Below are 57,671 nucleotides of genomic sequence, written 5' to 3'. Positions count from 1 at the left end.
CGCACGACGTCGCCGAGGAGATAGCCGACCATCGGCGCCGGCCGCCAGATCGGCAGGGTGCGGAAGCGGTCGAAGACGCCCTTCTCGATGTCGGTGTTGACCGAGACCCCGGTGTACATCGTGATCATCACGACCGACATCACGAGGATGCCGGGCAGCAGGAACTGGATGTACGCCGAGACCGAGCCGGCCAGCGCGCCCCCGAAGAGGTACGTGTACATCAGCACCATCATGATCGGGAACGCCGTCACGTCGAACAGCTGCTCCGGCACGTGCTTGATCTTCAGCATCGCCCGCCAGCCGAAGGTGAGCGACGCGGAGAGCGCGCCGGGGCGGGGCGGGCGGCTCTGCCCGACGAGCAGGGCGGCGAGCTCGTCGGAGCGGGGCGCGGCGAGGTCCGCACCCGTCGCCGTACCGGTGTCGGTGTCGGTGGACGTGGCGGAGCTCATGCGGCCGGTCCCTTCCGGTCGGTGAGGGCGAGGAAGACCTCGTCCAGGCTCGGCTGGCCGAGGGCGAAGTCGTCGACGGTGATCCCGGCGCGGGCCAGCTCGGCCAGCGCGCGGGCGGCCTGTTCGGCGGCGCCGAGTTCGGTGCCGTGGCCGTTGACGGTGGCGGTGAGCGCGACCGGGTCGGGGTCGAACTGGACCTCGGAGTGCAGGGCCGCCGTGAGCACCCGTCCGGCCTCCGTCCGCTGCTGCGGGTCCCGGAGGCGCACGTGCACGGAGCCCGCGCCCACCGACGCCTTCAGCTCGCCCTTGGTGCCCTCCGCGATCACCCTGCCGTGGTCGATGACGGCGATCCGGGAGGCGAGCTGGTCGGCCTCGTCGAGGTACTGGGTGGTGAGCAGGACGGTCGTGCCCTGGTCGACGACGGCCCGCACGATGTCCCAGACCTGGTTGCGGCTGCGGGGGTCGAGGCCGGTGGTCGGCTCGTCGAGGAAGAGCAGGTCGGGGGTGTTGAGGATGGACGCGGCGATGTCGATGCGGCGCCGCATGCCGCCCGAGTAGTTCTTGACCTGCCGGCCGGCGGCCTCCGCGAGGCCGAAGGCGCCGAGCAGCTGCGCGGCCCGGTCCCGGGCCGCGGGGCGGCCGTGGCCGAGGAGGCGGGCGAGGAGGACGAGGTTCTCGGTGCCGGTGAGGTCCTCGTCGACGGAGGCGTACTGCCCGGTGAGGCTGACCCTGCCGCGTACGGTGTCGGCCTCCGCGACGACGTCGTGGCCGAACACCCGGGCGCTGCCCCCGTCCGGGCGGAGCAGGGTGGCGAGCATCTTCACGGCGGTGGTCTTGCCGGCGCCGTTGGGCCCGAGCAGTCCGTAGACGGTGCCGGCCGGCACGCGCAGGTCGACGCCGTCGACGGCCCGGTTTCCCCCGAAGGCCTTCACGAGCCCCTCGGTCTCCACGGCGAAGCCGTCGCTCATCCCGGTGCCTCCTCCTCCGGCCGTCCGGCGGACACCCCTCCAGTCTCCTGCGGGCCGGCCGGCGACGCAGCCCGGCGGGGGGCGGAGGCCGGCCGGGACCGGCGCCGCGCGGACGCGGAGGGCGGGACCGCTCAGTACGGCGCGGGGCGGCCGGCCGCGTCCTCGTGCGTGTAGAAGAGGTAGAACGCGCCCGCTCCCACGCCGATCCCCATCAGCAGCCCGATCATGCTCGCCGAGAGCACGCTCGCGCCGGAGAGGCTGTAGAGGAAGCCGGTCGCGCCGCCCGCGAGCGCGCCCCAGGCCACGGCGCGCAGCTCGCGCGGCAGCACGTGCCCGTGGGTGCGCAGCGCCCACACGCCGCCGGCGAGGAGGAGCGCGGAGACGAGGCCGAGCCAGAGCTGGCCCCAGGTGAGCGCCCCGCCGTGCCGCGAGACGGTCGCGGCGTAGAGGCCGTAGAGGACGCCGATCAGGACGGGCAGGACGGCGCCGTGCGTCTCCGGCGCGCGCCGGGCGGGTACGGCTGCGTGTGCGGCCATGGCAGGAGCTCCTTCGGGTCGCCCCCCTGCTGCTGCACCCTCCAGGGCACACCCGCCGGGGGCGCCCCGCAAGTGGATCAGCGGCGGGCGGCGACCTCACCCGTTCGGCGCAGCCAGAAGGCCGGAATCGTACGGTTGATCCCACGATGGGGCCATGAGCCAGAACAGCACGCCCCCGCGTCCCGACGCCGCCCCCCGACCGCACAGGTCGGCCACCTCGGAGGCCTGGGCCTCCGGCGGGACCCTCTTCGCCGGTGTCCTCATGCTGGTCACCGGCATCATGGACGTCTTCCAGGGCATCGCCGGGATCGCCGAGGACGACGTCTACACCCGCGTCGGCGACTACGTCTTCAAGTTCGACCTCACCACCTGGGGCTGGATCCACCTGATCATCGGCATCCTCGTCGCGATCGCCGGTTTCGGGATCCTCAAGGGCGCCGAGTGGGGCCGGGTCGCCGGCATCTGCCTGGCGTCCCTCAACCTCCTGGCCCAGTTCCTCTTCCTGCCGTACCAGCCGTGGTGGGCGCTCTTCTCGATGGCCATCTCGGTCTTCGTGATCTGGGCGCTGGCCACGGACGACGCGTACGGCCCGGGCGAACGGCTCTGACGTGGCCCCACGCCCCGGCCGCCGGGCGCGCCCCGGCACCCGGCCCCGCGCACGGCTCCGGCGCACCGCCGGGGCCGTGCTGCTCGCCCTCGCCGCCACCGGCGCGGCGACCGGCTGCGACGCGGCGAAGGAGGCCGCGGGGGACCTCGTCTCCTCGGCGACCGCCGCCGTCGCCTCGGCCGCGCAGCAGAAGATGGACGAGATCAAGGACGGCGCGAACGCGACCGACGAGGTGACCGCCGGCGCGGCCTCCGCCGACGGGGACCGCACGGTCGCCACGGTCACGGCGGCCAACCCCGAGGCCTCGCCCGCCGACTACACGGTCATGGTCGTCTTCCGGGACGACGGCGGGAACCTCCTCGACACCGTCGTCCTGACCATCGACTCCGTCCCCGCCGGAGCCTCCAAGTCCGGTACGGCGCGCAGCAATCGGACCCTGGAGGGCGGGACGACCGCGGAGATCGCGCGGGCCCTGCGACACTGAGGGGGTGGACCGAGCACCCGCCGCCGCGACCGACGACGCCCCGGACACGGCGACCGCCCCGACCCCGCCCGCGCCCGTGCGGCCCCGGCCCCCGGCCCGCGCGGCCGCGTGGGCCGGCGGGGCGCTCCTGGTCGTCCCGGCGGCCGTCGCCGGCTGCCGGGCGCTGGACGCCGACGGCGTCACGCCCTTCCCCCAGCTCCTCTCCTTCCTGCCCTGGCTGACCGTCCCCGCCGGGCTCGGCCTGCTCCTTGCGGCCGCCGCCCGGCGCCGGGTCCTCGCCTTCCTCGCGGTGCTCGTCCTGCTCGGCACCGCGTGGGCGTCGCTGCCGCACACCCCCTCGGCCGCCGTCGTCCACGGCGCGCCGGTGGCCCGGATCCGGGTCATCGCCTCGAACGTCGAGTTCGGGCAGGGCACCGGCTCCCTCATCGACCTCGCGCTGCGGGAGAGACCCCAGCTCCTGTACGTCTCCGAGTGCGACCCGGCCTGCGGGCGGGCCCTCTCCGCCGCGCTGTCCGGGCGGCTGCCGCACCGGGTGTCGGTCGACGCGGAGGGCTCGTCGGGGTCGGTGATCCTCAGCGCCTACCCGCTGCGCGACCGGTCCGCCGTGCCCGCCGCCATGGGGATGCCGGGCGCGACCGCGGAGATCGCCGGCCGGCCGGTACGGCTCCAGCTCGCGCACCCACTGCCGCCCCTCCCCGGCCAGGTGGGGCTCTGGAAGAGCGAGCTGGCCCGGCTGCGGGCGGCGGTCGACGCCCGGCCCGCCCGCGAGACCCTGCTCCTGGCCGGCGACTTCAACGCCTCCCAGGACCACGCCGCCTTCCGGGCCTTCTCCTCCGGCCGGCTCCTCCTCGACGCGGCCCGCACCACCGGCTCGTCCCGCACCCCGACCTGGCCGGCCGAGGGCCCGCTGCCGCCGTACGTCCAGATCGACCACGTCCTCACCACCCCGGACCTCACCGCCGTCGCCACCCGCTTCCTCCCGGTCCCCGGCAGCGACCACCGGGCCGTCCTGGTCGACCTCGACCTGCACGACGGGCGCTGATCGGCGACGCTGGGAGCATGGACAACGAGCAGATCCTCGATGACATCGGCACGCTCGTGGAGGAGGAGCGCGCACTGCGCCGCCGCACCGGCGGCCTCCTCCCCGAGGAGCGCGAGCGCCTCGCGGAGCTGGAGGTCCGCCTCGACCAGTGCTGGGACCTGCTGCGGCAGCGCCGGGCCAAGTCCGAGTTCGGCGAGGACCCCGACACCGCGGCCCTCCGCCCGGCCGCCGAGGTCGAGTCCTACCGCAACTGACCCCGCCGCCACCGGCCGACCGCCGGCCCCCGGACCGCCACCGCCCCGCGCCCGCCGCCGGGACCGGCGGCGGACGGCCGCGTAAGTTGGGGGACATGGCTCGTGGACGTGGCGGGAACGGTCGGCTTGCTCCTCCCGCGTGGCTGACCGCGGGGCTCCGGCCCGCACCCGCGCCCGTCCCGTGGGCCGCCGTCGTCCGCGCGTCCCTCGCCCTGTCGCTGCCCCTCGCGGCCGGCCTCGCCCTGGACCGCCCCGCCGAGGGCGCGCTCGTCTCCATGGGCGCCCTCTCCGGCGTCATCGGCGACACCGCCGACGCGTACCGGATGAGGATCTTCAACATCGCCGTCCCGCAGCTCTTCGGCGCGCTCGGCGTCACGCTCGGCACCCTCGTCTTCGGCCACGGCTGGCTCGCCGTGGCGACGCTGACGCTCGTCGCGCTCGTCTCCGGGATGATCTCCTCGATCGGCGCGGTCGCCTCCGCCTCCGGCCTCCTCCTGCTCCTCAACGCCGTCGTCGGCGCGGGCCTGCCGATGCCGGACCCGTGGTGGAAGGCGCCGGTGCTGCTGGGCCTGGGCGGCCTCGTGGTCCTCGCCCTGACGCTCCTCGGCTGGCCGCTGCGCCGGGTCGCGCCGGAACGGGCCGCGGTCGCCGCCACCTACCGCACGGTCGCCGAGCTGTACGAGGCGGCGGGCTCGGACACGTACCAGGAGAAGCGGCACGCGGTGACCGCCTCGCTCAACCAGTCCTACGACCTGCTCCTGGCCCGCCGCGCCCGCCAGCACGGCCGCACCTCCACCTCGGCCCGGCTCGTCGCCCAGCTCAACGTGCTGGTCCCGCTGCTGGAGGCGGCCCCCGCCGCCGACCTGCGGGCCCGGCGCCACGGGCCGCCGCCCCCGGCCGTGGCCGCCGCCGTCCGGGACCTCGCGGACGCGGTCGAGACCGGGCGGACGGAGGAGCGTCCCGCCCTCGACCTCCCGCCGTCCGCCCTCCCCTCCGAGAAGGCCGTCGAACACGCCCTGCGGCACGCCGCCACCGTCGTCCACGAGGCCGAGCCCGGCCCCTCCACGAGGTCTTCGGCCGGGGGGCGCCCCCACGCGGACGACTACCTCGGCCGCCCCGCCCCGCTCTCCGTCCGCGCCCGCCGCGCCGCCCGCACGATGCTGCTCTCCGCGCCGTCGTGGCGGTACGGGCTGCGCCTGGCGCTCTGCATCGGCCTCGCGCAGGCCCTGGTCTCGCTGATCCCCGTGCCCCGCTCCTACTGGGTGGCGCTCACCGTCACCTTCGTGATGAAGCCGGACTTCGGCTCGGTCTTCTCCCGCGCCGTGCTGCGCGCCGTCGGCACCTGCCTGGGGCTCGTCTCCGCCGCGCTGGTCCTCGCCGAAGTGCCCCGGGGCTGGTGGGACGTGCCCGTGATGATGGTGCTCGCCGCGCTCATCCCGGCCTTCTCGGCGAAGGGCTACGCCTTCCAGACCGCGGCCATCACCCCCGTCATCCTGCTGCTCTCCGACGCCCTCAACCGCCAGGGCTTCGACCTCGTCCTGCCCCGCCTGTACGACTCCCTCATCGGCTGCGCCATCGCGCTGGTCGCCGGCTACCTGCTGTGGCCGGAGTCCTGGCACAGCCGGATCGGCGACCGGCTGGCCGACGCGGTCGCGGACACCGCGGCCTACGTGGACCGCGCCTTCGGCGACCCTGCAGACGCGGGCCGGCTGCGGGCCCGCCGCAAGCTGTACCGGGACCTGTCGGCGGTCCGCTCCGAGTTCCAGCGGGCCCTCACCGAACCGCCGCCGACCGGCACCCGGGCCGCCGCCTGGTGGCCGCTGGCCATCGCCGTCGAGCGGATCGTGGACGCCACGACCGCCGCCCGCATCCGCGTCGCGCACGGCGCCCCGCCGCCGGACCCGGCGGAGGTGACGGCCGTGGCGCGGGAGCTGCGCGAACTCGCCGAGGGACTGCGCGGCACCGACACCCTGTTCGCGGTCCGCACGGAACTGCCCGGCGACGACGAGGGCGTCCTCGCGCCGGTCCGCCAGGAGGTGCGCGCGGCCCGCTCCATCGCCGGGCCCGAGCTGCGATAAACCCCTTCCGGGACGGTACGGGGGGCAGGAAGGAGCACTTACCGGCGGTCACGGAACGGAACCCTCCTGCCACCGTTACCGGATCCCACCGGGACGACTACGATGCGCTCGACCGCCCCGCCGTGATCCGCGCCCGCGCCCGTGCCCGCGACCGTCCAGGCCGCCAACCGGCTCGCCGACCGGGCCACTTCACCCTGCCCGCCCGTCCCGCCCCACCCGTCCCACCCCCCGTCGTCCGGAACCCCCCACACCCGCTCCCAGGACTCCGAGGACACCGTCATGCGCACGACCACCAGCAGAGGGCTCCAGCCCAATGTCCTCGGCACCTTCGACACGATCGTGATGGCCGTCGCCGGCAGCGCCCCCGCCTACTCGCTGGCCGCCACCACCGCCGTGCTCTTCGGGGCGGTCGGACTGGCCGGGCCGGCCGCGCTGCTCTACTGCGCGATACCGATGTTCGGCATCGTCCTCGCCTACGCCCGGCTCGGCCGGATCGACGTCAACGCGGGCGCCGGCTACTCGTGGGTGGGCCGGACCCTCCACCCCTTCCTGGGCTTCCTGTCCGGCTGGGCGCTGGTCTTCGCCGCCACCGTGTTCATGGTGGCGGGCTCGCTGCCGGCCGGGTCGCTCACCCTCACCCTGATCGACCCGGACCTCGCCGCCTCCACCCCGCTGGCCACCGCCGTCGGCGCCTGCTGGTTCCTGCTGATGCTCGGCGTCGTCCTGGGCGGCGCCCGGCTCACCGTACGGGCCCAACTCCTCATGTCCGGCGTCGAGATGGCGATCCTGCTGGCCTTCGTGCTGGCGGCGGTGGCGCACCGGGGCCAGGCGGTCGCCTTCGACTGGTCCTGGTTCGGCCTCGGGCACTTCCACGGCCCCGAGGGCTTCGCCGCAGGCGCGCTGATCGCCGCGTTCTACTACTGGGGCTGGGACGTCACCAGCAACCTCAGCGAGGAGACCCGGAACAGCCGGCGGACCGCCGGGCTCGCCGCGCTGGTCGGCGTCGGCTTCGTCTTCCTCCTCTTCGTGGCCTTCACCGTCGCGGTGAACGTGCTGCTGCCCGGCGACCGGATCCTGTCCGCCGGGCCCAACGTGCTCGCCGTCCTCGGCGAGGAGATCTGGCCCGGCGTCGGCGGGAAACTGCTGGTCGTCGCCGTGATCCTGTCCACGGTCGCGACCCTGGAGACCACCCTGCTCCAGGTGACCCGCTCGCTCTTCGCGATGGGCCGGGACAGGACACTGCCGGCCGCCCTCGGCCTCGTCCACCGCCGCTGGAACACCCCGTGGGTCGCGGTCGCCGCCGTCGGCGCCGCCGCGCTCGTCCTCTTCGCAGGCGCGGCCGCCGCGGGCTCCGTCCAGCGGATCCTGCGGGACGCGGTCTCCGCGATCGGCCTCCAGATCGCGTTCTACTACGGCCTGGCCGGCATCGCCGCCGTCGTCGCGTACAAGTCCCTGCTGCTGCGCTCCGCGCGGAACCTGCTGCTGGGCGGGGTGTGGCCGCTGCTCGGCTCCGCGTTCATGCTGTGGGCCTTCGTCGAGTCCCTCGGCGAGCTGTCCACCACCGCCCTCGCCATCGGCCTCGGCGGCCTCGCCGCCGGCCTCGTCCCGATGGCCGTGTACTGGCGCAGGGGCAGCGACTACTACCGCCCGGCCCGCCTGGACGCCCGCCGCGCGCTCGCCGCCGCCGGAGAGGCGGCCCCGGACGCCCCGGGCTCCCGCCTGCGGGACAAGAGCTACGCCACGGACTTCTGACACCCCGCGTCCCACCGACGCACCGACGCACCGACCGGAGCACGACCGAAGGAGGTCACCCATGGGCGTACGCCGACGCGCCCTCAGGCGGTCCCGCGGGGAGCGGTTCACGCCCGACTTCGACCCGGACTTCGGTGACCGCGCGCTGACGGAGGCCCGTCACGACATCGTGATCGGCCGCTGGCAGGGCGTGCGGGACCTGCTCGCCGCCACCGGCGACGACTGGGCCCGCCGCACCCACCGCGTCCGGCTGCTCTCGCACGCCGCCGCCGGCAGCTCCACCGTCGAGACCTGGCGGGCCGCCGAACCGCGCAGCGCGGACGCGGCGGTGCTGCGGGCCGCGACCGAGGTGGTCCGGGTCTTCGACGCGGCCATCGCCGCCGGCCGGGGCGCGGCCGTCGACCGCTCCCGGATCGACTCGGCCGTGGACGCCTGCCGCGACGCGGCGGACGCGGCGCCCGCCGACCCGATGCCGTGGGTCTCGCTGCTGTCGGTGGCGCGGCTGTACGAGGGCGGCGTACCGCGCCGCGAACTGCGGTACTGGTTCGACGAGCTGCGCCGCCGCGACCCGTACAACACCGAGGGGCACGTGCAGGTGCTCCGCTACCTCTCGGCCCGCTGGCACGGCACCCACGGCTCCATGTACGACTTCGCCCGCGACGCCGCAGGAGTCGCCCCGCCCGGCTCCGCGCTGCCGGTCCTGGTGCAGGTGGCGCGGGTGGAGGAGTACCGCTACATCGCGGACGGGGCGCTGGGACGCGGCCCGGTGCGCGGCTTCGACCAGCACTGGAAGCACGAGCTGGCGGTGACCGAGCTGCGGCGCACCCACGACCGCTGGATCGGCGGGCGGGACCCGGCGCGGCCGATCGCCCCGGAGGAGGTCGGCGACCTCAACTTCCTCGCGCACGCCGCCTGCTACGCGGGCCAGGTGGAGCTGGCGCGGGAGCTGATGGGGCTGCTGGGCACGCGGGCGGCGTGGGTCCCGTGGGCGTACACGGGCGACCCGGAGGACCAGTTCACGCGCTTCCGGGAGGGCCTGGGGGCCGGCTGACCGCCGGGCCCTCCCGGGGCGCGGGCGTCAGACGCCGATGTCGCCGCCGTCGGTGCGCCACACCGCGACGACGGACGGCCGGACGATCTTGCCGGGTCCGTCGGGCCAGACCGAGGCCGGGTTCTCGACGGAGGCGCCGTCGAGCTCGCCCGGGTGCTGCACGGCGACCAGGACGCGGCGGTCCTGGATGACCGGGCCGCAGGTCTCGGCGCCCCTGGGGACGGTGAGGAACTGCTTCAGCTCACCGCGGCGCTCGCCGTGCACGGCCACGCCGAAGAGGCCGTCGTGCGAGCCGAGCTGGTTGCCGTCGGTGGAGATCCACAGGTTGCCGTGCGGGTCGAAGGCCACGTTGTCCGGGCAGGAGATCGGGGAGACCCGGTCCTTCGGGTAGCCCGCGAAGTAGGTGGCCGGGTCGTCCGGGTCGCCGGCGACGAGGAAGAGGCGCCAGGCGAAGCCGTCGGAGGACGGGTCGTCCCAGTGCTCGGCGAGCTCCAGGACCTGCCCGTGCTTGTTGAGGTTGCGCGGGTTGGCCTCGTCGGCGCCGGGGTTGGTGCCCTTGCCGCGGTTGCTGTTGTTCGTCAGGGCGACGTAGACGCGGCCGGTGCGCGGCGACGGCTCGACGTCCTCGGGGCGGTCCATCTTCGTCGCGCCGGCCTTGTCGCCGGCGAGGCGCGTGAAGACGAAGACCTCCTCGGCGGTCATCCCGGGCACGTGCGAGACGGCGCCCTCGGGCCCGGCCGTGGCCAGCGGGATCCAGACGCCGGAACCGTCGAACTCGCCGTCGTTCGGGAGCTTGCCGGTGCCGTCGACCTCGGCGGCCGGGGAGTCGCCGGTCAGCTTGGCGACGTACAGCGTGCCCTCGTCGAGCAGGGTGAGGTTGTGGGCCCGCGCCTTGCGCGACTCCCCCTTCATCATCCGCTTCGACGAGACGAACTTGTAGAAGTAGTCGAACCGCTCGTCGTCTCCCATGTAGACGACCGGACGCCCGTCGGCGGTGAGGCGCGGCTGCGCGGCCTCGTGCTTGAAGCGGCCGAGCGCGGTGCGCTTGCGGGGCGTGGACTCCGGGTCGTACGGGTCGAGCTCGACGACCCAGCCGAAGCGGTGCACCTCGTTCGGCTCCTGCGCGAGGTCGAAGCGCTTGTCGAACCGCTCCCACTTGCGCTCGGAGGCGCCGGTGCCGACGCCGTACCGCTTGTCCGTGGCGGACGAGCCGTTGGCGAAGTACTGGTTGAAGTTCTCCTCGCCGTGGAGCGTGGTGCCCCACGGGGTGGTGCCGCCGGCGCAGTTGTTGAGCGTGCCGAGGACGGTGCGGCCGGCCGGGTCGGCGGAGGTCCGCACGAGCGCGGACCCGGCGGCCGGTCCGGTCAGCTCGAACGCGCTGGTGGTGTGCAGGCGCCGGTTGAGCGGGTGGCGCCGGACCGGCGTCAGCCTGCCGCTGCGCCGCTCCTCCTGCACCACCACGACGGAGAGGCCGTGCGCGGCCCAGGCGACCTCGACCTGCTCGCGGGTCGGGTTCGCGGCGTCGTAGCCGCGGAACATCAGCACTTCGTCGGTGTACTCGTGGTTGGCGACGAGCACCTGGCGGTCGCGCTCCCCGCGCAGCGGCAGCAGGGAGAGGAAGTCGTTGTTGTACCCGAACTGCCCGGCCTGCGCCTCGGCGGTCTGGTTCTCGGAGTCGAAGGCGGGCGCGCCGCGGAGGATCGGCTCGCCCCACCGGATGACGACGTTCTGCCCGTACCCGGACGGCACGGTGACCTGGTCGGCGGTGTTCGGCGCGACGGGCGCGAAGCGGAGGCCGCGGGCCCCGTCGGCGGCCGGCTGCCCGTGCCCGTGTCCGTGTCCGTGCCCTGGGTGCGCCTCGGCGGCGGGCGCGCCGCCGAGCACCACCGAGCCGCCGGCGGCGGAGGCGACGGTCACGACGGCGGCGGCGCGGAGCGCGGAGCGGCGGGACAGCGCCCCGGCGATGACGTCGCCCGCGTACTCGTTGTCGCTGGTGTTGGGCACCTCCTGGAAGCAGGCGTCACCGCACCGGAACCGGCAGGTGAGGGCGGAACGACCGCCTCCGTGCGGGTTCGTGCCGATCAGCGGCAGCAGCTTGCGCACTGGGTCCTCCTCCGGCGCAGCACTGCGCCGACATGGTGTCGGGAATCCGTTCGGCCGTGACGGTATGTGCGCACATCTGCACGGGGGCGGCGGCGGAATGAACGCCCGATGAATGCGCGGCAACCGTGACCGACCGGGTCCCGGGAAGCGGAAGACGCGGCCGCTAACCTTACGTGTCCGCCCTGGCCAGGGATGAAGGACGCATACCGCATCCAACTCATGCGAAAGGGTTCGCCCATGGGTATTCGGAGCTTGCTGCGCAAGGTGTTCGGCCGCGACCGCGAAGATCCCGCGACCCCCTCCGTCCCTCCCCAGTCCCGCGACCCCCACACGCCGGACACCACCCCCGCCCCCGCCGAGCCCCGGCCCACCGAGCCCGAACCCACGGCCTCCGCCGAGGTGGCCGAGGCCCCCGCGCCCGCCGAGGCCCCCGAGGCGGCGGCCCGCAAGGCGGCGGACGACCTGGTGGCCGCCGCCTTCGACAACCCCCAGATCCCGAAGGCCCGCAAGGCGGAGCCGGTGGAGACGGCGGAGTCCGTGGACGCGGCGCAGTCGGCTGACGCGGTGAAGCCGGTGGAGTCGGCGGATGCCGGGGTGGATGCGGAGCCGAAGCCGGAAGCGGAGGCAAAGCCGGAGGCGGAGCCGAAGCCGGAAGCGGAGGTGACGGCCGGGAAGCCGGCGCCCGCCGCCGCCGACGTGGAGGCTGAGCCGGAGGCCGACGCACCGTCGGCCCCGACAAGCGAGGCGAACGCGGACCCGGTCCCGGCCGCCGAGCCGGAGGCAGAGGCGGAAGCCGTCGCGGACACCGAGGCGGCGACCGCCGCCGAGGCCGCGGACACGGCGGACGCGGAGGCCATCGCCACGACGGCCGTGCCGAGCGCCGACGCGGAGGCGAAGCCGGAGGCCGACGCGCAGTCGGCCCCGGCGGACGAGGCGGACGCGGAGGCCACCCCGGCCACCGAGCCGGAAGCCGGGGCGGCCACTCCGGAGGCAGCGGCCGACGTGACGCCGACGGACGCCGACACCGTCGAGGCGGCGGACGCGGAGGCAACCGAGCCGGAGGCGAAGCCGGAAGCCGAGGCGACGGACGCTCCCGCCGCCCCGGAGGTGGCGGAGCCCGCGGCCGACACCGACACCGACACCGAGTCGACCATCGCCGCCGAGACGGACACGACGGCGGACGTGACGGCGGACGTGACGGCGGGTGCCGACGCGGAGACGACGGCGGATGCCGCCACGGACGCCGACACCTCCGCGGTGGCGGAGCCGGAGGTGGCCAAGGAGGCCGAGACGCCCGAGGCGGCCGCCGACGCGGACGCGGCGTCCGCAGCCGACGCGGACACCGCCCCGGCGGCGCGGCCGGAGGCCGAGGCACCCGCCGAGGTCGAGGCCGAGCCGGTCACCGTCGCCGAGCCGACGCAGCCGGAGGCCGAGGCGGCCGCCGACGCGGACACCGCCCCGGCGGCGCAGCCGGAAACCCAGGCCCCTGCCGAGCCCGAGGCACCCGCCGAGGCCGAGCCGCTCGCCGAGGCCGAGCCGCTCGCCGCGCAGGCGGAGACGGAGGCGCAGGCGGAGGCCCCCGCCGCCGAGACGGCCCCCGCCGCGGCCGGCGGCACCGCCGGCGCCCGCGTCGACCTCCCGCCGCACCTCCGGGAGGCGTACGACGCCGCCGGAAGCGTGCTGGGGGAGGCGGGGCTCGCCGGGGCCCGGGCGCGGGTGTACCTGGTCGTGGACCGGTCCGGGTCGATGCGCGGGTACTTCAAGGACGGGTCCGTGCAGCGTCTCGCCGAGCAGGCGGTCGCGCTCGCGGCGCACCTGGACGAGGACGCCACGGTGACGACCGTGTTCTTCTCGACCGACGTCGACGGGGTCGTCGACCTGACCCCCGCCGGCCTCACCCCCACCCGCGTGGACGAGGTCAACGCCGGTCTCGGCCGTCTCGGCCGGACGAACTACCACCGTGCCGTCGAGGAGGTGCTGGCCCACCACGAGAAGGCGGACCCGGCCCGCCCGGCGCTGGTGATCTTCCAGACGGACGGCGCGCCCGAGTCCCGTACCGCCGCGACGCAGGCCCTGGCGGAGGCGGCCGGCCGCCCCGTGCACTGGCGCTTCACGGCCTGGGGCGAGGAGGACGGCAAGGCCTTCGACTACCTGCGGAAGCTCACCGCGGACCGTACGGCGACCCACTTCGCGGGCCCGGCGCCGGCCGGCACCCCGCACGCGGAGTTCTACCGGGGCGTCCTCGCCGGTCTGACTCTCTGAGCACCCGGCCGGCACCCCGCCGGCCCCCCGCTGAACCCCTCGCTCCGCCCCCTGCTTATCGATGTGAGTGGATCTTGTCGGGCCCGTTAGGATTTCGACCATGGCGGCCACTGGATCCGAGAAGCAGGGGGCGAAGGCGTTCTACGTCACGACCCCCATTTACTACGTCAACGACGCTCCTCACCTGGGCCACGCCTACACGACCGTCGCAGGCGACGTGCTCACGCGCTGGCACCGTCAGCGCGGCGAGAAGGTGTGGTACCTCACCGGCACGGACGAGCACGGTCAGAAGATCATGCGCACGGCCGAGGCGAACGACGTCACGCCCCAGGCCTGGTGCGACAAGCTCGTCGAGGAGGCCTGGAAGCCCCTCTGGGAGCACCTGAACATCGCGAACGACGACTTCATCCGCACCACGCAGAAGCGTCACACGGACCGCGTCCAGGAGTTCGTGCAGGACCTGTACGACAAGGGCGAGATCTACAAGGGCGGCTACGAGGGCCCGTACTGCGTCGGCTGCGAGGAGTTCAAGCTCCCGGGCGACCTCATCGAGGCGGAGGACGGCACCAAGCTCTGCTCCGTCCACAAGAAGCCGGTGGAGATCCTCAAGGAGGAGAACTACTTCTTCAAGCTGAGCGAGTACGGCCCGAAGCTGCTCGACTTCTACGAGGCGAACCCGGGCTTCATCCAGCCGGAGTCCGCCCGCAACGAGGTCCTGAACTTCGTGAAGCAGGGCCTGGACGACCTCTCCATCTCGCGCTCGACCTTCGACTGGGGCATCCCGGTGCCGTGGGACAAGGAGCACGTGATCTATGTCTGGATCGACGCTCTCCTGAACTACGCGACGGCGGTCGGCTACAACGAGAACCCGGAGAAGTTCGAGGAGACCTTCCCGGCGAACGTCCACCTCATCGGCAAGGACATCCTCCGCTTCCACGCGGTGATCTGGCCGGCGATGCTGATGGCGCAGGGCCTCCCGGTCCCCGGCAGGGTCGCGGCCAACGGCTGGCTGATGGTCGGCGGCGAGAAGATGTCGAAGTCGAACCTGACCGGCATCAAGCCGCAGGACCTGACCTCGCACTTCGGCGTGGACGCGTACCGCTGGTACTTCCTGCGGGCCATCGCCTTCGGCCAGGACGGCTCGTTCTCGTGGGAGGACTTCTCCGCCCGCTACACCTCCGAGCTGGCCAACGACTACGGCAACCTCGCCTCCCGCGTGGCGGCGATGGTCGGCAAGTACTTCGGCGGCGAGCTGCCGGCCTCCGCGGCCGACGGCGACGCCGAGAAGGCGGTCCAGGAGGGCCTGGCGAAGGCGGTCGCGACGGCCGACGCCAAGATCGGCGAGGAGCTGGACTTCCAGGCCGGCATCCTCGCGGTCTTCGACTTCGTGAAGCAGGTCAACGGCTACATCACGGAGCAGGAGCCGTGGAAGGTCGCGAAGGACGAGTCGGAGGCGGGCCGCGCCCGCCTGGCGACGATCCTGTACACGGCCGCCGAGTCCCTCCGCGCCGCCGCCGTCCTGCTGAACCCGGTCATGCCGGAGTCGTCCCAGAAGCTGTGGGACTCCCTCGGCGCCGAGCCGTCCCTGGGCGCCCTGGCCGACCAGCGGGTCCAGGACGCGGCCCGCTGGGGCCGGCTCCCGGCCGGCGCGACGGTCACGAAGGGCGCGGTCCTCTTCCCGCGCCTGGAGGACCCGAAGAAGGACTGACGTCCGCGCGTACGCGGTGAAGGCCGCCGTCCCGGTGTCGACCCGGGACGGCGGCCTTCGCCGTCCTCACATCAGGGCGAGCGCGGCCGCGGCAGGCGCCATGTACACCAGCGGGAAGGCCACGTGCCCGTACGCCTTCGCCCGTACGACGGTGATCACCGCGCCCGCGAAGTACAGCACCACCCCGGTCGCCGCCAGCACCCCGATCACCGGCACCCAGAACCCCACGACGAGCCCCGCCGCCCCGGCCAGCTTCAGCAGCCCCAGCCCGTTCCACCACGTCCGCGGCACCCCGTACGCGGCCAGCGGCCCGACGACGAACGCCGCGCGGAGCAGCACGGCGGCCCCGGAGAACCCGGCCATGAACGCGGCGACGGCGGTGACGACGGTGGCGGTGGTGGTCATCGTGACTCCTCGGGCTGCGGCCCTCGAAAGGGGCCGTACACCCCTCTGACGGAGCCCGCCCCGTCGGTGTGACGGCCTCGGCGCGGCCGGCTCAGCCGTCGGCGCCGGTGTGGGTGCGGGTGTGGGGGGCGGACGGGTCGCCCCCCGGGGTGGAGGTGGCGACGGCGCCGTCCGCGATCCGGCCCTCCCCGTACTTCAGCGCCTGTCGCCTGTCCGACCGGATCCCGGTGGACCGGGATCCGGTCGGACAGGCGGCAAGAAACCAAAGAACCGGGGGAAAGAACTCCCACCCACCCACCCCTGCGGCCGCGTGGGAGCGCGGTCACTCAGGCGAGTGAATATGCCAAATACACCCGCTCCGAGGCAGGTTGGGCGCCCTACGCTCGGCGGCAACACTCAACCGGCGCAGAAATGCGTCGGCCCCCGCCGGGAGTGCCTTCCCAGTGCGAGGGCCTACCAAGCAGGAAGAAGCAACTTCCCGATGGATGCCTCCCACCGTAGTCGTCGTGTGCCCGTCACGTCTCGCCCCCACGCCAAGAAGCACTCTTCCCGGGGGACTTCTCGCGGAGTGGTTCACGAGACCACCCGCCACACCCGCGACTTCACCGTCATCGGCAACCGCCTCCTCCAGAACCCGGACATCGGCGGCGTGGCGATCGCGGTCGGCTGCCACATGATGTCCGTCGCGGAGGGGACCTCCGTGACCATCAGGTGCCTCGCCGACCGCCTCGGCTTCAGCCGGCAGAAGGTCGCGGACGCCCTCCACGTCCTGGAGGAGCACGGCTACCTGAGCCGCACCGTGATCCGCACCGCGAACGGCCGCCTGATCACCCGCACGGTCGTCCACCACAGCCCCGTAGCCCCCGCCCCGGACCGCCCCCTGTCCCGGCGCCCCGCCGCGAGCCCCACCCCGGAACTCCCCCCGGACCCCGCCCCGTCCCCCGCACCGGAGCAGGCCCCCGCACCGGCCCCCACGCCCGCACAGACGCCTCCGGCCACACCCACCCCGCCGTCTCCGCCCGCCACCGCCCCGGCTCCCCAGCCCGCTCCGCCCGCCACCGCCCCGGCTCCCCAGCCCGCTCCGCCCGCCACCGCCCCGGCTTCCCCGCCCGCCGACGCCCCAGCCACCACCCCCGCCCCCGCCGCCGTCCGCCCCCTCCCGCCCGTCCCCCGCCCCGGCTTCCCCGCCCAGGAACTCCTCCGCGCCGCCCTCCTCGTCCTGATCGACCTGCGCACCGCCGACCGCCGCCTGTACGTCTCCGAGGCCGACGCCCGGCACCTCGCCCCCGGCGTGGCGGCCTGGCTGGAGCGCGGGGTCCCGCCGGAGACCGTCCGGCACGCCCTGACGTCCGGTCTGCCCGACGTCCCCATCCGCCGCCCCGCCGCCTTCCTGGCCCACCGCCTGACCGCCCACCTCCCCCCGGCACCCCCGCTCGGCGCCCCGCTCACGGCGGCCCGGCCGGTCCACCCCCTCCTGCACTGCGAGGTCTGCGACACCTGCTTCCGGGCCCCGCACCCGACCCCCTGCCCCGCCTGCGGCAACCCCGCCCCCGTACCGTCCGCGTACACACCCCCCACCACCCGCTGACCGCCTTATGGCCGGACAATTCGTTGCTGGCGAAAACCCCGACGTGACACCATTCCTGCGTGAAGGACAAGGGGGAGAGCGCTGCCGGACCTCAGCAGCGCTCCAGAATCACCGACTTGACAGACTCTGCACCATCCATTCCGGGTGATCGGATCGCTGCGGAACAGCGGCCGATCGACGCGATGACAGCGGCACGGCGCCAATTTGCCCGTTTGCTCGGCGAATTCCGGCGGACGGCGGTCCTGGTGCCCCTCGACGAGCACGGCAGTCCCTGGACGGCCGACTTCCAGGGGGTCCGGTGGATCTACGCGTTCTCGGACGAGCAGGCGCTCGCCCGGTTCGCCGAGGCACGTGGAGAGGCCGGCCGCGAGTGGCCGTACCGGGCGGTCCTCGGTGCGCGGCTGCTCGACGCGATGGTCCCGCTGCTGCCCGGTCCGGGCGGAGTCGCCCTCGACGCGGGCAGCACCGGCGGAACGCTGTTCCCACCAGTGGCCGGGATCGTCCCGGACGCGGTGGCGGTCGATCGGCAGGAAACAGGCGAGTTGGGGGAGATGGGGAGCGATGAGCGGGAACGAACCTGATCTGGTGGCGCCTCCGGAGGCGCTCGCGGCGATAGCGAAGGGCATCGACCTGGCGCATGCGGAGCTGAAGGAGCTCGGCATGATCGGGTCGGCGACGATGGGGCGGGGTTTCTCCGATCTCGCCCTGACCGGGCTCGAGTTGGGGCACCCGGGGCTCGCCTCCGTGCTGGAGACGTTCTGCGAGCGGTGGGAGTGGGGCGTCCGCGGTCTGACGCTGCGGGGAAACGCCTTCGCCCAGGGGGTCGGCCTGTCGGCGGGCTCGTTCGCCGAGCAGGATCGTTACGTCAAGGACACGATCAAGATCGGCGTGAACTCCCTCAACGGCAACCCGCACCTCTCCGAGGACGAGGTCAAGCAGATGCGCTGGGACACCATCCGCGACCAGCTGCCGTGGGACGACCCGGACTGGAGCGGTGAGTCCTTCAGCACCGCCCATGAAGAGGTCAAGCAGACCTGGAAGAACACCGGTTACGACGTCCTCGACTCGCAGCTGGACCAGGCGCAGCACACCGGCCTCATCGACGAGCCGCTCCGGGACTACCTCGACGAACGGGCGAAGAAGACCTTCGACCCCGACCGGGCGACGATCGAACAGGCCGAGGAACCGCGGTGGGGGGAGAACCGCTGATGGTCGACATACGGGGGTGGGGCGACAAGATCGCCGACGGCTGGGACCGTACGCTCGACAAGGGCGGCGAGCTGCTCGGCGAGGGCGTCGACTACGTCACCGACAAGGCCGGCCAGGCGCTCGACAAGGTCGGTGCGGAGGACTGGGCGGACGCCGTAGAGGACTGGGGCGACGAGACCGCCTCGTCGCTCGGCGCGCAGGTCGGCGAGCAGCAGCTCGGGCAGACCGAGCAGGCGGACGAGCTGATCCACGGCAAACCGGCCGAGATCGCCGCGACGGTGAAGAACCTGCGGGACTTCCAGCGGGCGTTCGACCTGGTCGGGGCCGGGATGCGGAGGCTGGACTCCGCCCAGTGGAAGGGCGAGGCGGCCGACGCGTTCCGGGCGAGGTTCCAGACGCTCCCCACCGACTGGCTGCAGGCCGCGGACGCCATGGAGAACGCGGCCAAGGCGCTGGAGACCTACGCGCGGGCGGTCGTCGGAGCGCAGTCCAGGGCGAGCGAGGCCATCGCCCTGTACAAGGAGGGCGACCAGGACTCCAAGAAGGCCGTCGACAGCTACAACCAGAAGGTCGACGCCTACAACGCGGCCCGCGAGGGGGACAGTCCGCTGCCCCGGCCCGAGCCGTTCACCGACCCCGGCAAGGCCAAGCGGCAGCGGGCCCGGGACCTGCTGAACGACGCCCGGAAGGCCCGCAACGAGGCCGGGGAGACGGCGGCGGGCGCGGTCCGTGCCGCACTGGCCCACGCACCCCGGGCACCGACGGGCCTGGAGAAGGCCAAGCTGGACCTCCTCGACCTCGGCGCCGGCACGGGCGTCGAGCTGACGCACGTCGGCGGCGGCATCGTCAAGGGCTCGGCAGGCCTGATCAACTTCGTCCGCTCGCTCAACCCCGTCGACGCGTACAACGTGACCCACCCGGCCGAGTACTACAAGGGCGTCAACATGACGCTCGCCGGCCTGGTCTCCACCGTCGCCAACCCCGACCGGGCCCTGAAGAACGCCTGGGAGGGCTTCAAGGAGGACCCGTCGGAGGGCTTCGGCCGCCTCATCCCGGAGCTGCTCGGCACCAAGGGCACCGGACTCGCCCGCGGCGGCCTGCGCGCCGGCCTCGACGCCCAGCACCCGCCCGGCGGAAAGCCGGACGGCAAGCCCGGCAGCAGCCGCACCGACGCGGAGAAGGACCCGGCCGGCAACGGCAAGCAGTGCAGCGAGACCGTCTGCAAGCAGGACCCGATCGACATCGCGAACGGTCGCATGCTGCTGCCCCAGACCGACATCACCCTCCCCGGCTCCCTCCCCCTGGTCTTCCGGCGCACCTTCGACTCGTCCCGCCGCTCGGGCCGGTGGTTCGGCCCGACGTGGTCGAGCACCGTGGACCAGCGTCTGGAGATCGACTCCGAGGGCGTCGTCTTCAGCTGCGACGAAGGCAGCCTCCTCGCCTACCCCCACCCGGCACCCGGGGTCCCCGTCCTGCCCGCGCACGGCCGCGCGTGGCCGCTGGACCGGGTCCAGGACGGCTACACGATCACCGACCCCGTCAGCGGCCGGGTCCGGCACTTCACCGACCACGGGGACGACCTCGCGCTCCTGGCGCAGATCGACGACCGCAACGGCAACTGGATCGCCTTCGAGCACGACGAGGCCGGTGCCCCCGTCGCGATCGTCCACCACGGCGGCTACCACCTGAAGCTGACGACCGCCGAAGGCAGGGTCACCGCACTGCACCTGGCCGGTGCCGCGCATGACGGCGCCGACCAGGAGATCCTGCGCTACGGCTACACCGACGGGCACCTCACCGAGGTCACGAACTCCTCCGGCCGGCCCCTGCGCTTCGCATGCGACGAGCACGGCCGGATCACCGCGTGGACCGACACCAACGGCAGCCGCTTCGACTACGTCTACGACGACCAGGACCGCTGCACCTACCAGTGCGGCGCCGACGGTCACCTGGAGACCACCTTCACCTGGGACGGCATCGACCCGGCGACGGGACTCCGTACGACCACGCTGACCACCGGCAGCGGCCGCACCGAGCGCCACCTGATCAACGACCGGTCCCAGGTCGTCGCCGAGATCGATCCCCTGGGCGCGGTCACCCGCTTCACGTACGACCGGCGCAACCGGCTGCTGTCCCGCACGGACCCCCTGGGCCACACCGCCCGCACCGAGTACGACCGCGACGGCCGCCCCGTCCTGGCCGAGCGCCCGGACGGACGGCAGGTCCGGGTGGAGTACGACGGGAACGGGATGCCCACCCGTGTCACCGCGACCGACGGCACCACCACCCACCACACCTTCGACGCGCGCGGCAACCGCACGTCCGTGACCACCGCCTCCGGCGCCCGCACGGAATTCACGTACGACGCTGCAGGCCGCCTGACGTCGGTGACGGACCCGCTGGGGGCGACCACCAGCCTGGTGCTGGACGCCCGCGGCCTCCCGGTCGAGATCACCGGCCCCCTGGGAGCGACGACCCGCTACGAGCACGACGCCTTCGGCCGAACGGTCCGCGTCACGGACCCCCTCGGCGCGGTGACCCGCCTGGAGTGGACGGTGGAGGGCCGCCCGGCCCGCCGCGTGGCCCCCGACGGCACGGTGGAGGCGTGGACGTACGACGGCGAGGGCAACCTCCTGTCCCACACGGACGCGCTGGGCGCCACGACCCGCTTCACGTACACCGACTTCGACCTCCTGGCCTCGCGCACGGACCCGGACGGCGTCCGCCACGAGTTCACCCACGACACGGACCTGCGGCTGACACGGGTGACGAACCCGCTGGGCCTCACCTGGGAGTACGCCTACGACGCGGCGGGCCGGCAGGTGGCGGAGACGGACTTCGACGGGCGGACGCTGAGGTACGCGTACGACGCGGCGGGCCGGCTCTCCTCCCGGGTGAACGGCCTGGGGGAAACGGTTCGCTTCGAGCGCAACGCCCTGGGGCAGATCGTCCGCAAGGAGGTCGAGGGCGTCGGGACCACGACCTTCGAGTACGACATCTTCGACGAACTGGCGGCCGCGACCAGCCCGGACGCCCGTCTCGAACGCCTCCGTGACCGCCACGGTCGCCTCAAGTCCGAGACGGTCAACGGCCGCACGCTGACGTACGCGTACGACGCCCTGGGCCGGCGGGTGGGCCGGACGACCCCGTCGGGCGCGGTCAGCGAGTGGACGTACGACCCGGCGGGCCGCAGGACGAAACTGACCGCCTCGGGCCGCGAACTGACCTTCTCCTTCGACGAGCTGGGCCGGGAGGTCGACCGCACGATCGGCGGCTTCACCGCCCTGACGTCCTCGTACGACGAGATGGGCCGCCTGACGACTCAGGAGGTCGCCTCCCGAACCGGCATCCTCCAGCACCGCTCGTACGCCTACCGCGCGGACGGTGCCCTGACCGCCGTCACGGACGCCCTCTCCGGCACCCGCCGCTTCGACCTGGACGGCGCGGGCCGCGTCACGGCGGTACGGGCCGACCGCTGGACCGAGCGGTACGCCTACGACGAGGCCGGCAACCAGACGGAAGCGGACTGGCCGTCCGCCCACCCGTCCCACGCGGCGACGGGTCCACGGGCGTACGAGGGCAACCGCATCACCCGAGCGGGCGCCGTCCGCTACGAACACGACGCTCAGGGCCGCACCACCCTCCGCCGGAAGCCCCGTCTCTCCAGGAAGCCCGACACCTGGCGCTACGCGTGGGACCCGGAAGACCGTCTGACCTCCGTCACGACTCCGGACGGCACGGTCTGGCGCTACACGTACGACCCGCTCGGCCGCCGCATCGCGAAGCAATCGCCCCTGGAAACGGTCCATTTCACCTGGGACGGCACGACCCTCTGCGAGCAGACGACCGAGAACGTCGTCCTCACCTGGGACCACGCGGGCCTGCGCCCCCTCTCCCAGACGGAACGCCGCACGGACACCGACGACGACCGCTTCTTCGCCGTCGTCACCGACATCATCGGCACTCCGACGGAACTCGTCTCCGAATCCGGCGAACTGGCCTGGCGCACCCGCACCACCCTCTGGGGCACCACCACCTGGAACAAGACGGCCACCTCCTACACCCCCCTCCGCTTCCCGGGCCAGTACTTCGACCCCGAATCCGGCCTCCACTACAACTACTTCCGCTACTACGACCCGGAATCGGCCCACTACCTCACCCAGGACCCCCTGGGCCTCGCCCCGGCCCCGAACCCGGCGGCCTACGTCACCAATCCGCATGTCTGGGGCGACCCCCATGGACTCTCACCATGCCTCTTCCACAATCGAATGGAAGATGAGCTGCCAGGGGAACTGGCCGATGCCGAACGCCTCGGAGTAAAACCCCTGCGTGTCGGAGAAGACGGCTTCGATGAGGCCGTCAACGGAGGCACCATCAAGTGGGCGGTCACCGAGGACGGAGAACTTCTGATCATCCCCAAACACGTCCAGGGGACGGAACTGAAACATCCGGTGCTCACCGGCGGTGCACCTGTGCGCGCGGCAGGCGAAGCAGAAATCGCCGGAGGCGGAGGCCAATACTTCGGGATGGAAATCAACAATCAAAGTGGGCACTATTGGCCCTCTACGGAGAGTCTCACCATCGGCAAGGAGGCGTTCGAACGTGCGGGAATTCCCTTCCTCTGAGACTCCGCGCTCTCTGGAGGAGTGGGAGCAGCTCAGGGATCTGGCCGTCGGCCACATGCAGCGCCCCGACGAGAGCGTCGAATCCAGGCTCCGGTGGGCCCGCACCGCGCTCACCGCCGTGTCGGCGAAGGCCCGACTGGGCGACCACCGGCGGGCAGCCGCCGAGAACGTGGCCATCCGCGCCTACCTGATCAAAGAACTCGGAGAGGATTGCTCGGACCCGGACCGGAACCTCAGCTCCTTGTGCTCGGATGTCCTGAACGATCTGGAACTCTCACTGGACACAGCGGAAAGGCTGGCGGAGGAATGGCGCACGTTGCCCAGGGAGAGGATCCTTCAGCTGCGAAGGATCAAGAACACGCTGACACCGCTCCTTCTCCTCCAGGAGCACCTCAAGGACGGCGACCCCACGACTCAGCCCATCCGAGCGTGGCTGAGCCTCATACCGAAATTGCCGTGACCGTTCCCTTTACGCCGGGTTGGACCGACAGATATGACGAGCAGGTGGCGTTCCTGGCTTCCCCTCCGCCCGCCGTCGAGGTGATCCGCACCGTGCGGCTGGAGCTCGTGCCGCTGGAGGTCGGGCACGCCGAGGAGATGGCCGCGGTGCTGAACGATCCCGCGCTGCACGCGTTCATCGGGGGGTGAGCCGGAGAGCCCGGAGGAGCTGCGGGCGCGGTACGTGCGGTGGGAGGCGGGGGCGCCCGATCCCGGGACCGCCTGGTGCAACTGGGTGATCCGCGCCCGCGAGGAGGGGCGGCTCGTCGGGACCGTGCAGGCGACCGTCACCGGGGACGTGGCCGAGGTCGCCTGGGTCGTCGGGACCGCCTGGCAGGGGCGGGGGTACGCCTCCGAGGCCGCCCGGGCGCTCGTCGGGTGGCTGCGGGACCGGGGCCGTACCGTCGTCGCCCACGTGCATCCCGGGCACGCCGCCTCGGCCGCCGTCGCCCGCGCCGCCGGGCTCGTACCCACCGCGGAGGTCCACGACGGTGAGGTGCGGTGGGAGTCCGTCGCCCCCGCATGACGAAGGGCCCGGGATCCGTGGGTCAAGGATCCCGGGCCCTTCCTGCGAGGCGACTTACCGCGCCGCGTCCGGGTGGACCGACTCGCTCACCGGGCGGTCGTCCGTCTTCGGGGCGGACTTCTCGACCGGCTTGCGGAGCTGGATGTTCAGCTCGCGCAGGCGGGCCTCCTCCAGCTCGGTGGGGGCGCCCATCATGAGGTCCTGGGCGTTGCCGTTGAGCGGGAAGGCGATGGTCTCGCGGATGTTGGGCTCGTCGGCGAGGAGCATGACGATGCGGTCGACGCCGGGGGCGATGCCACCGTGCGGCGGGGCGCCGAACTGGAAGGCGCGGAGCATGCCGGCGAACTCGGTCTCGACGGTCTCGCGGCTGTAGCCGGCGATCTCGAAGGCCTTGAACATGATGTCGGGCTCGTGGTTCCGGATGGCGCCGGAGGAGAGCTCGATGCCGTTGCAGACGATGTCGTACTGCCAGCCGAGGACGTCCAGCGGGTCCTTGGTCTCCAGGGCCTCCAGGCCGCCCTGGGGCATGGAGAAGGGGTTGTGCGAGAAGTCGATCTTGCCGGTCTCCTCGTCCTTCTCGTACATCGGGAAGTCGACGATCCACGCGAAGCGGAAGACGTTCTCCTCGAACTGGCCGGCGCGCTTGGCGGCCTCGACCCGGACCGGGCCCATGATCTTGGAGACCTCGTCGAACTCGCCCGCGCCGAAGAAGACCGCGTGACCGGCCTCCAGGCCGAGGCGCTCGGTGAGGACCTTGACGTTCTCCTCGGTGAGGAACTTGGCGATCGGGCCGGTGAGGGCGCCGCCCTCGCCGACGCGGATCCAGGCCAGACCCTTCGCGCCGAGGGAGACGGCGAAGTCGCCGAGCTGGTCGAAGAACTTGCGGGGCTGGTCACCGGTGTTCGGGACGGCCAGGGCGCGCACGTGCCTGCCCGCGAAGGCCTTGAACTCCGAGGCCTCGAACACGTCGGAGATGTCGACGAGTTCGAGGTCGGTGCGCAGGTCCGGCTTGTCGTTGCCGTACTTGAGCATCGACTCGCGGAACGGGATCCGCGGGAAGGGGGAGGTGACGTGGCGGCCGCCGCCGAACTCCTCGAAGAGCTCCGTCATGAGCTTCTCGATCGGCTGGAAGACGTCCTCCTGCTCGACGAAGCTCATCTCGACGTCGAGCTGGTAGAACTCGCCGGGCGAGCGGTCGGCGCGGGCGTCCTCGTCGCGGAAGCAGGGCGCGATCTGGAAGTAGCGGTCGAAGCCCGAGATCATCAGCAGCTGCTTGAACTGCTGGGGGGCCTGCGGGAGCGCGTAGAACTTGCCCGGGTTGAGGCGGGACGGGACGACGAAGTCACGGGCGCCCTCGGGGGAGGTCGCGGTGAGGATCGGGGTCGCCATCTCGTTGAAGCCGAGGGCCACCATCTTGGAGCGGATGGAGGCGATGACGGCGGAGCGCAGCATGATGTTGCGGTGCATGCGCTCGCGGCGCAGGTCGAGGAAGCGGTACTCCAGGCGCCGCTCCTCGTTGACGCCGTCGTCGGCGTTGATGGTGAAGGGGATCTGCTTGGCGGCGCCCAGGACCTCGACCTCGGCGGCCTCGATCTCGATCTCGCCGGTGGCCAGCTCGGGGTTCACGTTGTCGGCGCCGCGCGAGACGACCTTGCCGTCGACGCGGACGACCGTCTCCTTGGTCAGCTTGTCGAGGACCTCGGCCGCCGGGGTGCCGGGGCGGGCGACGAGCTGCGTGATGCCGTAGTGGTCGCGCAGATCGATGAAGAGGATGCCGCCCAGGTCGCGCCGATTGTGCAGCCAGCCGCTCAGCCGGACGTCGGTGCCGACGTCAGAGGCGCGGAGCTCGCCGCAGGTGTGGGACCTGTACCGATGCATCGTCGTTCATCCAGTCTTCGGGATCGAAAGATTCGTAGCGGCCCCGGCGGGGCCAAGGCCATCCCAGCCTACCGGCCACCCCAAGATCGCGATTCGATTACCGTCGGTGGCGCCCGGTGGGGGCACGGTGGCGACCCGGTGTCCGATATTCATAAAGTGGGGCAATGCGCACCGAGGACGTCCTGGCCGCGATCGCCACGGGCCTGTGGCGCTGGGACAACGCTTCCGGGATCGTCTCGCTCGACGCCGAGGCCGCCCGGCTGCTCGGGCTGCCCGCCGAACCGGTGCGGCTCAGCGAGGCGGCGGTGCGGTCCCGCTTCCACCCGGTGGACTGGAACGAGATCGACGGCGTGGTCCACCTGGCGGTGGCCGAGGGGACGCTCGCCGAGGCCCGGCTGCGGATCATGGACGAGCGGGGCCGGGTGGTCCGTACGGTACGGAGCCGGTCCAAGCCGCTGATCGACGGCGGCGACTACCAGCTGGTCGGCACGCTCCAGGAGGTGGCGGAGCCGCAGCCGGGCACGGCCGGGCCGCACACCCCGATCACCGGCGACTGGCGGCGCTCGCGCGAGGCCTTCCTGCTGGACGCGGGGCGGGCGCTGGCGGAGGCGCGGTCGACGGCCGAGGTGCTGCGGGTGGCGGCCTCGCTGTCGATGCCGGGCTTCTCGCCGGACGGCCTGGCGGTCTTCGGGATGTCGGGCGAGCGGCTGACGGTGATCGGGCACCACGGGCAGCGGGACGGCGACGAGGGCCCCTTCACCTCGATGTCGCTGGCGACGGACTACCCGGCGGCGGAGGTGGTGCGGACCGGGCGGGCGATCTACCTGCCGTCCCCGGAGGAGTACCGGCGCCGCTTCCCGATGACGTGGCCGCTGGCGGAGCCCTTCGAGCGGCAGTCGTGGGCCTTCGTGCCGCTGGTGGTGGCCGGGCGGACGATGGGCGCCTGGATGGCGGCCTTCAAGCACCAGGTGGCCTTCACGCCGGACGAGCGGTCGGTGCTGACGACGGTGGCGCGGATGCTGGCGCAGGCGCTGGCCCGGGCCGGCGTGGCGGAGTCGGAGCGCGAGCTGTCGCTCGGGCTCCAGCGCACGATGATGCCCGTGCTCGGGCCGGGGATCCCCGGGATCCAGGTGGCGGCGCGGTACGTGCCGACCGGCGGCGGGCTCCAGGTGGGCGGCGACTGGTACGACATGATCCGGCTGCCCGGCGGGACGGGCGGCGCGACCGGCGGCGCGGGCCGGATCGCCCTGGTCATCGGGGACGTGCAGGGGCACGACGTGCGGGCCGCGGCGCTGATGGGGCAGCTGCGGATCGCGCTGCGGGCGTACGCCTCCGAGGGCCACCGGCCGGACGCGGTGCTGTCGCGGGCCTCGCGGTTCCTGTACGGGGTGAACGACGGGTACGACGGCTCCGACGGGTACGACGGGGCGGGCGGCTCCGGCGGGCCCGGGGCGGGGGCCCCGGGCGGCGGGCCGCGCTTCGCGACCTGCCTGTACCTGGAGGTGGACCTGGAGACGGGGACGGTGGACATCGCCCGCGCGGGCCACCCGGAGCCGGCGGTCCGGATGGTCGACGGGACGGTCCTGCTCAAGCCGACGGCCGGCGGGCTGCCGCTCGGCATCGACGCCGACACCGACTACCCGACCACCCGGCTGACGCTGGACCCCGGCGAGACGCTGATGATCTGCACCGACGGCCTCCTGGAGACCGGCGGGCACGACCTCGACACCGGCTGGGAGCGGGTCAAGCGGCTCCTGGAGCAGCACCGGGGCGACGACCTGGAGGAGCTGGCCGACACCCTCGTGGACGCCGTCCACGGGCCCGGCTCCCACCACACCACCGGGCCGCTCGCCGACCGGCGCGAGGACGACATCGCCGTCCTGCTGCTCTCCCGCCGGCCGGCCACGGAGGTGCGGCAGACCCCGCGCCGCACCCTGATGACGATCGCCCAGGCCGAACCGGAGCGGATCGCGGAGGCGCGCGAGCAGGTGCGGCAGCTGCTGCACGACTGGACCGACGGGGACCAGCTGGACGCGGCCGTCCTGATGGTCTCCGAGATGGTCACGAACGTGCTGGTCCACACGGACGGCGACGCCCTCCTGACCGCCGAGGTCGCCTGCGGCCCGAAGGCCCGCCGGCTGCGCGTCGAGGTCTCCGACGCGAGCGACGAGCTCCCGCACAGGCGGCAGCCGGGCGAGATGGCGTCCAGCGGGCGCGGCCTGGTGCTGATGGAGATGCTGGCCGACGCGTGGGGCGTCGAACCGCGCGGCGAGGGCAAGACCATCTGGTTCGAACTGGCCGAGCCGACGGGCCCGGAGGGGTGCTGCGCGTAGGCACGCGCGCGTGGCGGGGGGCGCGGGACGCGGGCCTCCGGCGGCGGGTCCCGGGCTTCCGGCGGCGGGCGGCGGACCCCGGGCTTCCGGCGACGGGGCTCGGGCTTTCCGGCGGCGGGGCTCGGGCTTTCCGGCGGCGGGTCCCGGATCGCGGGCGGCATGCGGCGGGCCTCCGGCGGCGTGCGGTGGGCGCGGACCTCGCCGGAGCCCGTACGGCCTCCGGCGCGCGCGGCTCACCCGTACGGCGGAGACTGGTGGGGTACGGCCGCCGGGGGGAGCACGGAGCTCGCCATGGACACCCACAAGGTCGGCAGTGACACCACCGTCCTGGCCGACAGTCTGGAAGTGCCGGGGATCGGCCACATGCCGGTCAACGCCTACGTCGTCACCGCCGCCGAACCCGTCGTCGTCGACACCGGCCTCTCCGTCGAGGGCCGGGACTTCCTCGCCGCGCTCGGCGGGGTGATCGACCCGGCGGAGGTGCGCTGGATCTGGCTCACCCACCCGGACAAGGACCACACGGGCGGGATCTTCGCCCTGCTGGAGGCCGCCCCGCACGCGCGCGTGGTGACGACGTTCCTGGGCGCCGGGGAGATGACGACGGAGCGGGCGCTGCCGATGGACCGGGTGTACTTCCTCAACCCCGGCCAGGCCCTGGACGTCGGCGACCGCGCCCTGCACGCCTTCCGGCCGCCGCTCTTCGACAATCCGGCGACCGTCGGCTTCTACGACGACCGGACCCGGATCTGCTTCAGCTCGGACTGCTTCGGCGGCCCCATGCCGACCGCGGAGATCGCCGAGAGCGGGCACGCGAACGACCTGAAGCCGGAGGACCTGGCGGCCGCGCAGACGATGTGGGCGACGATCGACAGCCCGTGGGTGCACCTGGTGGACGCGGAGAAGTACCGGGCGACCCTGGAGGGGCTGCGGGCGATGAACCCGGAGATCGTGCTGTGCACCCATCTGCCGCCCGCCGTGCGGATGACGGACCGGATGCTGTCGACGCTGGCGGCGGTGCCGGACTCCGATCCCTTCGTCGGCCCGGACCAGGCGGCCCTGGAGGCCATGCTGAGGTCCTTCGAGCCGGGCGCGGCGGCGGTCTAGCCGGCCCCTCCCGCTCCGGCTCCCGCGCCCCCTCCGGCGCCCGCCTCGGCTTCCGCGCGGGAGCCGTAGCGGGCGCGGAGTTCGCCGAGGACGCCGGTGGCGGCGGCCGTCAGGGGGACGGCGAGGAGCATGCCGAGGACGCCGGCCACGGAGGCGCCGGCGGTGATGGCGAGCATGACGGCGGCCGGGTGCATCTGGACGGTGCGGCTCTGGACCATCGGCTGGAGGAGGTTGCCCTCGATGACCTGGACGGCGAGGACGACGCCGAGCACCCACAGGGCGATGACGAAGCCGCGGTCGGCGAGGGCGACGAGGACGGCGACCGCGCCGGAGAGGAAGGCGCCCAGGTAGGGGATGTAGGCGGTGACGAAGACGAGCGCGGCGAGGCCGACGGCGCCGGGCACCTGGAGGACGAGCAGGCCGGCGCCGATGAGGATCGCGTCGACGAGGGCGACGAACGTGGTGCCGCGCATGAAGCCCTCGACGGCCTCGAAGGCGCGGCGGGCCATGGCCTCGGCGGTGTCGCCGGTGGCGGCGGGGACGAGGGAGCGCAGGGAGCCGGCGGCGCGGTCGGAGTCGCGGAGGAAGAAGAAGATCAGCAGGAGGGCGAGGACGGCGGTGGCGAGCATCTGCCCGACCACGCTGAGCCCGGAGATCACGCCGGAGGCGGCGGTCCCGCCGAACTTCTCCAGCAGGGTCCTGGCGTTCTCCGCCAGGTCCTCCAGGGAGGTCCCGGCGGCCCCGAAGTGCTCGGCGATGTCGACGGCGGCCTGCCGCAGCGAGGCGAGGATCTGGTCGCCGGTCTCGATCAGCGCGGCGACCACGATGTACGTGGCTCCGCCGACGACGACGAGGACGGCGAGGACGGTGACGGCGGCGGCGAGGGAGGGGCTCACCTTCATCCGCAGCAGCCGCCGGTAGAGCGGTCCGAGCAGCGCCGTCCCGAGGATGGCGAGGAGCACCGGCGTCACGGCGGCCTTGAAGACCACGCAGAGCCAGACGAAGACGGCGGCGACCCCGGCGACGAGCAGCGCCACGGCGCACCAGGCGGCCAGCTTGCGGGCGGGCTCGGGGAGGAGGGGCGCTCGACTGGTCTGCACCCGTCCATAAGATCACGCCATCGTGGGGGAAAGGCGTACATGACGGGCCGTCCGGGCGACGGCCCGTCATGTCGCTCCCCGGGGCTCGGGGGGTCGCCCCGGGAGTCCTGCGGGGTGTTACTCGCCCATGCCGTGGACGGCCGGGATGGTGCCGAGCCGGCCCGCCTGGAAGTCCTCGAAGGCCTGGCGGAGTTCGGCCTGGGTGTTCATCACGAAGGGGCCGTAGTGGGCCATGGGCTCGCGGATCGGCCGGCCGCCGAGGAGGACGACCTCCAGGTCCGGGGTGTGCGAGTCCTGCTTCTCGTCGGCCCGGACCGTCAGGGAGGCGCCCTGGCCGAAGACCGCCGTCTGTCCGAGGTGGATGGGGCGGTGCTCGGCGCCGACGGTGCCGCGGCCGGCCATGACGTACGCGAGGCCGTTGAAGTCCTCGCGCCAGGGCAGGGTGATCTCGGCGCCGGGGCGCAGGGTGGCGTGGATCATGGTGATCGGGGTGTGGGTGATGCCGGGGCCCTGGTGCCCGTCGAGCTCGCCGGCGATGACGCGGAGCAGCGCGCCTCCGTCGGGGGAGGTGAGGAGCTGGACCTGGCCGCCGCGGATGTCCTGGTAGCGGGGGGCCATCATCTTGTCGGAGGCGGGCAGGTTGACCCACAGCTGGAGGCCGTGGAAGAGGCCGCCGGACACGACGAGGGACTCCGGCGGGGCCTCGATGTGGAGGAGGCCGGAGCCGGCGGTCATCCACTGGGTGTCGCCGTTGGTGATGGTGCCGCCGCCGCCGTTGGAGTCCTGGTGGTCGAAGGTGCCGTCGACGATGTAGGTCACGGTCTCGAAGCCGCGGTGGGGGTGCCAGGGGGTGCCCTTGGGCTCGCCCGGCGCGTACTCCACCTCGCCCATCTGGTCCATCATGATGAACGGGTCGAGGTACTGGTAGTTGATCCCGGCGAAGGCCCGGCGGACCGGGAAGCCCTCGCCCTCGAAGCCCTGCGGGGCCGTGGTGACGGCGAGCACGGGGCGCGGGGCGGCGTCGGCCGGGGCGGCGACGCGCGGCAGGGTGAGCGGGTTCTCGACAGTCACGGCGGGCATGGCGGGACCTCCTTGGTGCGGCCTGAGGGCTCGGTGGCCTTCGCGGCCTGTCCTCGTACCCTCACTTTAGTTGAATGCTGAACTTCTTGCCACCCGGAACGCGGAACGCCCGGGAGGAATTCCTCCCGGGCGCTCTCTTCCCTGGTCTCAGGATGGGTCAGCCGTACATCCGCCGCATCGCGAAGTCCACCATCTGCTCCACGGCCTTCGCGTCGAAGACCATCCGGTGGTCGCCCTCCATGTCGAGCACGAAGCCGTAGCCGGTCGGCAGGAGGTCGATCACCTCGGCGCCGGTGATCACGAAGTACTTCGACTCCTTGCCCGCGTACCGCCGCAGCTCCTTGAGGGAGCTGAACATCGGGATCACCGGCTGCTGGGTGTTGTGCAGGGCGAGGAAGCCGGGGTTGTCGCCGCGCGGGCAGTAGACCTTCGAGGTCGCGAAGATCTGCTGGAAGTCCTCGGCGGCCAGGGTGCCGGTGGTGAAGGCGCGTACGGCGTCGGCGAGGGAGGGCGGCGAGGGCTCGGGGTACAGCGGGGCCTGCTGCTGTCCGTACCCGCCGGGAACCCCGCCCTGCATGCCGTTCGGCATCCCGCCCTGCATGCCCCCGGGCATCCCGTACTGCTGCTGCGCACCCGGATTCTGCTCGTAGCCGTACATGGGCCCTGAGCCTACTGCGTCACAGATCGCCCGGTAGGGGTTGCTCTTATTACCGGTGGGTAGCATCATCGGAGAGAAGAGTGCGCTACTCGTGAGTAGGACCTGCGCCGGAACGGGGCGGGACCGTGAGTGGCCCTCGGTACGAGGAACCCTCCCCGATCTTTACGGAGCCGTCGCCATGGGGCACTACAAGTCGAATCTCCGCGACATCGAGTTCAACCTCTTCGAGGTGCTCGGCCGCGACAAGGTGTACGGCACCGGTCCGTTCGAGGAGATGGACGTCGACACCGCCAAGAGCATCCTCGACGAGATCCGCCGCCTCGCCGAGAACGAGCTGGCCGAGTCCTTCGCGGACGCCGACCGCAACCCGCCGGTCTTCGACCCCGAGACCAACACCGCCCCGGTCCCGGCCTCCTTCAAGGCCTCGTACAACGCCTTCATGGAGTCCGAGTACTGGCGCCTGGGCATCCCCGAGGAGATCGGCGGCACGGTCTCCCCGCGCTCCCTCATCTGGGCCTACGCGGAGCTGCTCCTCGGCTCCAACCCGGCCATCTGGATGTACTCCTCCGGCCCCGCCTTCGCCGGCATCCTCTACACCGAGGGCAACGAGCAGCAGAAGAAGGCCGCCAGGATCGCCGTCGAGCGCCGCTGGGGCTCCACCATGGTCCTCACCGAGCCCGACGCCGGCTCGGACGTCGGCGCCGGCCGCACCAAGGCCGTCCAGCAGGAGGACGGCTCCTGGCACATCGAGGGCGTCAAGCGCTTCATCACCAGCGGCGAGCACGACATGGAGGAGAACATCCTCCACTACGTCCTCGCCCGCCCCGAGGGCGCCGGCCCCGGCACCAAGGGCCTGAGCCTCTTCCTCGTCCCGAAGTACGAGTTCGACTGGGAGACCGGCGAGCTCGGCGCCCGCAACGGCGTCTACGCCACCAACGTCGAGCACAAGATGGGCCTCAAGGCCTCCAACACGTGCGAGATGACCTTCGGCGACAAGCACCCCGCCAAGGGCTGGCTCATCGGCGACAAGCACGACGGCATCCGCCAGATGTTCCTCATCATCGAGTTCGCCCGCATGATGGTCGGCACGAAGGCGATCTCCACCCTCTCCACGGGCTACCTCAACGCCCTGGAGTACGCCAAGGAGCGCGTCCAGGGCACCGACCTGGCCGACTTCATGGACAAGGCCGCCCCCAAGGTCACCATCACCCACCACCCCGACGTCCGCCGCTCGCTGATGACGCAGAAGGCGTACGCCGAGGGCATGCGCTCCCTCGTCCTCTACACGGCCTCCGTGCAGGACGCCATCCAGGTCAAGGAGGCGGCCGGCGAGGACGCGAAGGCCCTCCACGGCCTCAACGACCTGCTCCTGCCGATCGTGAAGGGCTACGGCTCCGAGAAGGGCTACGAGCAGCTCGCGCAGTCGCTCCAGACCTTCGGCGGCTCCGGCTTCCTCCAGGAGTACCCGATCGAGCAGTACATCCGGGACTCCAAGATCGACACCCTCTACGAGGGCACCACCGCCATCCAGGGCCAGGACTTCTTCTTCCGGAAGATCGTCCGCGACCAGGGCGCCTCCCTGAACGCCCTCTCCGAGGAGATCAAGAAGTTCCTCGCGGTCGGCACCGGCGGCGAGGAGCTGGCCGGCGCCCGCGACGCGCTCGCCAAGGCGGCCGTCGACCTGGAGGCGATCGTCGGCAAGATGATCACCGACCTCACCGCCACCGGCGAGGACGTCAAGAACATCTACAAGGTCGGCCTCAACACCACCCGCCTGCTCATGGCCTCCGGCGACGTCGTCGTCGGCTACCTGCTCCTCAAGGGCGCCGCCGTCGCCGCCGAGAAGCTCGCGGCCGGCGCCTCCGGCAAGGACGTCCCCTTCTACCAGGGCAAGATCGCCGCCGCGAAGTTCTTCGCCGCCAACGTCCTGCCCGGCGTCTCCACCGAGCGCCTCCTCGCCGACGGCGTGGACGGCGGACTGATGGACCTGGACGAGGCCGCGTTCTAGTACCCCGGTACCGAACGCACCACGTCCTTACTGGAACGGCCCGTCCCCGGGGAGGGGGGCGGGCCGTTCCGCACGGACGCGGGCCCCCGGAGCGGCCCGGCTCACCCCGCCCGGCACCCCCGGAACGCCCCCGTAAGGTGGGGCGCATGAGCAGCGCAGCCTCCCGACCGGCGTCCGCACCCTTCGGACCCGGCCACACCGATGACCTGATGTCCTTCCTCGCGGCCTCCCCGTCGCCGTACCACGCGGTGGCCAACGCCGCGGACCGGCTGGAGAAGGCGGGCTTCCGCCGGGTCGAGGAGACCGCGGCGTGGGACGGGACCACCGGCGGGAAGTTCGTCACCCGCGGCGGCGCGATCATCGCCTGGTACGTGCCCGAGGGCGTCGCCCCGCACACCCCGTACCGGATCGTCGGCGCCCACACCGACTCCCCCAACCTGCGCGTCAAGCCCCGCCCCGACATGGGCGCCCAGGGCTGGCGGCAGATCGCCGTGGAGATCTACGGCGGCACCCTCCTCAACACCTGGCTCGACCGCGACCTCGGCCTCGCCGGCCGCCTCACCCTGCGCGACGGCAGCCACCGCCTCGTCCACGTCGACCGGCCGCTGCTGCGCGTCCCGCAGCTCGCCATCCACCTCGACCGCGGCGCCAACGACGGGCTCAAGCTCGACCGCCAGCGCCACATGCAGCCCGTGTGGGGCACCGGCGAGGTCCGCGAGGGCGACCTCGTCGAGTTCGTCGCCGGCGAGGCGGGCGTGGACGCCGAGGACGTGGCCGGCTGGGACCTCATGGTCCACGCCGTCGACGCCCCCGCCTACCTCGGCCGCGACCGCGAACTCGTCGCCGGCCCGCGCATGGACAACCTGCTGTCCGTGCACGCCGCCGTCGCCGCGCTCGTCGAGGCCGCCGGCCGCGACGACCTCCCCTACATCCCGGTCCTCGCCGCCTTCGACCACGAGGAGAACGGCTCCGAGGCCGACACCGGTGCCCAGGGCCCCCTCCTCGGCACCGTCCTGGAGCGCTCCGTCTACGCCCGCGGCGGCGGCTACGAGGACCGCGCCCGCGCCTTCGCCGGCACGGTCTGCCTCTCCTCCGACACCGGCCACGCCGTCCACCCCAACTACGCGGAGCGGCACGACCCGACCCACCACCCGCGCGTCAACGGCGGCCCGATCCTCAAGGTCAACGTCAACCAGCGGTACGCCACCGACGGCACCGGCCGCGCGATCTTCGCCGCCGCCTGCGAGAAGGCGGGCGTGCCGTGGCAGTCGTTCGTCTCCAGCAACGACATGCCCTGCGGCACCACGATCGGCCCCATCACGGCCGCCCGCCACGGCATCACCACCGTCGACATCGGCGTGGCGATCCTCTCCATGCACAGCGCCCGCGAACTCTGCGGCGCCGAGGACCCCTACCTCCTCGCCAACGCCCTGGTCGCCTTCCTGGAGGGCTGAGCCGCAGTACGCGTGAGGGCCCCGCTCGCCGGTCGAGCGGGGCCCTCACGCGCGTCCGTACGCGCCCGGGTCAGGCGTCCAGCCCCGCCAGGATCAGCGGGAGGCGGGTCGCGCCCTCGGGGGTGAGCTTCACCGGGACGCCCCAGTCCTGCTGGTGGACGTGGCAGGCCGGGTACTCGTTGGCCGGGTCGTCGTCGCAGGACGCGGCCATCGCGGAGACGTGCAGGACGCCTTCCGCGAGCGCCGGGTTCAGCTCCAGGTCGCGGAAGAGGTCCGTGCCGGTGCCCTCGCCGGAGAGCAGCAGCTCCGGCGGGGTGGCGGAGACCAGCAGGCGGGTCGAGGGACCGTACCGCTCGTCCAGCTTCTGGCCCGTCGGGGCCCGGAAGACGACGTCGAGCCGGAAGGCGCCGGGCGCGACCTCGGTGGCCTCGCGCCTGGTGCGGTGCGCGACCGCCTCCACCCGCACGGCCTCCTCGGGGAGGCGCAGCCGGGTGAGGCGGTGGCGGGCCGACTCGACCACGACGACGTCCTCGCCGACGAGGACCGCGTCGCTGGGCTCGCGCAGGTCCGTGGCGAGGGTGGTGACCTCGCCGGTGGCCGGGTCGTAGCGGCGCAGGGCGTGGTTGTAGGTGTCGCAGACCGCGACCGAGCCGTCGGGCAGGGCCGTCACGCCCAGCGGGTGCTGGAGCAGGGCCTGGTCGGCGGCGCCGTCCCGGTGCCCGAAGTCGAAGAGGCCGGTGCCGACGGCGGTGTGCACGTGCCCGTCGGTGTCGACGTACCGCAGCGCGCTGGTCTCCGAGTCGGCGATCCACAGCCGGTCGGCGGTGGCGGCGAGCCCGGACGGCTGCGCGAACCACGCCTCGGCGCCCGGGCCGTCGACGAGCCCCTCGTTCGTCGTGCCGGCCGCGACCTCGACGGTCCCGGTCTCGGGGTCGTACGTCCAGAGCTGGTGCACGCCGGCCATGGCGATCCACACCCTGCCCCGCCACCAGGCGACGTCCCACGGCGAGGACAGGTCCACGTCGAGCGCGGGCCCGGAGGTCGGCGACCCCTGCCACCACTGCCTCCCGGTGCCGGCGATCCGCTCGACCGCTCCGGTCGCCGGGTCGAAGCGCTGGAGCGCGTGGTGCACGGTGTCCGCGACGACGACCGTCCCGTCCGGCAGCAGCGCCAGCCCCTGCGGCTCCCGGAAGACGCCCTCGTCCCCGATCCGGCGCACCACGGTCTCCCCGTCGGCGGCCAGCTCGACCAGCTGGTGCCGGGTGGTGTCGGAGACCAGGAGGTTCCCGCCCGGCAGCACGACGGCCTTCCCCGGGAACCGCAGGTCGGTCGCGACCGGCTCCGGCGGCACGTACGGCCCGTCGCCGCGCCGCAGCGTCCCCTTCGCCGCGTGCTCCGCCTCCAGCTCCTCCACCAGCGTCCGGATCGCGTTGGCGTGCCCCTCGCCCGCGTGCTGGGCGACGACGTACCCCTCGGGGTCGATCACGACCAGTGTCGGCCACGCCCGCACGGCGTACTGCTTCCAGGTCGCCAGCTCCGGGTCGTCCAGCACCGGGTGGTGCACCTCGTACCGCTCCACGGCGTCCACGACCGCCTGGTGCTCCGCCTCGTGCACGAACTTCGGCGAGTGCACCCCGACGATCACGAGCGTGTCCCGGTGCTTCTCCTCCAGCTCCCGCAGCTCGTCGAGGACGTGCAGGCAGTTGATGCAGCAGAAGGTCCAGAAATCGAGCAGGACGATCTTCCCGCGCAGGTCGGCGAGGGTGAGGGAGTCGCCGCCCGTGTTCAGCCAGCCGCCCTTGCCGATCAGCTCGGGGGCACGGACGCGGGCACGGGAACGGGGGGCGGGCGCGGGGGTGGGCGCCGGGGCAGCGTCGTTCATCCTTCAAGCTTGCCATCCGCTCATGAAGGGCCCGTGAAGGGCCCGCCACGGGCGCATGGGGTGCGGGTGGGGGGTGTACGCAGGGGGTGCGCAGGGGGGTGGGGCGCGCGGACTGGCGTACGCAGGGGGTGCGGGCGCGCGGACGGGCGGGGTGCGGGCGTATGGGGTGCGGCCGGGCGTAGGGGCGTAGGGGCGTAGGGGCGTAGGGGCCCGTACAGACGTGTGGGTGCACGGGCGTACGGGTGGATCGGTGGGGCCGGGTGGGGGGTGTGGGCGTGTCCCGGGGCGGGTGGGCGGCGGAGGGGGCGGTGGCATGGGCGCATGACGCATGCGGGCAGATCATCGGACTACTCGTGCTTCCGGGGGAAGCGGGCCGTCCGGGTCGGGGCCGGGCTCCTCGCCGGGGTCCTCGCCCTGCCCTGCCTCGTCCTCACCGGCGAGGGCACGGCGCGGGCCGGCGGCGCGGGCGACAAGGCGCTGCGGATGACCGTCACCGTCAACACCCGCGGCCACAGCGGGCAGCGGCCGCCCGCCGTGCGGGCCGGGGCCGAGGTGGTGAAGAGGTACCTGCTGGAGAACCGGGGCGAGGCCGACCTGTACGGGGTCCGGGTCCGCGACCCGGGCGTCCCTGCGGGCGCCGTCCGCTGCCCCGGGCGGCCGCTCGGGGCCCTCCGCGTCATGGAGTGCGTCGCCCGCTTCCGCGCCCTGCCCGGCGACCACCGGGCCGACGCCCGCGCCGAGGGCGGTATCCCCTCCCTGGGCCGGACCCTCACCGCCACCGCCCCCTCCGGGTACGCGGGCGTCGCCGGGGCCCTCACGCTGGCCGAGCGGGTGACCCCGGCCCGGCGCGCCGGCACCGCCGTCGTCACGTACACCGTCGCCAACCGCGGCAACCGGACCCTGCACGACGTGCGCGTCACCGACCCGGGCCTCGGGCTCTCCGGGCGGGGCGTCGACTGCGGCGCGGGCCCGCTCCGGCTCGCCCCCGGCGCCTCCGCGCGCTGCACCGCGACCGTGCGGCGGCCGCCCGGCACGCACCGCAGCGCCGGCCTCGCCACCGCAACCGACCGGGTCGCCACCTACGCCCCCGGCGGCCGGCGTCTCCCCGCCCCCCTGCTCACCGCCCGCGCCACCGGCTCGTTCACCGTCCCGGAGGAACGGAGGAAGCCCCCGGCGCCGGCCGCGGGGGACGCGGAGCCGGGGCGTGGGGGCGGGGGCGCAGGCGGGGGCGGGGCTGGAGGCGGGGGCGGGGGTGGGGGCTCACGGCCGGTGGCCGGAGGGGCCGGGGGAGCCGCCGGGGCCGGCGGTGTGCCGGGGGGACCGGGCGCTCCGGGCGCTGTCGGCGCTCCCGGGGCCGCGGTGCCCGCGCCCGCCGCGGGGGTGCTGCCCGTGGGGCCGCCCGCGCCCGACCCCGTACCCGACGCCGTACCGCCCGAGGTCGCGGCGGGGGCCGGGGAGGGGACTGCGGCGGGGGCCGGGGCCGGGCTCGCCGCCGAAGGGGCGGAGGAGGCCGGGCCCGGAGCCGTACCGCCCGGGACCGTGGCCCCCGGAGTCGTACCGCCCGGTCTCGTACCGCCCGGAGCCGTACCGCCCGGAGCCGTACCGCCCGGGGTCGCTCCGCCGCGTGCCGAGACGCCGCCCGAGGCCTCGCGCCGGGCGGCGACCCTCGCGGGTGAGGGGTTCCTGGGGCGGGTGCGGCGGCGCGGGCAGGAGGCGGGCGAGATGGGGACCGTCGTGATGCTGCTGCTGATCCTGCTGCCGGCGGCCCTCGCCGCCGCCCTCCTCGGGAACCGGAGGTCCTGACCCGTGGCCCTGTTCGAAACGCTCTTCGTCGTCCTGGGCGTCGCGCTGCTCGGCGCGCTCGCCGTCGTGGTCAAGACGCGGCTCTTCCCCGCCGCCGAGGACGAGGAACCGCGCGAGGACGTCGCCGAGTACATCGCCATGATGGTCTCGGTGCTCTACGCCATCGTCCTCGGCCTCTGCCTGGTCTCCGTCTGGGAGACCCGCAGCTCGGCCTCCGACAACGTCCAGGCCGAGGCGAGCGCCCTGCACCAGACGTACCTGCTCGCCGACGCGCTCCCCGCCGACCGGCGCGAACCGCTGCGGGCGGCGGCCCGCACGTACGCCGACCACGTCGTGGACGTCGAATGGCCGATGATGGCCGCCCGCCGGCCGCTCGACCCGTCGGGCTGGCGGCTGCTCGAACTGCTCCGCCAGGCCGGCGAGGTCGACGACACCGCCAGCGTCTCGCAGCAGATCGCCGCACAGGAAGTGCTCGCCCAGCTCGGCAACATGGACGACGCCCGGCGCAACCGCGAGGCGGCCGCGCAGGAACGGCTGTCGCCGGTGCTGTGGACGGGGCTGATCCTCGGCGGCTTCCTCACGCTCGCCTTCATGTTCATCTTCGGGATCAGCCGCAGCACCACCCACATGGTGATGGTGATGGGCCTGGCCGGCTTCATCGCCTTCACCGTGCTGCTGATCCATCAGCTCGACGCGCCCTACGGGGAGGTGCTGGGCACCAGCCCCGACGCCTTCACCCGCTATTTCGCCTGAATCCGCGATCCCTCTGTTTCACGTGAAACAGAGGGAGGGGAGACATTCCGTATGAAATACCTCGTACGGGAAAAGATCTTCGCGATCGGCGACGACTACTGGATCGAGGACGAGGACGGCCGGCACGCCTTCCTCGTCGACGGCAAGGCGCTGCGGCTGCGCGACACCCTGGAGCTGAAGGACCCGGACGGGCGGGTGCTCGTCACCCTGCGGGAGAAACTCCTCAGCCTGCGCGACGCGATGACCGTCGAGCGGGACGAGCGGCCGCTGGCGACCGTCCGCCGCAAGCGGCTCTCCCTCCTCCGCAACCACTACCGCGTGACGCTGGTCGACGGCACCGAACTGGACGTCAGCGGGCGGATCCTGGACCGGGAGTTCGCCGTCGAGTACGACGGCGAACTCCTCGCCCACGTCTCCCGCCGCTGGCTGCGCGTCCGGGACACGTACGCGGTGGACGTGGTCCGCGAGGACGCCGACGCGGCCCTGCTCATCGCGGTGGCGGTGTGCGTGATCCGGATGGCCGAGCGGGAGGACTAGAGCGCGGACGCCTTGCCGAGCGCCTGCTCCAGGTCCGTCCACAGGTCCTCGACGTGCTCGATGCCGACCGAGAGGCGGACCGTGCCGGGGCCGATGCCCGCGGCCTCCAGGGCGGCGGCGTCGAGCTGGCGGTGCGAGGTGGACGCCGGGTGCATGACCAGCGTCTTCACATCGCCGAGGGAGACCGAGAGGGAGGCCAGCCGGACCGCCTCGACGAAGGCCCGGCCGGCGTCCCGGCCGCCCGCGAGGTCGAGCGAGACCACGCCGCCCGCGCCGTCCGGCAGCAGCCGCTCGGCGATCGCCCGGTCCGGGTGGCTCGGCAGCCCGGGGTGGCGGACGGCGGCGACCGCCGGGTGCGCTTCGAGGCGGGCCGCGAGTTCGGCGGCGGAGGCGCAGTGGCGCTCCATCCGCAGCGACAGGGTCTGCATGCCGCGCAGGGTCAGCCAGGCGGCGAACGGGTCGGTGGAGGCGCCGAACTCGTTGGCGAAGTGACGCAGCCGGGCGAGGAGTTCCGGATCGGCGAGGGCGACGACGCCGCCGAGGACGTCCGCGTGGCCGCCGAGGTACTTGGTCGCCGAGTGGATGACGAGGTCGGCGCCGAGCGCGAGCGGGCGGCAGAGCAGCGGGGAGGCGAAGGTGTTGTCGACGGCGACCGGCACGCCGGCCGCGCGGGCGACGGCGGCGAGGGCCGGGATGTCGGAGACGCGGGTGGTGGGGTTGGCGATGGTCTCCAGGTAGAGGAGCCGGGTGGTGGGCCGCAGCGCGGCGGCGACCTCCTCCGGGTCCGTGCCGGAGACGTAGCTGACCTCGACGCCCCAGCGGGCCGCGAGGTCGGTGAGCGTCGCGTACGTACCGCCGTACAGGCAGCGCTGGGCGATGACGTGCCCGCCGCCGTGGAGCAGTCCGAGCAGGACGGTGTTGATGGCGCCCATCCCGGAGGCGAAGGAGAGCGCGCCGGCGGCTCCCTCCAGACGGGCGACGGCGTCCTCCAGGGTGCGGACGGTGGGGTTGCCCATGCGGCTGTAGAGGAAGGAGTCGCCGGAGCGCATGGAGTCGGCGAGGGCGTCGGCGGACTCGAAGGCGAAGACGTGGCCCTGGTGGAGGGGGACGCCGAGCGGCACGCTGCCGGTGACCTCGACCCGGGGCGGGTGGACGGCGAGGGTCTCGGGACGGAGCCCGTCGGGCGTGGCGGAGTGATCGCGTTCGCTGCTCATGTCCCCAGTCTCGGCGGGCGGTTCACCGGGCCCCAGGGCCAATCGCGGAGGAGTGGATTGGTCCGGGGCGCGGAGGGGCCCGGCCGAAGGCGCGTCCGCCGCTCGTGCGAGGGTCGGGGGATCCGGCTCGCGAAGGGAGCGCCATGCACACCACCGTCACTCCGTTCACGCTGCGTCCGTGGCGGGAGGGGAAGGGGTACGGGCGGCGCTCCGGCTGGCGCGGCACGTCGGCGGAGTTCGGCGAGGTCACGGTGGAGGCGCCGCTGCGCCAGACCGTGCCCGAGACGATCGTCTCGGAGCTGCGGGGCGGCCTGCTGCCGGAGGCGTCGTACGAGACGCGGGGCGTCCACACGGACCTGATCCGGCTGCCGACGCTGAACCGGGCGACGCTCCGGCTCGGCGGCGCGCTCGTCCGCATGGAGCGCAACCGCTTCGGCGTGACGGCCCGGCAGCGGGGGCTGCGGCTGCGGTACGGCGGCGACGACTACCGGCTGTGGGCGCGGGGCGGCCGCTCCTGGACGCTCGCCCGGCGGGCCGACGCGGAGGACGCGGGCGTCCGGGTGACCGTGCGCGGGGCGGGGCGGCTCGGCGGGCGGCGCCTGGAGGTCACGGTGACGGGCCGGGCCCTCGCGGCGGACCTGGCGCTGGCCCTCGTCTTCGCGGGCGTGGACCGCGCGGCGCTCACCCGCGGCGGGTCGGTCCGCGCGGCCTTCTCCCGCGTCACCCGGCTGTGGGCGGAGGTCCGGTCCTAGGCGGTCTCCGGGGCCGGTACGCGACCAGGTCGATCGGGTCCTCGTGGGGGTACGCGAGGCGGGGCAGTCCTTCGACGGCGAGGTCGCCGCGCAGCCAGGCGAGGAGGACCTCGGTGAGGGAGCCGGTGAGCGGGGGGCCCACGCGCGCGTGGCGGGGGTCGATCGCGAGCGGCCACGTCTCGGGGTCGTCGCCGTCGGCGAGCCAGCCGAGCTGGTCGCCGTCGATGGTGGACGCGAAGGTCAGGAAGCCGCGGGGCTCGGGCCAGGCGGCCAGCGGATGGAACTCGGGGTGGTCGGCGCGCAGGGAGCGGTAGTTGTCGGCGTACCACTCGGCCCAGGGCGCGAAGTCGTACGGCTCGGCGCCCCAGGGCAGGGGGAAGCGCAGCCACTCGCACCAGACGCCGCCGCCGTACGTCTCCATGAAGCGGACGTACGCGCTGGGCAGGGTGGTGCCGAGCCGGTCGTACGTCCACTCCCAGTCGCGGCCGCCGAGGTACGGCTCCGCGGGCGGCGGGACGAGCGCGGTGAGGGTGTCGAGGCCGGTGCCGCCGCCGGTGAAGGCGGCCCGCTGCTCCGGGGTCGGGGCCGGGCGGCGCGGCGGCGGGGTCCAGGCCGAGGTCACGTCCTCGGCGAGGGCGCTGCGGGCGAGGGTCCGGGGGAGGCCCTCCTCGACGAGGAGGGCGAGGGTGGGCAGCAGGGTGGTGCCGGTGCGGCGCCAGGGATCGCCGCCCCTGCGCTCCTCGTGCGGGTCGTGCAGCACGACCGGCCACGCGTCGGGGTCGTCCGAGGCGGTGGTGTCCCAGAAGAGGGTGCCGGAGGTGCGGGTGGAGCCGAAGGGGAGGACGCCGGGGGGCCGCCCGCCGGGCCTCCTCGCACCAGCGGCCGTAGTCGAAGGCGTCGGCGCCGTACGGGGTCTGGATCCAGAGCCGTTCGCCGAGGTCGACGGGGCCGTAGGCGGTGGCGACCGCCTTGTAGTCGGCGGGCAGCCGGAGCCCCAGCCACTCCTCCACCGCGTCCCAGTCGACCGGTATCGCGGGCCCCCGCGGCGGCGGTCCGAAGAGCGCGGCGAAGGCGGTGACGGCGTCGTCCCGGGGAGCGCCGCTCACCGGGCCCCCGCCCGCCGGGGCGCGGCGACGCCGAGGACGCGGTCCTTGAGGGCCGGGAACTCCTCGCGGATCGCGGCGGGCTTCGCCGGGTCCAGGACGACCCGCAGGACCTCCTCGCCGGGGCCCGCCTCGGCCAGGACCTCGCCCCACGGGTCGACGACCATCGAGTGGCCGGCCTGCTCGACGCCGGCGTGGGTGCCGGCCGTGCCGCAGGCGAGGACGTACGCCTGGTTCTCGACGGCCCGCGCCTGGGCGAACAGCCGCCAGTGGGCGCGGCGGCGGGCGGGCCAGCCGGCGGGGACGACGAAGGCTTCGGCGCCGGCGTCGACGAGCCCGCGGAACAGCTCGGGGAAGCGCAGGTCGTAGCAGGTGCCGACGCCGACGGTGAGGTGCGGCAGGTCGAAGGTGACCAGGTCCTCGCCGGCGGCCATGAGCACGGCCTCGCCCTTGTCGAAGCCGAAGCGGTGGATCTTCCGGTAGGAGGCGGCGAGTTCCCCGTCGGGGGAAAAGACGAGGGAGGTGTTGTAGAGGGCGCCGCCGACCGCCTCGACGAAGGAGCCGGCGTGCAGCCAGACCTCGGCGTCGCGCGCGGCGGCGGCCATCGCCGTGTAGGTGGGGCCGTGGAGGGGTTCGGACTCGGGCCCGAAGAGGTCCGCGGCGAAGGCGCCCACGGGCCACAGCTCGGGGAGGACGACGAGGTCCGCGGCCCCGCGCTCCTCCCGTACGAGACGGGCCGCGCGGGCCCGCCGGTCGGCGACCGGTTCGTCCGGGTCTACCGCGATCTGGATCAGCGAGGCGCGCACACTACCACCGTCCTGGCGTTGAAGCCGTCAACACCGGCCTACGATCGTCACACGAAAGCACTGCCGGGGTGCTCCCGGGGAGCGTAACTTAGCGTCCGAGCCTCCCATTCCACTGTCGCCCAGTCGTGTTTTCAGCCCGCACCGAAGAACGTCGAGGGGTCCCGTGACCGTCCATCCCAGCCTCCAGAACTACGCCGACGCCTGGACCCACTCCATCGAAGCGATAGCCGAGCTGGTGCAGCCGCTCGTGGAGGGCGAGTGGAACCGGGCGACCCCGTGCCCGGGCTGGTCGGTGCGCGACATCGTGTCCCACGTGATCGGCATGGAGACGGAGATGCTCGGGGACCCCCGGCCGATCCACTCGCTCCCCCGTGACCTGTACCACGTGCGCTCCGACTTCGCCCGCTACATGGAGGTGCAGGTCGACGTCCGCCGGCACCACACGGCGCCGGAGATGACCTCGGAGCTGGAGTACGTCCTGATCCGCCGGGCCCGTCAGCTCCGCAACGAGAACCGCTCGCCCGACCACGTCATCCGGGCCCCGCTGGGCGCGGAGCAGACCCTGGAGCAGGGCTACCGGCTGCGGGCCTTCGACACGTGGGTGCACGAGCAGGACCTGCGGGTGGCGCTCGGGGTGCCGGGGAACCTGGACTCCCCGGGCGCGCTCGTGGTGCGGGACCTGCTCCTGGAGGCGCTGCCGAAGGTGGTCGCGAAGGACGCGGGCGCGCCGGCGTCCTCGGCGGTCGTGGTGGACGTGACGGGGCCGGTGGAGTTCCTGCGGACGGTGCGGGTGGACGCGGAGGGGCGGGGCTCGATCGACGGGGCGCCGTCGCTGGGCCCGGCGGTGACGCTGGCGACGGACTGGGAGACGTACGTCCGGCTGGCGTGCGGCCGGGTCCGGCCGGCCGACGTGGCCGACCGGATCAAGGTCGAGGGCGACCAGGACCTGGCCGACGCGATCCTCGCCCACTTCGCGGTGACGCCGAACTGAGCCCTAGACGGGCACGTGGACGGCCTCCACCCGGCTGGCGACGAGGCGTTCGCGCTCGCGCCGGTGGGTGCGGGACTTGAGGCGGAGGATCTGGACGACGCCGAGGGCTTCGAGGACGAAGACCGAGGAGAACGCGATCCGGTAGTCGTCGCCGGTCGCGTCGAGCAGCACGCCGACGGCGAGCAGCGTCGTCATCGAGGCGACGAAACCACCCATGTTGACGATGCCGGAGGCGGTGCCCTGACGCTCCGGCGGGTTGGCCGGGCGGGCGAAGTCGAAGCCGATCATGGACGCCGGTCCGCAGGCCCCGAGGACCAGGCAGAGGGTGACGAGCAGCCACATCGGCGCGTGGTCGCCGGGGTACGCGATCGTCGTCGCCCACAGCAGGGCGGTGGCGGCGACCGTGCCGAGGGCGAGCGGGGCGCGGGCACCGCCGTGCCGGGCGATGATCTGGCCGTACGTGAGGCCGACGGCCATGTTGGAGAGCACGACGAGGGTCAGCAGCTCGCCCGCGGTGCCCCGGGACAGGCCCTGTGCCTCGACGAGGAACGGCAGCCCCCACAGCAGCAGGAACACCATCGCGGGGAACTGGGTGGTGAAGTGCACCCACAGGCCGAGCCGGGTGCCGGGCTCGCGCCAGGACTCGGCGATCTGCCGGCGGACGTAGGCGGCGCCCGCGTGGTGGACGGGGGCGGGCTCGTACCCCTCCGGGTGGTCCTTGAGGAAGACCAGCAGCAGGACCAGGACCAGGACGCCGGCGAGCGAGCTGCCGACGAAGGTGGTGGTCCAGCCGAGGCCGTGCAGGGCGCGGGAGAGGACGACGGTCGAGATCAGGTTGCCGGCCATCCCGATGAGGCCGGCGAGCTGGGCGATGAGCGGCCCGCGGCGGGCCGGGAACCAGCGGCCGCCGAGCCGCAGGACGCTGATGAAGGTCATGGCGTCGCCGCAGCCGAGGAGGGCGCGGGAGGCGAGGGCCATGGGGTAGGACGGGGAGAGCGCGAAGCCGAGCTGGCCGAGGGTGAAGAGGACGACGCCGAGGGCGAGGACCTTCTTGGTGCCGAGCCGGTCGACCATGAGGCCGACGGGTATCTGCATGCCCGCGTAGACCAGCAGCTGGAGTATGGAGAAAGTGGAGAGCGCGGAGGCGCCCACGTGGAAGCGGTCGGCGGCGTCGAGTCCGGCGACGCCGAGCGAGGTGCGGAAGATGACGGCGACGAAGTAGACGGAGACGCCGACGCCCCAGACGAGCGCGGCGCGCCGGCCGCCGGGCGGGTCGCCGGGGAGGGTGACGGCGGAGCCGTAGCCGTTGCGGGCTCCCTTGCGGTCGCTCACCTGCCCTCACCCCGGACCAGGCTGCCGACGCGTCCGAGGTGGCCGCGGACGGCGGCGGCGGCGCCGTCCGCGTCCCCGGCCCTCAGGCGGTCGAGGATCTCGGCGTGCTCGGTGATGTTCTGGGCGACGCGGTCGGGGTGGGCCTGCATCACGGCGACGCCCATGCGGAGCTGGCGGTCGCGGAGCTGGTCGTAGAGGCGGGAGAGGATCTGGTTGCCGGCGTGCCGGACGATCTCGGCGTGGAAGCAGCGGTCGGTGACGGCGACCTCGGCGAGGTCTCCGGCGCCCGCCCGCCGCTGCTGCTCGGCCAGGAGCTCTTCGAGGCGGGCGAGGAGCGCGGGCGGTGCGGGGACGGCGCGGCGGACGGCGAACTCCTCGACGAGGAGGCGGGTCTCGACGACGTCGGCGATCTCCTGGGCGGAGACGGCGAGGACGAGGGCGCCCTTCTTCGGGTAGAGCTTCAGCAGCCCTTCCATCTCCAGCTTGAGCAGCGCCTCGCGCACGGGGGTGCGGGAGACGCCTACGGCCTGCGCCAGCTCCCCCTCGGTGAGCAGCGTCCCGCCCTCGTAACGGCGGTCGAGGACGGCCTGTTTGACGTGGCTGTAGACCCGCTCGGCGGCGGGCGGCTGCTTGAGGGCTGATGGCATGCGCACAGCATAGATACAAGAGGGATGCGACAGACAGCCGCGTCCGCATCATGGACTCCTTACACCCGGCGCCCATGCCGTCCGGAAGCCGCAGCAGTCCGTGCCGCCGACGAGGACGGAGGTGACGTGGACGGGCAGGCCGTCGGGGCGCACCCGGGCCCGGAGCGCGCCTCAGGGGCGACGGCCGCCCTCGCCTCGTCGAAGGTCGTGCCGAGGCGTACGGGCCCGGCGGCGTGCGGCGGTTCGAGGTGCGGGTCCAGTGGTTCCACGCCCTCAGCGGAACATCCGGTGGTGGACGGACGCCACCACCGGATGTTTCACGTGAAACGCGCGTACCGGACTCCCGGCCGGGGCACTACGCCCAGGTCATGAGCCGCTTCGGCTGCTCCAGGACCGCCGCCACGTCGGCGAGGAACTTGGAGCCCAGCTCGCCGTCGACCAGGCGGTGGTCGAAGGAGAGCGCCAGCGTGGTGACCTGACGCGGCTTCACCTTGCCCTTGTGGACCCACGGCTGGAGCTTGATCGCGCCGACCGCGAGGATCGCGGACTCGCCCGGGTTGAGGATCGGCGTACCGGTGTCGACGCCGAAGACGCCGACGTTGGTGATGGTGAAGGTGCCGCCCTGCATCGCCGCCGGGGTGGTCTTGCCCTCGCGGGCGGTGGCGACCAGCTCGCTCAGGGAGCGGGACAGCTCCGGCAGGGTCTGGGCGTGCGCGTCCTTGATGTTCGGCACGATCAGACCGCGCGGGGTGGCCGCGGCGATGCCCAGGTTCACGTAGTGCTTGAGGACGATCTCCTGCGCCGCCTCGTCCCAGGCCGCGTTGATCTCCGGGTTGCGCTTGACGGCGACCAGGACGGCCTTGGCGATGAGGAGGAGCGGGTTGATCCGCAGACCGGCCAGGTCCTTGTCGGCCTTGAGTTCCTCGACCAGCTTCATCGTGCGCGTGATGTCGAAGGTCACGAACTCGGTGACGTGCGGGGCGGTGAAGGCCGAACCGACCATCGCCGCCGCCGTGGCCTTCCGTACGCCCTTGATGGGGATACGGGTCTCCCGGGCGCCGGCCTCGACGACCGGGGCCGCGGCCGGGGCGGGAGCGGCCGCGACCGGGGCGGGGGCCGGAGCCGCCACCGGAGCCGGAGCCTCGGCCGGGGCCGCGGCGCGGTGCACGTCCTCGCGGGTGATGACCCCGTCCGGGCCGGTCGGGACGACCGAGGCCAGGTCCACGCCGAGGTCCTTGGCGAGCTTGCGCACCGGCGGCTTGGCCAGCGGACGCGGGCCGGCCGGGGCGTGCCCGTTCAGCTGCTCGGGCACCACCGCGACGGGAGCGGCGGCGGCCGGGACGGAGGCTGCCGGGGCCGGGGCTGCCGGGGCGGCCTTGCGGGCCCGGCGCCTGGTGGAGCTCGCGGCCACGCCGTAGCCGACGAGGACCGGCTGGCGGCCCTCCGGCTCGGCCTCCGGCGCGGGGGCGGGGACGGCGGGGGCCGGGGCCTCCACGGCGGGGGCGGCGGCCGGGGCCGGCGCCCCGGCGGGCGCGTCGCCGCCCACGTTCACCGAGATGATGACCTGGCCGACGTCGACCGTGGTGCCCTCGGGGAAGACCAGCTCGTGCACGGTGCCGTCGAAGGGGATCGGCAGCTCCACGGCGGCCTTGGCCGTCTCCACCTCGCAGACGACCTGCCCGTCGGTGACGGTGTCACCGGGCTGGACGTACCACTTGAGGATCTCGGCCTCGGTCAGGCCCTCGCCCACGTCGGGCATCTTGAATTCGCGGATCGTCATGGTCGTGCTCTCCTCAGTACGCCAGCGAGCGGTCGACGGCGTCGAGCACGCGGTCCAGGCCCGGCAGGTACTCCTCCTCCAGGCGCGCCGGCGGGTACGGCGCGTGGTAGCCGCCGACCCGCAGGACGGGGGCCTCCAGGTGGTAGAAGCAGCGCTCGGTGATCCGGGCGGCGATCTCCGCGCCGGAGCCGAAGAACACCGGGGCCTCGTGGACGACGACCAGGCGGCCGGTCTTCTCGACCGAGGCCTGGATCGTGTCGAAGTCGAGGGGGGAGATCGAGCGCAGGTCCACGACCTCGACCGACTTGCCCTCCTCGGCGGCGGCCGCGGCCGCCTCCAGACACGTCTTCACCATCGGGCCGTAGGCCACCAGGGTGAGGTCGGTGCCCTCGCGGGCGACCCGGGCCTTGTGGAGCTCGCCGGGGATGGCCTCGGTGTCGACCTCGCCCTTGTCCCAGTAGCGGCGCTTGGGCTCGAAGAAGATGACCGGGTCGTCGCTCTGGATCGCCTGCTGGAGCATCCAGTAGGCGTCGGAGGAGTTCGCAGGGGTGACGACCTTGAGGCCCGCGACGTGCGCGAAGAGCGACTCGGGGGACTCGGAGTGGTGCTCGACGGCGCCGATGCCGCCGCCGTACGGGATGCGGATGACGACGGGCATCTTCACGGTGCCGAGCGAGCGGGCCCGCATCTTCGCCAGCTGGGTGACGATCTGGTCGTACGCCGGGAAGACGAAGCCGTCGAACTGGATCTCCACGACGGGGCGGTAGCCGCGCAGCGCGAGGCCGATCGCGGTGCCGACGATGCCGGACTCGGCGAGCGGGGTGTCGACCACCCGGTCCTCGCCGAAGTCCTTCTGGAGGCCGTCGGTGATGCGGAAGACACCGCCGAGCTTGCCGACGTCCAGGCCCATGACGACGACCTTGGGGTCGGTCTCCAGGGCCTTGCGCAGCGACTCGTTGAGCGCCTTGGCGAGGGGAAGCTTCTGCACAGCCATGATTACTCGGCCTCTCCGTTCGCGAAGGACGCCTGGTAGGCGGCGAACTCCGCGCGTTCCTCGTCGACGAGCGCGTGCCCGTCCGCGTACGTGTGGTCGAAGATCGCCATGTGCTCCGGGACCGGCATGGCGCGGACGACCTCGCGGACGTGCTTGCCGAGGGTCTCGCTCTCGGCCTCCAGCGCCTCGAAGAAGGCGGCGTCGGCGTGGCCCTCGTTCTCCATGTACGTCCGCAGGCGCAGGATCGGGTCCTTGGCCTCCCACGCCTCGCGCTCCGCGTCGCGGCGGTAGCGGGTCGGGTCGTCGGAGGTGGTGTGGGCGGCCATCCGGTAGGTGAAGGCCTCGACGAGCGTCGGGCCCTCGCCGCGGCGGGCGCGCTCCAGGGCCGAGCGGGTGACGGCCAGGCAGGCGAGGACGTCGTTGCCGTCGACGCGGACGCCGGGGAAGCCGAAGCCGCGGGCGCGCTGGTAGAGCGGGACGCGGGTCTGCTTCTCGATGGGCTCGGAGATGGCCCACTGGTTGTTCTGGCAGAAGAACACGACCGGCGCGTTGTAGACCGCCGAGAAGACGAACGACTCGTTGACGTCGCCCTGGCTGGAGGCGCCGTCGCCGAAGTAGGCGAGCACGGCGGAGTCCGCGCCGTCCTTGGCGATGCCCATGGCGTAGCCGGTGGCGTGCAGGGTCTGCGAGCCGAGGACGATCGTGTACAGGTGGAAGTTGTTGCTGTTCGGGTCCCAGCCGCCGTTGTTCACGCCGCGGAACATGCCCAGCAGGTTGGTCGGGTCGACGCCGCGGCACCAGGCCACGCCGTGCTCGCGGTAGGTGGGGAAGACGTAGTCGTCGTCCCGCAGGGCCCGGCCGGAGCCGATCTGGGCGGCCTCCTGGCCGAGCAGCGAGGCCCACAGGCCCAGCTCGCCCTGGCGCTGGAGGGCGGTCGCCTCGGCGTCGAAGCGGCGGGTGAGGACCATGTCGCGGTAGAGCCCGCGCAGCTCCTCGGCGCTCAGGTCGATGTCGTAGTCGGGGTGCTGGACGCGCTCGCCCTCGGGCGTCAGCAGCTGAACGAGCTCGGGCTCCCCGGCCGGGGCCGGGGCGGCCTTCTTTGCTCCGGCGCTGGCGCCGGTGGTGCGCTTGGCGCCGCTGCTGCGTCGCGTCGTCTTGCGCGCGGCAGTGCTCTCCACGGTCACGTGCGTGCTCCTCCGTCGGTCCGGCCCCCGGGTTCGCCGGCAAGGCCAGTGCGGCTCTCCGCCTTATCCGTACCCTGCGCACGGGGTGGGTGCGACGCGGCCGGGGTCGGGCGTGACAGGTGTCCCGGCGAACGCCGTCATCAGGCACGTTACCCATTGCGCGGCATTCCTGCGAAACCCCACTTGACCTGCGATTTTGCTTGGATTTCCAAGTAAATCGAGAAAAGCGGAAGCTCGCCCAGGTCAGCGCGCCGAGCAGCGGCCCGACGTCGTCGTCGGAACATCCGGCACCGTAACCCGCACACCCCGGGCACCGGAAGAGCCAATATGTGAGACTGACTGCGTGCGCGAAGAAGGAAAAATCCGGGTATTTCTGCTGGACGACCACGAAGTCGTCCGGCGCGGCGTCCACGAATTGCTTTCCGTGGAGGACGACATCGAAGTGGTCGGCGAAGCCGGAACGGCGGCGGACGCCCTGGTCAGGATCCCCGCGACCCGCCCCGACGTGGCGGTCCTCGACGTGCGGCTGCCGGACGGCAGCGGGGTCGAGGTGTGCCGCGAGGTGCGTTCCCAGGACGAGTCGATCAAATGTCTGATGCTGACCTCGTACGCGGACGACGAGGCGCTTTTCGACGCGATCATGGCCGGGGCCTCGGGGTACGTCCTCAAGGCCATCCGCGGCAACGAACTGCTGAACGCGGTCCGTGACGTGGCGGCCGGCAAGTCGCTGCTCGACCCGGTGGCGACGGCGCGGGTCCTGGAGCGGCTGCGGGACGGCAACAACCCGAAGGGCGACGACAAGCTCGCCCACCTCACCGAGCAGGAGCGCAAGATCCTCGACCTGATCGGCGAGGGCCTGACCAACCGGGCCATCGGCGAGCGCCTCCACCTCGCGGAGAAGACCATCAAGAACTACGTCTCCAGCCTGCTGTCGAAGCTCGGCATGGAGCGCCGCTCGCAGGCCGCCGCCTACGTGGCGCGGATGCAGGCCGAGCGGCACTGAGGCCACCGGGCCCGGCCGCTCCCCCGTCCCGCCCTGAGGAGCGGTCCGGGCCCGCGGCCGGCATTCGGGACCTACGTCCCCGTCGGCGCGGGGCCCCGGCCCCTTTTCCGACGGGGCGCCGGTGGCGGAGAGTGGAAGCATGTCCACCGAGGAGATCCGCGCCATCGAACTGCTCGGCCGTGCGTCGTACGGCCGGGTCGCCACGAGCATGCGGGCGATGCCCTTCGTCGCTCCCGCCCGGCACATCGTCTCCGACGGCAGCGTCCTGATCCGCATGCACGAGGGTCTCGGCTACCACCAGGCGTGCAGCGGCAGCGTCGTCGCCTACGGAGCGGACGACCTCGATCCGGAGTCCGGCACGCTGTGGTCGGTGCAGTTCACCGGCACCGCCGAGATCGTCGAGCCGACCGAGGCCGAACTGACCGCCTTCGGCCCCGAGCCGGTGAGCGTGGACGGCGAGCCCTTCGTCCCCGTCTACATGCGGATCGAACCCCAGTTCGTCACGGTGCACAGCATCGACTACGGCCCGGCGGCCGCCTCCGCACCGCGCCATCTTCGCCACGCAGCGTGACCCCGTGATCTAACATCTGCGGAGTGCCGCGCTCATCTGAACATTCCGCTCCTCCGGTCGGCGCCCTGCTGCGCCGCCACCCGCACGCCGGCGAGCCCCTGTCCTGCGTCCCCGTCGCCGAGGGCCTGCTCAACCGCGGCTACCGCCTCGCCACCACCCGCGGCCGCTACTTCCTCAAGCAGCACCTCGACGCCCCCACCGCCGACCGGGCCACCATCACCCGCCAGCACCGCGCCACCCAGCGGCTGCACGCCCTCGGACTGCCCGTGGCCCCGCCGCTGCCCGACAGCCGCGGCCGCACCGTCGCCGTCATCGACGGCCGCTGCTACGCCCTGCACCCCTGGGTCGAGGGCCGGCACCGCGACGGCGCCCAGCTCACCACCGGCGGCTCCCGCCGCCTCGGCGCCCTCCTCGGCCGCGTCCACACCACCCTCGACCGGGTCATGGGGACCCCGCCGCCCGGCGACCGGCACGACAGCGCCCGCCCCGAGGACACCTTCACGGACATCGCCGAGCTGATCCGCCTCGCCCGCGCCCACCGTCCGCACGGCAGCTTCGACGCGCTCGCCGAGCACCGGCTGCGGGAGCGGCGCCGGCTGCTCGCCCAGCACGCCCACCGCCGCCCTCCGGCGGCCGCCACGGCCGGCTGGGTGCACGGCGACTTCCATCCGCTGAACGTGCTCTACCGAGGCGCCGAACCGGCCGCGATCGTCGACTGGGACCGCCTCGGCGTGCGCCCCCGCGCGGAGGAGGCCGTCCGGGCCGCCGCGATCTTCTTCGTACGGCCGGGGGGCGAGCTGGCGCTGGAGAAGGTGCGGGCCTACGCGCGCGCGTACCGGCGGGCCACCGGCGCGGACGGCACCGAGCTGGCGGCGGCGGTGCACCGGGTGTGGTGGGAGCGGCTCAACGACTTCTGGACGCTGCGCTGGCGCTACCAGCTGCACGACCACAGGGCCGACCCGCAGTTCCCCGCGGTGTCGGCCCTGGCCGTGTGGTGGACCCGGGAGTACGACGCCGTCCGCGACGCCTTCTGCGCCTGACGCCCGCCGCCGCCCGGGGAGGCGGCTACGGGGTGGACCCCGTGTCGCCCTCCGGGCCGCCGGTCGGCGGGGTGTCCGTGTCGCCGTTGCCGCCGCCGGTCGGGTCGGGCTCGCCGGTGGAGCCGCCGTCCGTCGGCGCGGTCGTCGTGCCACCCGTCGGCGTGGGCGCGGTCGTCGGCTCGTCCGTCGGCGTGGGCGCGGTCGTCGGCTCGTCCGTCGGCGTCGGCGCGGTCGTCGGCTCGAACGTCGGCGTGGGCGCGGTCGTCGGCTGGTGCGTGGTCGGGGGCCACGGGTTCTGCGTGGCGTCGCCGCCGCCGCTCGTCGGCGGCTCGTAGGTGTCCTCGGACGGCTCCTCGGACGGGGTGGGCTCCTCGGACGCCGTGGACGGCGCGGACGAGACCGTCGTCGGCGTCGTCACCGGGGTCTTCTTCTTCTCGTCGCCCCCGGCCATCTTCACCGCGAAGACCGCGCCGGCGACGATCGCGACCAGCGCGAGGGCCGCGAACAGCACCATCCTGCCCCGCTTGCCCCGGCCGCCGTCCTGACCGCCGTAGCCGCCGCTCCCGCCGCCCGGGCCGTAGCCCCCGGTGCCGCCCGCGCCGTCGTAGTAGCCGCCGTCGTCCGGGTTGGGGGAGGGAAGGATCTGGCCCTGCGCGGTCTCGCCGAGCGGCGGGTGGCCCATGGCGGTCGTCGCGGCCATGCCCTGGCCGGGCGTGTGCCCGCCCTCGTACACGGTCACCGGACCGGTGCTCCAGGTGCCCGTGTGGCCGCCCTGCTGCCGGAGCATCTCCAGGCCGTACTGGATCAGCCCGCGCATCTCCTCCGCGCTCTGGAACCGGTCGTCCGGCTCCTTCGCGAGCGAGCGCATCACCAGGCCGTCCAGCTCCGGCGGCGTCGAGCCGCGGACCTCGGACGGCGGGACCGGGATGTCCTGCACGTGCTGGTAGACCACCGACAGCGGCGTCTCGCCCGTGAAGGGGGGACGCAGCGCGAGGAGTTCGTAGAGCAGGCAGCCCGTCGCGTACAGGTCCGAGCGGTGGTCGACGGCCTTGCCGAGCGCCTGCTCGGGGGAGAGGTACTGCGGGGTGCCCATGACCATGCCGGTCTGGGTCATCGTCGCCTGCGCGCCGTGCAGAGCCCGGGCGATGCCGAAGTCCATGACCTTGACCGCGCCGGTGTTCGTGATGATCACGTTGGCCGGCTTGATGTCGCGGTGCACGATGCCGTGCTGGTGCGAGTACGCCAGCGCCTCCAGGACGCCGGAGACGATCACGAGCGCCTGCTCGGGACCGGGCGCCTCGGCGCTGACCAGCAGGTCGCGGATGGTGCGGCCCTCGACGAGCTCCATCACGATGTACGGCACCGGGCGGCCGTCCACGACGTCCTCGCCGGAGTCGTACACCGCCACGATCGCGTGGTGGTTGAGGCCGGCGACCGACTGTGCCTCGCGCGTGAAACGCGCCTTGGAGACGGGGTCCTCGGCGAGGTCGGAGCGGAGCAGCTTCACCGCGACGGTGCGGCCGAGCCGCACGTCCTCGGCGGCGAAGACCTCGGCCATGCCGCCGCGCCCCAGACGGTGCGTCAAGCGGTAGCGGCCGTCGCCGACCACGCGGCCGAGCCCCCACGACTCCGCGCCGGCGCCCGGCGCACCGCCACCTGCGTCGGATCCGGGTTCCATGAGTCCTCGCCGTCGTCTGTGCGTGCCGTGTCCAGTCGTCACGCTACAGGCTTCGTACGACATCACGGTCCGCGATGACCGGCCATCCAACCCTTCTCGTGTACGCCTGTGCAAATTCCGTGAGTTTGGCCCGGCCCTCCGGCGGCGCGGGCCGTACGGAGGGTCACGGAACGGGCACGCGGCTTGACGTGTCAGGGGCCTCGGGCAGACTTGGCGCAGAATCGGCCGGATATCGAGGTCCGGCCGGAGACGACAGACCGACGCCGCGGGGCGCAGGGGGACAGCACACATGAGCCACGACGGCGCTCAGGGCGGCCGCTACGCGGGCGGTTCGGTCGCGAACGGCCGCTACCAGCTGCGCGACCTCCTCGGCGAGGGCGGCATGGCCTCGGTCTACCTCGCGTACGACAGCGCGCTGGACCGCCAGGTCGCGATCAAGACGCTCCACACCGAGCTGGGCCGCGAGGCCTCCTTCCGCGAGCGGTTCCGCCGCGAGGCGCAGGCTGTGGCGAAGCTCTCGCACACCAACATCGTCTCGGTCTTCGACACCGGCGAGGACTCCCTCGACGGCGGCATGATGCCGTACATCGTCATGGAGTACGTCGAGGGGCAGCCGCTCGGCTCGGTCCTCGCCGCCGACGTCCGCCAGTACGGGGCGATGCCCGCCGACAAGGCGCTGAAGGTGACGGCGGACGTGCTCGCCGCCCTGGAGGTCAGCCACGAGATGGGGCTGGTCCACCGCGACATCAAGCCCGGCAACGTGATGATGACCAAGCGCGGCGTCGTGAAGGTCATGGACTTCGGCATCGCCCGCGCCATGCAGTCCGGCGTCACCTCGATGACCCAGACCGGCATGGTCGTCGGCACCCCGCAGTACCTCTCCCCCGAGCAGGCCCTGGGCCGGCCCGTGGACGCCCGCTCCGACCTTTATTCGGTCGGCATCATGCTCTTCCAGCTGCTGACGGGCCGCCTGCCCTTCGACGCGGACTCGCCGCTCGCCATCGCCTACGCGCACGTGCAGGAGGAGCCGGTCGCCCCGTCCTCCGTGAACCGCTCCGTGTCGCCCGCGATGGACGCGCTGGTCGCCCGCGCCCTGCGGAAGAACCCGAACGAGCGCTTCCCGAGCGCCGCGGCCATGCGCGACGAGTGCCTGCGGGTGCTCTCCGCCGGCCAGTCCGCCGCCCCCGTGATCGTCCCGGGCGCCCCGGTCAACAGCGGCTCGGGCGTCGGCTCGGCCGTCTTCCCGCCGGTCGGCCAGACCCCGCCGCCGCACCAGCCCGCCCCGCCCGTCCAGCAGCCGTACCAGGCGCCGGCCCCGCAGCCCGGCCCGTACGGCCCGCCGACCCCGGCGCCCGGCCCCGCGTACGGCTACCCGCAGCAGGCCCCGACGCCGGCCCCCGGCTACCAGACCCCGCCGCCCGTCTCGTACGCGCCCGCGCCGGCCCCCGCCCCGGCCCCGCGCCGGAACATGCCGGTGCTCCTCGGCGCGGTCCTCGTCGCCCTGATCGCCGTCGGCGGCGTGCTCGTCGCGCTCCAGCCGTGGGAGAAGGAGCAGGACCCCACCGCGGGCGGCACCGGCGGTGTCACCGGCGCCCAGACCGGCGGCACCGGGCAGACCCAGACCGACAGCCCCGGCCACAAGGGTCCGGACCTGTCGAAGACGATCGACACGAAGAAGTGCACCGAGCCGCGGGAGTCGAGCGACGACCCCGAGAAGTTCGAGGTGCCGGACTTCACCTACAAGAACCTCGCCTCGGTGAAGGACTGCATCCGCGCGGCCGGCTGGAAGATCAAGAAGCAGAACCCGACGGACGAGAACACCTACGGCGAGGACACGGTCC

46 protein-coding genes and 1 pseudogene (2 of these 47 running past the window's edge) are annotated in these 57,671 nt (G+C 73.4%); 28 read left to right on the top strand and 19 right to left on the bottom strand.

What is annotated here, in order from left to right; genetic code table 11:
- The 3 genes from ACFW6A_RS04550 to ACFW6A_RS04540 form a co-directional block, all read right to left on the bottom strand.
- A protein-coding gene (locus tag ACFW6A_RS04550) for an ABC transporter permease (protein ID WP_386638586.1) crosses the window boundary here: on the bottom strand, window positions 1–449 show its 5' portion. It extends 421 nt beyond the left edge of the window; 449 of the gene's 870 nt are visible here — the first part of the coding sequence; it begins with the start codon at window positions 447–449; its stop codon lies beyond the left edge, outside the window.
- On the bottom strand, window positions 446–1,417 hold the full coding sequence (locus ACFW6A_RS04545; RefSeq protein ID WP_351849890.1) for an ATP-binding cassette domain-containing protein: 972 nt from the start codon (window positions 1,415–1,417) through the stop codon (window positions 446–448). Before ACFW6A_RS04545 ends, ACFW6A_RS04550 begins: the two co-directional genes overlap by 4 nt.
- Before the next feature lie 131 nt (window positions 1,418–1,548).
- Window positions 1,549–1,953 (bottom strand): hypothetical protein, encoded by a 405-nt coding sequence (locus ACFW6A_RS04540; protein WP_351849888.1) that lies wholly within the window; start codon window positions 1,951–1,953, stop codon window positions 1,549–1,551.
- A 154-nt stretch (window positions 1,954–2,107) separates the two neighbouring features.
- Here ACFW6A_RS04540 and ACFW6A_RS04535 point away from each other — a divergent pair, with 154 nt between their 5' ends.
- The 7 genes from ACFW6A_RS04535 (at window position 2,108) to ACFW6A_RS04505 (ending at window position 9,221) form a co-directional block, all read left to right on the top strand.
- A complete protein-coding gene (locus ACFW6A_RS04535; protein WP_351849886.1) occupies window positions 2,108–2,560 on the top strand; it encodes a hypothetical protein in 453 nt (150 codons plus the stop codon).
- 1 nt (window position 2,561) lies between these two features.
- Entirely contained in the window at window positions 2,562–3,044 is a 483-nt protein-coding gene (locus ACFW6A_RS04530; RefSeq protein WP_351849884.1) for a hypothetical protein, read from the top strand.
- Window positions 3,045–3,048: 4 nt separating this feature from the next.
- Window positions 3,049–4,086 carry an endonuclease/exonuclease/phosphatase family protein gene (locus ACFW6A_RS04525; RefSeq protein WP_351849882.1) on the top strand — a complete coding sequence of 346 codons (1,038 nt, stop codon included), beginning with the start codon at window positions 3,049–3,051 and terminating at the stop codon, window positions 4,084–4,086.
- A gap of 17 nt (window positions 4,087–4,103) precedes the next feature.
- Window positions 4,104–4,340 (top strand): DUF2630 family protein, encoded by a 237-nt coding sequence (locus ACFW6A_RS04520; protein WP_190223044.1) that lies wholly within the window; start codon window positions 4,104–4,106, stop codon window positions 4,338–4,340.
- 95 nt (window positions 4,341–4,435) lie between these two features.
- Entirely contained in the window at window positions 4,436–6,418 is a 1,983-nt protein-coding gene (locus tag ACFW6A_RS04515) for an FUSC family protein (RefSeq protein ID WP_351849878.1), read from the top strand.
- A 279-nt stretch (window positions 6,419–6,697) separates the two neighbouring features.
- Window positions 6,698–8,170, top strand: coding sequence for an APC family permease (locus ACFW6A_RS04510; protein WP_351849877.1), 1,473 nt, complete (start codon window positions 6,698–6,700; stop codon window positions 8,168–8,170).
- A 61-nt stretch (window positions 8,171–8,231) separates the two neighbouring features.
- Window positions 8,232–9,221, top strand: a complete 990-nt coding sequence (locus tag ACFW6A_RS04505) for a hypothetical protein (RefSeq protein ID WP_351849875.1) — start codon at window positions 8,232–8,234, stop codon at window positions 9,219–9,221.
- 27 nt (window positions 9,222–9,248) lie between these two features.
- Here ACFW6A_RS04505 and ACFW6A_RS04500 read toward each other — a convergent pair whose 3' ends face one another.
- Window positions 9,249–11,324: a PhoX family protein gene (locus tag ACFW6A_RS04500; RefSeq protein WP_351849873.1), complete on the bottom strand. Its 2,076-nt coding sequence runs from the start codon at window positions 11,322–11,324 to the stop codon at window positions 9,249–9,251.
- Between the two features lie 237 nt (window positions 11,325–11,561).
- On the opposite strand from ACFW6A_RS04500, the gene ACFW6A_RS04495 reads away from it, so the two are divergent.
- Window positions 11,562–13,586: a VWA domain-containing protein gene (locus ACFW6A_RS04495; RefSeq protein WP_386638579.1), complete on the top strand. Its 2,025-nt coding sequence runs from the start codon at window positions 11,562–11,564 to the stop codon at window positions 13,584–13,586.
- Window positions 13,587–13,686: 100 nt separating this feature from the next.
- Window positions 13,687–15,294 (top strand): methionine--tRNA ligase, encoded by a 1,608-nt coding sequence (gene metG, locus ACFW6A_RS04490; RefSeq protein ID WP_351849869.1) that lies wholly within the window; start codon window positions 13,687–13,689, stop codon window positions 15,292–15,294.
- A 66-nt stretch (window positions 15,295–15,360) separates the two neighbouring features.
- Here metG and ACFW6A_RS04485 read toward each other — a convergent pair whose 3' ends face one another.
- The gene (locus ACFW6A_RS04485; RefSeq protein ID WP_386638575.1) at window positions 15,361–15,699 is read right to left on the bottom strand and encodes a DoxX family protein; all 339 of its coding nucleotides are present in this window, start codon (window positions 15,697–15,699) and stop codon (window positions 15,361–15,363) included.
- Window positions 15,700–16,267: 568 nt separating this feature from the next.
- On the opposite strand from ACFW6A_RS04485, the gene ACFW6A_RS04480 reads away from it, so the two are divergent.
- The 6 genes and pseudogenes from ACFW6A_RS04480 to ACFW6A_RS04455 all read left to right on the top strand — a co-directional run bounded on the left by ACFW6A_RS04480 (window position 16,268) and on the right by ACFW6A_RS04455 (window position 24,145).
- A complete protein-coding gene (locus ACFW6A_RS04480) occupies window positions 16,268–17,287 on the top strand; it encodes a hypothetical protein (protein ID WP_386638572.1) in 1,020 nt (339 codons plus the stop codon).
- Between the two features lie 59 nt (window positions 17,288–17,346).
- Window positions 17,347–17,868, top strand: a complete 522-nt coding sequence (locus tag ACFW6A_RS04475; protein WP_386638570.1) for an SseB family protein — start codon at window positions 17,347–17,349, stop codon at window positions 17,866–17,868.
- Window positions 17,849–18,496, top strand: a complete 648-nt coding sequence (locus ACFW6A_RS04470; RefSeq protein ID WP_386483317.1) for a hypothetical protein — start codon at window positions 17,849–17,851, stop codon at window positions 18,494–18,496. Before ACFW6A_RS04475 ends, ACFW6A_RS04470 begins: the two co-directional genes overlap by 20 nt.
- Entirely contained in the window at window positions 18,496–23,121 is a 4,626-nt protein-coding gene (locus ACFW6A_RS04465) for a putative T7SS-secreted protein (protein WP_386638567.1), read from the top strand. Before ACFW6A_RS04470 ends, ACFW6A_RS04465 begins: the two co-directional genes overlap by 1 nt.
- On the top strand, window positions 23,099–23,581 hold the full coding sequence (locus ACFW6A_RS04460) for a hypothetical protein (protein ID WP_351857193.1): 483 nt from the start codon (window positions 23,099–23,101) through the stop codon (window positions 23,579–23,581). The genes ACFW6A_RS04465 and ACFW6A_RS04460 overlap by 23 nt, the downstream gene beginning before the upstream one ends.
- Window positions 23,582–23,634: 53 nt before the next feature.
- Window positions 23,635–24,145: pseudogene (locus tag ACFW6A_RS04455) on the top strand (GNAT family N-acetyltransferase).
- A 54-nt stretch (window positions 24,146–24,199) separates the two neighbouring features.
- Here the strand turns inward: ACFW6A_RS04455 and aspS are convergent.
- Window positions 24,200–26,023 (bottom strand): aspartate--tRNA ligase, encoded by a 1,824-nt coding sequence (aspS, locus tag ACFW6A_RS04450; RefSeq protein ID WP_351844870.1) that lies wholly within the window; start codon window positions 26,021–26,023, stop codon window positions 24,200–24,202.
- A 164-nt stretch (window positions 26,024–26,187) separates the two neighbouring features.
- Between aspS and ACFW6A_RS04445 the strand changes: the two genes are divergently transcribed.
- Window positions 26,188–28,356: a SpoIIE family protein phosphatase gene (locus ACFW6A_RS04445; protein ID WP_351844872.1), complete on the top strand. Its 2,169-nt coding sequence runs from the start codon at window positions 26,188–26,190 to the stop codon at window positions 28,354–28,356.
- 291 nt (window positions 28,357–28,647) lie between these two features.
- The gene (locus ACFW6A_RS04440; RefSeq protein WP_351844874.1) at window positions 28,648–29,460 is read left to right on the top strand and encodes an MBL fold metallo-hydrolase; all 813 of its coding nucleotides are present in this window, start codon (window positions 28,648–28,650) and stop codon (window positions 29,458–29,460) included.
- Here the strand turns inward: ACFW6A_RS04440 and ACFW6A_RS04435 are convergent.
- The 3 genes from ACFW6A_RS04435 to ACFW6A_RS04425 form a co-directional block, all read right to left on the bottom strand.
- On the bottom strand, window positions 29,457–30,560 hold the full coding sequence (locus ACFW6A_RS04435) for an AI-2E family transporter (protein ID WP_351844876.1): 1,104 nt from the start codon (window positions 30,558–30,560) through the stop codon (window positions 29,457–29,459). The two genes, ACFW6A_RS04440 and ACFW6A_RS04435, sit on opposite strands and share 4 nt — an antisense overlap.
- Window positions 30,561–30,677: 117 nt before the next feature.
- Window positions 30,678–31,640, bottom strand: coding sequence for a pirin family protein (locus ACFW6A_RS04430; RefSeq protein ID WP_351844878.1), 963 nt, complete (start codon window positions 31,638–31,640; stop codon window positions 30,678–30,680).
- A 157-nt stretch (window positions 31,641–31,797) separates the two neighbouring features.
- The gene (locus tag ACFW6A_RS04425; protein WP_351844880.1) at window positions 31,798–32,298 is read right to left on the bottom strand and encodes an SseB family protein; all 501 of its coding nucleotides are present in this window, start codon (window positions 32,296–32,298) and stop codon (window positions 31,798–31,800) included.
- Window positions 32,299–32,476: 178 nt separating this feature from the next.
- Between ACFW6A_RS04425 and ACFW6A_RS04420 the strand changes: the two genes are divergently transcribed.
- Both ACFW6A_RS04420 and ACFW6A_RS04415 read left to right on the top strand, forming a co-directional pair.
- On the top strand, window positions 32,477–34,306 hold the full coding sequence (locus ACFW6A_RS04420; protein WP_351844882.1) for an acyl-CoA dehydrogenase: 1,830 nt from the start codon (window positions 32,477–32,479) through the stop codon (window positions 34,304–34,306).
- Between the two features lie 146 nt (window positions 34,307–34,452).
- On the top strand, window positions 34,453–35,760 hold the full coding sequence (locus ACFW6A_RS04415) for a M18 family aminopeptidase (protein ID WP_351844884.1): 1,308 nt from the start codon (window positions 34,453–34,455) through the stop codon (window positions 35,758–35,760).
- A 70-nt stretch (window positions 35,761–35,830) separates the two neighbouring features.
- Here the strand turns inward: ACFW6A_RS04415 and ACFW6A_RS04410 are convergent, their stop codons facing one another.
- On the bottom strand, window positions 35,831–37,642 hold the full coding sequence (locus ACFW6A_RS04410; RefSeq protein WP_351844886.1) for an NHL domain-containing thioredoxin family protein: 1,812 nt from the start codon (window positions 37,640–37,642) through the stop codon (window positions 35,831–35,833).
- Window positions 37,643–37,963: 321 nt separating this feature from the next.
- On the opposite strand from ACFW6A_RS04410, the gene ACFW6A_RS04405 reads away from it, so the two are divergent.
- The 3 genes from ACFW6A_RS04405 to ACFW6A_RS04395 are packed head-to-tail and all read left to right on the top strand — an operon-like array spanning window position 37,964 to window position 40,735.
- Window positions 37,964–39,445, top strand: a complete 1,482-nt coding sequence (locus ACFW6A_RS04405; protein WP_351844888.1) for a hypothetical protein — start codon at window positions 37,964–37,966, stop codon at window positions 39,443–39,445.
- A gap of 3 nt (window positions 39,446–39,448) precedes the next feature.
- Window positions 39,449–40,198 carry a hypothetical protein gene (locus tag ACFW6A_RS04400; RefSeq protein ID WP_351844890.1) on the top strand — a complete coding sequence of 250 codons (750 nt, stop codon included), beginning with the start codon at window positions 39,449–39,451 and terminating at the stop codon, window positions 40,196–40,198.
- A gap of 51 nt (window positions 40,199–40,249) precedes the next feature.
- On the top strand, window positions 40,250–40,735 hold the full coding sequence (locus tag ACFW6A_RS04395) for an LURP-one-related/scramblase family protein (RefSeq protein ID WP_386638561.1): 486 nt from the start codon (window positions 40,250–40,252) through the stop codon (window positions 40,733–40,735).
- Here the strand turns inward: ACFW6A_RS04395 and ACFW6A_RS04390 are convergent.
- Window positions 40,732–41,949, bottom strand: a complete 1,218-nt coding sequence (locus ACFW6A_RS04390) for an aminotransferase class I/II-fold pyridoxal phosphate-dependent enzyme (RefSeq protein ID WP_351844894.1) — start codon at window positions 41,947–41,949, stop codon at window positions 40,732–40,734. The genes ACFW6A_RS04395 and ACFW6A_RS04390 overlap by 4 nt on opposite strands.
- 143 nt (window positions 41,950–42,092) lie before the next feature.
- Here ACFW6A_RS04390 and ACFW6A_RS04385 point away from each other — a divergent pair, with 143 nt between their 5' ends.
- The gene (locus tag ACFW6A_RS04385) at window positions 42,093–42,701 is read left to right on the top strand and encodes a hypothetical protein (RefSeq protein ID WP_351844895.1); all 609 of its coding nucleotides are present in this window, start codon (window positions 42,093–42,095) and stop codon (window positions 42,699–42,701) included.
- Here the strand turns inward: ACFW6A_RS04385 and ACFW6A_RS04380 are convergent.
- Entirely contained in the window at window positions 42,670–43,461 is a 792-nt protein-coding gene (locus ACFW6A_RS04380; protein WP_386638558.1) for an SMI1/KNR4 family protein, read from the bottom strand. The genes ACFW6A_RS04385 and ACFW6A_RS04380 overlap by 32 nt on opposite strands.
- A 342-nt stretch (window positions 43,462–43,803) precedes the next feature.
- Window positions 43,804–44,610: a carbon-nitrogen family hydrolase gene (locus tag ACFW6A_RS04375; protein ID WP_351844899.1), complete on the bottom strand. Its 807-nt coding sequence runs from the start codon at window positions 44,608–44,610 to the stop codon at window positions 43,804–43,806.
- Window positions 44,611–44,773: 163 nt separating this feature from the next.
- Here ACFW6A_RS04375 and ACFW6A_RS04370 point away from each other — a divergent pair, with 163 nt between their 5' ends.
- Window positions 44,774–45,601: a maleylpyruvate isomerase family mycothiol-dependent enzyme gene (locus ACFW6A_RS04370; protein ID WP_351844901.1), complete on the top strand. Its 828-nt coding sequence runs from the start codon at window positions 44,774–44,776 to the stop codon at window positions 45,599–45,601.
- Between the two features lie 3 nt (window positions 45,602–45,604).
- Here ACFW6A_RS04370 and ACFW6A_RS04365 read toward each other — a convergent pair whose 3' ends face one another.
- The 5 genes from ACFW6A_RS04365 to pdhA all read right to left on the bottom strand — a co-directional run bounded on the left by ACFW6A_RS04365 (window position 45,605) and on the right by pdhA (window position 51,538).
- Complete coding sequence (locus ACFW6A_RS04365) at window positions 45,605–46,933, bottom strand: MFS transporter (RefSeq protein ID WP_351844903.1); 1,329 nt, start codon at window positions 46,931–46,933, stop codon at window positions 45,605–45,607.
- A complete protein-coding gene (locus ACFW6A_RS04360) occupies window positions 46,930–47,580 on the bottom strand; it encodes a GntR family transcriptional regulator (RefSeq protein ID WP_351844905.1) in 651 nt (216 codons plus the stop codon). The genes ACFW6A_RS04365 and ACFW6A_RS04360 overlap by 4 nt, the downstream gene beginning before the upstream one ends.
- Window positions 47,581–47,935: 355 nt before the next feature.
- Entirely contained in the window at window positions 47,936–49,360 is a 1,425-nt protein-coding gene (locus ACFW6A_RS04355) for a dihydrolipoamide acetyltransferase family protein (RefSeq protein WP_351844907.1), read from the bottom strand.
- Between the two features lie 13 nt (window positions 49,361–49,373).
- On the bottom strand, window positions 49,374–50,354 hold the full coding sequence (locus ACFW6A_RS04350) for an alpha-ketoacid dehydrogenase subunit beta (RefSeq protein WP_351844908.1): 981 nt from the start codon (window positions 50,352–50,354) through the stop codon (window positions 49,374–49,376).
- A 2-nt stretch (window positions 50,355–50,356) separates the two neighbouring features.
- Entirely contained in the window at window positions 50,357–51,538 is a 1,182-nt protein-coding gene (gene pdhA, locus ACFW6A_RS04345; RefSeq protein ID WP_351844910.1) for a pyruvate dehydrogenase (acetyl-transferring) E1 component subunit alpha, read from the bottom strand.
- Between the two features lie 343 nt (window positions 51,539–51,881).
- On the opposite strand from pdhA, the gene ACFW6A_RS04340 reads away from it, so the two are divergent.
- The 3 genes from ACFW6A_RS04340 to ACFW6A_RS04330 all read left to right on the top strand — a co-directional run bounded on the left by ACFW6A_RS04340 (window position 51,882) and on the right by ACFW6A_RS04330 (window position 54,152).
- Entirely contained in the window at window positions 51,882–52,541 is a 660-nt protein-coding gene (locus ACFW6A_RS04340; RefSeq protein WP_351844912.1) for a response regulator transcription factor, read from the top strand.
- Window positions 52,542–52,680: 139 nt separating this feature from the next.
- Entirely contained in the window at window positions 52,681–53,112 is a 432-nt protein-coding gene (locus ACFW6A_RS04335) for a pyridoxamine 5'-phosphate oxidase family protein (protein WP_351844914.1), read from the top strand.
- Window positions 53,113–53,135: 23 nt separating this feature from the next.
- The gene (locus tag ACFW6A_RS04330) at window positions 53,136–54,152 is read left to right on the top strand and encodes a phosphotransferase (RefSeq protein WP_351844916.1); all 1,017 of its coding nucleotides are present in this window, start codon (window positions 53,136–53,138) and stop codon (window positions 54,150–54,152) included.
- A gap of 25 nt (window positions 54,153–54,177) precedes the next feature.
- On the opposite strand, the gene ACFW6A_RS04325 is transcribed toward ACFW6A_RS04330, so the two are convergent.
- Window positions 54,178–55,830, bottom strand: coding sequence for a protein kinase (locus tag ACFW6A_RS04325; protein ID WP_351844918.1), 1,653 nt, complete (start codon window positions 55,828–55,830; stop codon window positions 54,178–54,180).
- 289 nt (window positions 55,831–56,119) lie between these two features.
- On the opposite strand from ACFW6A_RS04325, the gene ACFW6A_RS04320 reads away from it, so the two are divergent.
- A protein-coding gene (locus tag ACFW6A_RS04320; RefSeq protein WP_351844920.1) for a protein kinase crosses the window boundary here: on the top strand, window positions 56,120–57,671 show its 5' portion. It continues 89 nt past the right edge of the window; only the first 1,552 of its 1,641 coding nucleotides appear in the window; it begins with the start codon at window positions 56,120–56,122; the stop codon falls past the right edge of the window.

The sequence above is a fragment of the Streptomyces sp. NPDC058758 genome, from assembly GCF_042746075.1.
Taxonomy (GTDB): Bacteria; Actinomycetota; Actinomycetes; order Streptomycetales; family Streptomycetaceae; genus Streptomyces.
Note: the sequence above shows the minus strand (reverse complement) of the source record. Positions and strands in the feature narration are given on the sequence as shown.

Bases quoted from the DNA above. Each gene is read 5' to 3' on its own strand.
- ACFW6A_RS04545 (WP_351849890.1), bottom strand. From the start codon at position 1,417: ATGAGCGACGGCTTCGCCGTGGAGACCGAGGGGCTCGTGAAGGCCTTC.
- ACFW6A_RS04540 (WP_351849888.1), bottom strand. From the start codon at position 1,953: ATGGCCGCACACGCAGCCGTACCCGCCCGGCGCGCGCCGGAGACGCAC.
- ACFW6A_RS04535 (WP_351849886.1), top strand. From the start codon at position 2,108: ATGAGCCAGAACAGCACGCCCCCGCGTCCCGACGCCGCCCCCCGACCG.
- ACFW6A_RS04520 (WP_190223044.1), top strand. From the start codon at position 4,104: ATGGACAACGAGCAGATCCTCGATGACATCGGCACGCTCGTGGAGGAG.
- ACFW6A_RS04515 (WP_351849878.1), top strand. From the start codon at position 4,436: ATGGCTCGTGGACGTGGCGGGAACGGTCGGCTTGCTCCTCCCGCGTGG.
- ACFW6A_RS04510 (WP_351849877.1), top strand. From the start codon at position 6,698: ATGCGCACGACCACCAGCAGAGGGCTCCAGCCCAATGTCCTCGGCACC.
- ACFW6A_RS04505 (WP_351849875.1), top strand. From the start codon at position 8,232: ATGGGCGTACGCCGACGCGCCCTCAGGCGGTCCCGCGGGGAGCGGTTC.
- ACFW6A_RS04495 (WP_386638579.1), top strand. From the start codon at position 11,562: ATGGGTATTCGGAGCTTGCTGCGCAAGGTGTTCGGCCGCGACCGCGAA.
- metG (WP_351849869.1), top strand. From the start codon at position 13,687: ATGGCGGCCACTGGATCCGAGAAGCAGGGGGCGAAGGCGTTCTACGTC.
- ACFW6A_RS04485 (WP_386638575.1), bottom strand. From the start codon at position 15,699: ATGACCACCACCGCCACCGTCGTCACCGCCGTCGCCGCGTTCATGGCC.
- ACFW6A_RS04470 (WP_386483317.1), top strand. From the start codon at position 17,849: ATGAGCGGGAACGAACCTGATCTGGTGGCGCCTCCGGAGGCGCTCGCG.
- ACFW6A_RS04465 (WP_386638567.1), top strand. From the start codon at position 18,496: ATGGTCGACATACGGGGGTGGGGCGACAAGATCGCCGACGGCTGGGAC.
- aspS (WP_351844870.1), bottom strand. From the start codon at position 26,023: ATGCATCGGTACAGGTCCCACACCTGCGGCGAGCTCCGCGCCTCTGAC.
- ACFW6A_RS04445 (WP_351844872.1), top strand. From the start codon at position 26,188: ATGCGCACCGAGGACGTCCTGGCCGCGATCGCCACGGGCCTGTGGCGC.
- ACFW6A_RS04440 (WP_351844874.1), top strand. From the start codon at position 28,648: ATGGACACCCACAAGGTCGGCAGTGACACCACCGTCCTGGCCGACAGT.
- ACFW6A_RS04430 (WP_351844878.1), bottom strand. From the start codon at position 31,640: ATGCCCGCCGTGACTGTCGAGAACCCGCTCACCCTGCCGCGCGTCGCC.
- ACFW6A_RS04425 (WP_351844880.1), bottom strand. From the start codon at position 32,298: ATGTACGGCTACGAGCAGAATCCGGGTGCGCAGCAGCAGTACGGGATG.
- ACFW6A_RS04420 (WP_351844882.1), top strand. From the start codon at position 32,477: ATGGGGCACTACAAGTCGAATCTCCGCGACATCGAGTTCAACCTCTTC.
- ACFW6A_RS04415 (WP_351844884.1), top strand. From the start codon at position 34,453: ATGAGCAGCGCAGCCTCCCGACCGGCGTCCGCACCCTTCGGACCCGGC.
- ACFW6A_RS04410 (WP_351844886.1), bottom strand. From the start codon at position 37,642: ATGAACGACGCTGCCCCGGCGCCCACCCCCGCGCCCGCCCCCCGTTCC.
- ACFW6A_RS04405 (WP_351844888.1), top strand. From the start codon at position 37,964: ATGACGCATGCGGGCAGATCATCGGACTACTCGTGCTTCCGGGGGAAG.
- ACFW6A_RS04395 (WP_386638561.1), top strand. From the start codon at position 40,250: ATGAAATACCTCGTACGGGAAAAGATCTTCGCGATCGGCGACGACTAC.
- ACFW6A_RS04390 (WP_351844894.1), bottom strand. From the start codon at position 41,949: ATGAGCAGCGAACGCGATCACTCCGCCACGCCCGACGGGCTCCGTCCC.
- ACFW6A_RS04385 (WP_351844895.1), top strand. From the start codon at position 42,093: ATGCACACCACCGTCACTCCGTTCACGCTGCGTCCGTGGCGGGAGGGG.
- ACFW6A_RS04360 (WP_351844905.1), bottom strand. From the start codon at position 47,580: ATGCCATCAGCCCTCAAGCAGCCGCCCGCCGCCGAGCGGGTCTACAGC.
- ACFW6A_RS04355 (WP_351844907.1), bottom strand. From the start codon at position 49,360: ATGACGATCCGCGAATTCAAGATGCCCGACGTGGGCGAGGGCCTGACC.
- ACFW6A_RS04350 (WP_351844908.1), bottom strand. From the start codon at position 50,354: ATGGCTGTGCAGAAGCTTCCCCTCGCCAAGGCGCTCAACGAGTCGCTG.
- ACFW6A_RS04335 (WP_351844914.1), top strand. From the start codon at position 52,681: ATGTCCACCGAGGAGATCCGCGCCATCGAACTGCTCGGCCGTGCGTCG.
- ACFW6A_RS04325 (WP_351844918.1), bottom strand. From the start codon at position 55,830: ATGGAACCCGGATCCGACGCAGGTGGCGGTGCGCCGGGCGCCGGCGCG.